Genomic DNA, 57,671 nt, shown 5'->3' on the forward strand with positions numbered 1-57,671 from the left:
AACCAAATTATCCCTCAAACTGTTTCCCACGCATATGACAATACGGTGATGGGCGTTGGCGCTACTGGAAACGTAACACTAAATAATACAAGAATCATTACTTCGGCCACTGGTAGCCTTAATGATACAGCAATTTTTTCAGTTTATAGTTATGGGGAAAATATTTTAATTAATTCATCGCACGTGCTAGGAATAGGCGATGCTACTTATACGGGCTATGTAGATACTGTTGTTTCCGATGGTGTTGAGGGCGCTACCGGCAATGTAATAATAAATAATTCATATATCGAATCAAGGGGGAATGGCAGTCAACAAAATAATGGTATTCTTGGTGGTAATGGTGATACTGTTATAAATAATTCCGTGGTGAATGTATCAGGAAGAACTATTATTGGATCTACAGGTGTTTTTTCTTATAACAATGTAACAATTAATAGCTCCAAAATAACAGTTGAAGATGATACTGATATTATTACTCCTGAAGGATTAGGAGGGGTGTATGGAGCGAGCTCAGGCGGTGATGTTTTTATTAAGAATAGCCTAATAACTGCTATAAATAATGGAGCGAGTTTCGTCCATGCAGTAGACTCTTTTAATTCTACAGTCATAAATTCAAAAATTACAGCGGTAGGTCGCCAAACCGGAGACGTAATTGGGATCTATGATTATGTGGGGGGAGCTATAGAAACAATTACTCACTCGACTATTCGCGCAGAAAGCAGTGGAGGAGGGGCTGCTTCAGGCATTAATGCCCCAACGGGACAGATTATTTTTACAGGAGTAGGGGCGAGTCAAATTTTTGCCAGTTCAAGTGTTTCTGAAAATGCACAAGCTATTATGGGCATGGTGAGTAATGAGAGTTCACCTAAATCTCAATGTACTACGAATGGAGGCCATGAGCATGATTGCGCATGATGGGAATCGAAAATTGTGCTTCGTTTATAGGCTCTTCTTTTAAGCTAGGGATGCAATGGATGCTGATAGCACAAAATCATAGATAAGATTTATTTCTTTATCATTAGATTTAACGATTGGAATTAAATCTTATCTTAATTTATCTGGGGTTAGAGTTAGGGTTTGTGGGAGCAATTTTATTAATACTTTTTTGTATTGATTTTTCTTATTTTCATCATTTTTAATTTAAAATTGTTCCAAATTATTTATCTACAATGGTTTGCTTACGGCATGCGTAAATAATTTTACCGGTACCAAGATCTATGAGTTCCCCTTTAGCTCCTGAAGATTCCAAATCACATTGTACGCTTAAATATACCTTCAAAGCGTCAGCTTTTATTCCCCTAATCTTTGATATTATATGATTCCCAATTTTAACTCGAGCTTCGTAGAGATTTTTTACAGTAGATAGGAACATATTTGACCTCCATTTAACGCGGCGGTTTCTTTTTTTAGTCAAAAAGAATAAATTTAAAGCGTATTACTTTAATCATAGCTCAAAATCTCATAAATGGTAGGGATATATCTGATATTGTCGTAACTCCTTGAGTCTATCACATCCAACCCCCATAAAAATGTCCTATTCGGTTTCCTAAAAGTTCCCTAAGAATTAAAAAAGGAGGCTAGTTTTTGATTTGCTTTTATGTGAAAACTTAGAAAGCATCCTCTTTTTCTTCCTTTTTTTGGGGGCAATTAGTTCTAAAAATTTGTTTTTCCTGTTGAATTAGTTGACGCACAGTCCATTGATTCGGAGATGTTGAAACTCGCATAATACGCAATACGTACTCTCCAATAAGTGAAAAAGCTAAAAAGTTGAAGGAGGATAAAGTTACCATTAATAAGAGCAAGGTCATCCATCCCGGAACATTAATTCCTATTATAAAGTATCGGGTAAGAAAATAAATTGCGAATATTCCACAAAAAAGAATGCCCATCATACCAATCACAGCGAGTATGTGTAAGGGCATTACTGAATAGCCAACAATGTTACTTAAACTATGGCGAAGAAGAGCAAACAAAGTATAACCACTTTTACCTTTTTTTCTAGGATGGTGTTCAACAACGACATTGCCAATACGCCGAGTCACTGATAAGAGCATAGGACCTAATGAGGGATATGGTACATTCATCTGAAGTAGAGCATTTACAACTTGATAACGAATAATACGAAAAGCGGTCATCCTAAGTAGAGGATCTTTTTTGATAAAGAAATTATTCAGTCTGTTGATAAAGGAGCTTCCTAGACGTCTAAAAAAATGATGTTGCTTCACTTTAGGTACGCCAATAACTACATCTAAATTTTCATTACTTCTTAATGCTCCTATTAAAATTGATAATTCTTCTGGTGGATGTTGCAGATCATCATCAAGGGTGATTATAAAAGAACCCTTTGCTTGCGCCAATCCCGCCAAAGTTGCAGAGCCTTGCCCTACATTTTTCAGGAGTTGCATCGCAGTTACACGCTTATCTTGTAATGCAATGTTTTTTAGAACTTGCCATGAGTTATCTGAACCACAGTCCTCTATAAAGATAAGCTCAAAATCTTCATTAAGAGATTCCATGACAAAAACTATGCGTTGATAAAGTTCTGGAAGTGTGGCTGCTGAATTAAATACGGGAACAACAATCGAATATACTGGTTTCATATTTCATTGAGGTGAGCGCTTATGGTTTGAACGTCAAAGGTTTGCACTATCTCTGCACTTAATTCTTTAAATTCATTTAAAGATGTTTGCATATAAAGTATCCTTAGACATATTATTCAACAGGTTCTTTAGTATACAGCTTCCCCAAGAAAATCCAATACCGCATATTAAAAGGCGTTTATGGTTCGGATTAGCATCCTTTAACAGGAATCAATGATGATATATTGTGATGCCAAAAAAGGAGCTTTTTCAGCTGAAACGCTCAATTGTTAATTACGATTTTCTTTGAATGGCAATATAAAATTATGTATTTGCATCATCGTTTTTACTTCTAAATTCACGTAAATTTTTTTGATGATTTATAGCGAAATTACCAGAAACGACTTTGCTTTGGTCAACATCTGAAATAACAACCGAACCAATCTTTATAGCTGCGTTATTGCCGACCTGAACGCTGTTTGATATCGTTGCTGAGGCGCCGATCCAAACATTATTTCCTATTTGAACTCGACCTGCGAGACATACTTTTGAAGAGATATCACAATTCTCGCCAATCTGGCAATCGTGTGCAATATTAGTATGTATCCCAACATGAGTATCATTACCTAGCGTTGTGTACTCATCATAGTTAACTGAGCGAGAAATATTACTGCCTGCATGAATAATGCAATTATCGCCTATTTTAACGCCACCAAAATGTTCGATTTGTATTTTTTTACCTAAAACATTTTTTGAAAAAAAGCCTGTCGTTCCAAGTGTAACATTTTGATAAATAACTGAATTTATACCAATAATAGTATTATCCAAAACAATAGCACCATCGTGAATAACCGTATTTGCTCCAATTTGCACGTTTTGCGACACAATAGCTCTAGGTGATATTTGTGCTGAAGGATGGATAAATGGTTCAAAATGTGTAGGGCTAAAATACTCATGTAATTTAGCGTTATGTAAATAATAGAAAAACTGATCGGGGTGTTCTAGCAAAATAATGCATTTAGGTATCTCTGTATTTTCTTTTGCAATTATTTGAGGTGAAGTCACAATTCCTTGAATATTAGGATTGTTTATTGCCGTTCTTAGATAGTTTTCTCCCATGGCTAAGCAGATGGAATTGGGGCGTTTTGTCCAAGTAAAAGCGGTGTAATGACATTTTTCAATAAATTGATTATTTAGAATATCAATAAAGCCAACATTTTTACCTATATCTTTTAATATCTCATCTATTAACATATTTATTTTCTTATAAATTCATTGATTAACTTATCAGAATTAAATCTTTTTAAGAGTAAGATTTCATGAAATTGTAAATATTCTCAATTACTACGCTAATATCATCGGGTTTTAAGCCATAGTACAATGGTAGACGCAATAAACGCTCGCTTTCTATACTGGTATATTTATCTTCACCAACAAACTCAGCATATTGAGCGCTTACTGCAGTTGTATGTAGTGGTACATAATGAAATGCTGTCACTATATTCCTACTTTTTAGCATCCTCATTAGTTGAGTGCGCATTGCAAGATCCTTACATTTAATATAATACATATGGCCATTATGGATACAATATTCAGGAATAGTGGGTAACTCAATGCAGCCATCATGGGCGAGCTGGAGTAAATGAGAGTGATAGATATGCCATGAGCGAAGACGATCTTGATTAATTTCATGAGCTACTTCGAGTTGCGCCCATAAATAGGCCGCGTTTATATCACTTGGCAAATAACTGGAGCCGATATCACACCACGTGTATTTATCAATTTCGCCACGAACAAATTTACTGCGGTTAGTTCCTTTTTCGCGAATTATTTCCGCACGTTCTACATATTTACTCTTGTTTAATAAAATTGCACCACCTTCCCCCATAGAATAATTTTTAGTCTCATGAAAACTAAAAACAGCCATATCTCCAATAGAGCCCAGTGCACGTCCTTTATAACTTGACATTACACCTTGAGCGGCATCCTCAATTACCAGAAGATTGTAGTTTTTGGCAATTGCCATAATTGCATCCATCTCGCATGAAATACCCGCATAATGAACCACAACAATCGCTTTAGTTCGCGATGTAATCGCCGCTTCGATTAATTGCTCATTAATATTCATAGTGTCTGGACGAATATCGACAAATTTTATTCTTGCACCCCGCATCACGAAAGGATTTACTGTCGACACAAAAGTAAAAGAAGGGGCAATCACTTCGTCGCCAGGCATTATATTGGCTAGAATTGCTGTCATTTCTAAGGCGTGTGTACCGGAAGTGGTTAATAACGTTTTTTTAATATAAAATTTTTCTTCAAACCAGCGATTACATTTTTGTGTGAACTCACCATCTCCAGAAATTTTTTTATTATAAAAGGCCCGGCGAATGTAATCTAATTCTTTTCCTGTATGAGGAGGCTGATTAAAACAGATCATAAATAATAGATCCTAATAAATAATACAAGAAAATTTTAAGTGCTTGGCTGTATTATACGATATTTCAGATCAAGATAAAATGAAAGAATCATGGCCAACACATTCTTCTCCAATAATAAATGCTTGGGCTAAACCATCTGGTTTGACATGAATGCATCGCACTCATGGAAAATTGACTGGTTGTGCAAAAGTCTAATGTAATGGGATAAAAGTTGATGTTACATAGTACCTCTCCTGACTCGAGACTACTTGATGTTAAGGAGTCAAAACTCTTATGTCGGATTCAGAAAATTTTGTTACCTTTTTTACTCTTAGTACTAGGTAATCTCTATATTTATAATTCCATTATCCATAAACAGTATCCATCCTTTTTTTATCAAAATGAGTTCGCTCCCGCAGTTATGTTTGCTTGTGGTTATGAATTTGCTAATCCCAAAGATATAACTCCTTCTTTACGTTCTTTTTTGGAAAATAAAACAACAACCTTTGACTGCAGCAATATTGTTCAGGAAAAGACGATGCCGCTTAACCACTTCCAAGATATGGAACACTATATGATTTTAAGTGCGGGAGTGATATGGAGGATAATGGGGGTTGGTTGGGATAATTTAATTCCATTATTTTTAATCTTATATAGTATAAGTTTGCTTGAGACATACTTTATTTTTCGTCTGGGAATGAATCCTTACCTTTCCTTTTTACCCTCGCTATGTGTTGCCCTCTCTTCGATGCAAACGTACTATGTTATTCAGCTAAGAGATTATTCTGTGGCTCCATTCTTGCTAGGTATACTCTGTATCGCTGGGAAATTGCTCATTACATCTCCTGGCAAAAAAAAATTATTCTTTTCTTCTTGTGGGGCGGGTGCTTTGCTTGGTCTTGGACTGGGATTTAGAGTCGATTTGTTAGTAATGCTACCATTTTTCCTCATAACGCTTCTTTTTTTTGTAAAAGTAGATAGAAATGCTTTTCAGAACAAATTCATTGCTTGTGTCGCTTTTTTAATAAGCTTTTTTATTGCAGGCTTTCCAATTTTATATACGATACATAATTATAGTGGGGGAAATCTCGCCCATGTTATTATTCTGGGGTTGGCTGACTCGTTCACTTCGGGGTTGGGTTTAGGACAACCTGAAACTTATTCCGTTATTCCTGCTTATCGAGATTTAATTCCATATACTGTGGTGAATAGCTTTTCTCAAAGAGTTTATGGGGTTGAACAATTAATACCGACAACAACTAAAGAATATAGCTACTATAGTTCTTTGTTTTTATTGAATTACCTATCAACATTCCCTGCAGATTTTTTAGTAAGAATCTATGCAAGCATATTTCAAGTTCCGCTAATCTTTATTCATGGATTTTTGCAAAAAATTGCGAATTATATTCCTTTGAGAAATATTGTGGTGATGCTTCCCTTTGTTACGACGGCAATTATGGCTTTTTTTCAATTAAGGTTAGCGTTATTTGTTTTATTTGCTTTCACTTATTTAGGGGCTTATCCTTTTTTGCAGTTTGATGCAAGACACTATTTTTACTTGGAATTTGTTGGCTTATGGTTTATTGGTTTGCTAAGTCAGCAATTTATTCTTTTGATAAAGAATAAATATAATGTCGCATTTTTCAAAGAAATTAAATCTAAAGTGATATCTCGTTGGAAAATGATTTCCATTGTTTCGCTAGTAAGTATTATTTTCTTTAGTATTCCTGTAATTCTATTGCGCATTTATCAAACAAATCACTTAAATAAGTTATTTAATAGTTACCTGGATGCAAAAACAGAAACTATCAGGCCGGTCTTAAGTAATAAAGAGAAACAATTCAATATAAAATTACCTATAAAAAATAATGATCTTAATACCACTTATTTAGATACAACTTATCTTAGAATCAAAACCAAGGAAAAATGTCCATTAAATCAAATTGCCATAAAGCTGCATTATCTTGAAGAGCCACCGGTCTACTGGGAGGCTCCTAAAACGCTAATTATTCCTACTGCTCAGGCAACGACCTTCATTTTTCCAATTTATAATTTTCATAATGGTACAGGGCACGACATTCTTGATGAAGCATTTCTTCCATCTTACTGGATTGACTTTTTAGCATACTCAATTGAGGATTCAATTTGTATCCAAGATATTGCTTATCTAAAAGAAACTAGGAGTTTGCCTTTATTATTAACATTAAAATTGCACTCGGGATGGGAAAATACTACGCTCTACCAATCTTTTCAAAGAATCTAAACGAAAATCGCTTCGAAAAAGGAGTCTTGCAAAACTGAAGTTTTAAAGACTTAATTAGGGCAATTGATTTTGCACTATTTCTATTTTACATAATGGTGCAAGTTTGGCTTTTTTTGTGGCTTCTGTTTCAGCGTTTTCATCAGCTGGTTTTTTGTGTTCTCTTCAGTTAGCCATTTTAAACTCTAAATTTGTACTGTTTTGCTTGACCATGTAATTAGGATAAAGATAACATGGTGAATACTTCAGGTAGGTCAATCCAAACAAGGTTAAGAATAATCGATTAGCAGATTCTATTTGAGTTCAGTTCATTTTTGTTCTCAGCGCAAAACCCTATACACTTGGTTCTTCTTGTTGGATGCGTATAAGAGCATATTTAAAATAAGAGGGGAATATTCGCTGATAAGCACCTCGTTTAATGTATAGGATTTCTAGAGAAGTTTTTTTCAAGTAAAAATTGAAATTAGGGATGATTAGATTGTGATTTTAAAATTAATTATTCATACGTTTCTGACGTTATTAATTATGGCGTTTTTTCTTTTTATACCTGTTGGTACTCTTAATTGGCCAAGCGCATGGATCTTTCTTTTGCTTCAAGGAGGTTTTGGATTAGCGATTGGTTTTTGGTTAGCTAAACATGATCCCGAGTTATTAAAGGAAAGGCTATCTTTTGTTATTCAACGAGGCCAAAAAAAATGGGACAAATTGGTTATGATACTTTTCTCAATTTTGCAAATAACCTGGTTGCCTTTTATTGCATTCGATGTGGCTCGCTCGCAGACAGATATGATCCCTTTTTTAGTCAAAGTGCTGGCAGCCATTCTAATAATAATAGGATTCTCTATTTTCTATTTGGTATTTAAAGAGAATACTTATGCCTCTCCTGTTGTAAAAATTCAGAAAGTGCGAGAGCATAAAATCGTTACTACTGGTCCTTATCGCTATGTTCGTCATCCCATGTATTCTGGAGCTACACTTTATTTTCTTGGTATCCCTTTATTGCTAGGCTCCTGGTACGGTTTATTTTTTACTTTCTTTTTGACAATTCTGCTGATCATACGGGCTATGCTTGAGGAAAAAGCGCTGACAGAGGAGTTTTCAAACAGTTATAAGGAATATGTCCAACGTGTTCACTACCGTTTTATTCCTTTCGTTTATTAACCGTTATTGGAAATTAAAGGCTTTTGGCAATTATTTTAACTTTAAGATAGGAATTTATAATGAAAATTTTATTAACTGGCGCTACAGGGCGGCTTGGCAGAGAAATTTCAAAATTCCTAAATACTCCCAGCAACAAAATAGCTTTGCATGGTAGAAATCAAAATAATTTAAATACGTTAGCCACGTCTTTAGATAAAAGTGAAGTGATAACTGTTGCTCATGATTTATCCTTTCCTGAAGCGGCTGAATCCATCATTCACGAGGTAATTGAGCATTTTGAAGGGTTAGATGTTTTAATTAATAATGCGGCATGTTTCAATTTTGGAAATTTAATAAATATGCCCCTTCCGATAATAAAAGATACGATTCAGACTAATCTCGTATCTTTAATTGTGCTGACTCGCTGTGCTTTACCTTACTTGATCGCAAGTAAACAGGGGATAATAATTAATATTGCTTCTACAGCAGGGCAGGACTATATACCTGGCGCAGCAGCTTATTGTGCAACAAAACATGGGGTTTTCGGTTTTTCGGGATCATTATTTGAAGAAGTAAGAGAACAAGGAGTTAGAGTGTGTACCCTTGCTTCAGGGCAGCTCACGATACCTGATGTAAATGAGAAAAATACAATCCCCCCTACAGAACTGGCTCAACTTGTAAATTATCTTCTTAACTATCCAGGCACTAAAAGCTTCCCGCGGGAGATAATCGTTGGAGCCATCTAAATATTTCAATTTGTTTTATATAGGAAACCACTCAGGCTTCAGTAAATTCTGCAAGAGAGGCTTTTACATATTCACTATTGTCTTGAAGTGCTAAAGCCAATTCAGCAGATTTATTCGGATAATTTGATAAGATTGCTTTCCACGCGATGGCCCTTAATTGCTCGTTGTCATGGGTCATAGCAATGGTTCGTATGAGATCCAAACTGCTTTTATTTTTTAATTTGATTGCTACATCAATTAAAGTGCGCATTTGAGCCAAACGGTCAAGGTTGCCTAAAATGAGTTTGGCTTTCCCTTGTTCCCCAAACAATTCGAATTCATATTGGCGGCGTTTCGTTGTTTTTGGCAAAATTAAATTGAGTGAAACCGTTATGGATTCCGGGGGATATTGAATATGAGCATCTGCGCTACCATAATAATACATGACCTTGCCTTCAGTTAGATAAGTTTCCTCAGTAAACTGCAAATTTAATTCTTCTCCGGGTATTCCTTTTACTGAATCATAATCGTAATAATAAATTCGTGTTTTATAACCAGGCCCAAAGTAATTCACGGTAAAAAAATCAAAGTTGTGATCATGAGGCTCGAAATAAGAAAAAATTTTAGCTTGATTACGATCTGATAGAGGCATCCAAATGACGGCCCTTATCACATAGTTAGCCGCTTTATGAACGATAATCGTTGAAGGTTTGAATTGATTATCTATCTGAAAATTTTCAAAATTTTTTAGTTCATTACCTAATCGTTTGGTTAAAAAAGTTTTATTAAGAGCTAATTGTGCAAATTTGTTGGCAATTGTTTCTAAGTACTCAGGTTTGTATTCTGAGGATTTCAGAGCATCAATGATTTTATTATTATCAATAAACCTAATAAATGCCTCTAATGAAATGGGCCTTTTCACTTTAGGATAAAATGTTTCCGCCATGCTCATTCCCCATTATCAATTCTAATGTTTTTTGTGAAGCCCGTCGTATTTCAGGATCATTATCCTCGGCCGCAATTTTTTGTAATAAAGATAACGCACTTTTACCATTAATTTTATAGTAGTATTTCATTGCTTCCCAACGAACATGCGCGTCATAATCCGACAAAATCAGCTTTTTTAAAAGCAGTTTAACTCTCTTAACCTGCATCGCTTGAAATAATTCTAAAGTTAATCGAATTCTTGACGCGCGTACATCGGTGCTAATTCGTCGTATGGGATTTAAAGAGTCATGGTTAAAGACCCAAGTGGTTCTTGCTTTTTTATCTGAGTGCACAATAAGCAATGGTGCATTATGTGATGTATTGTAAAAATCAAGCACTGAGGAAAATGCAGGCAAGCAAACAGGCTTGTAAGAGGGTAGAATCAAATCTTCTTCTCGTTTTAGAGGACCAGGTTCCTCATACAAACGATGCTGTTGCAGGTCACAACGATACAAAGGGACTTTAACGTCCACTTCTGATAAGTTCATTACAATGGCATCTACCTCACTTGCCGATAAAGAATTGGAGGATGCCTTGCAGTGGGTAAAACGCATTAATAAATGAATACCTGGTTGTTGGTAAAAATATATTTTATTTTCTTCAGCAATTCTATCGTTGGCCGTTATTTCTATTAGAAAGCTATTAATCAGAGAAATGATGTCTTCCCTTGTTAATTCGCTGAAAATTAGAGCTAAATCAAAAAAATTCTTACTCGGCTTACACATTGCTTCATAAAGGATATGGCCGAGTTGATAAAATGTGAGTGAACTCAAATGAAAATCCTCCTCTAATTTATTTGAATATAGCTAAAAAATATGGAGATATCCATTCACAATATAACGATAAAATTTCCAGTCATATTTTATTTGTACGAGCTATTGCTGCTGCAATTTCCGTAAACTATACTAAAATAAAAAAGGGAAAAGCTTACGTTAAGCTTTGTGGTTAAATGCAATGAGGAGGTAATATGAAAGACGAAATACTTGATGGACTTCAAAACAACCCTGAAATTGAATTTGTTGAATTAGATGAAGTTTCAATTGCAGGAGCAGATGCAACCCAAATAACAGCACAAGAAGAAGGCCGAGTTTTAGGTTTTGGATGTATTGATAGTGAATAAATAATTTTTTACAGATTAGAGAGTAAGTAAAAATTTTTTCGGCTGAAAAAATTTTTAAAATTAACTCTCTTACTGTAAATTTTTATTCTACAAAGCTATTTTAGATGTGTATTGGGGTTAAGAGGATAAGATGTATAATTCTATATTTCTTATTAATTCCTGAATATTTTTATCTTGTTTTTCTAATTTAGATAGAAGAGATTTACTTCCTTCTCCGGATAAAGCCTTTTTGACCGCAGCAAAAAATTTTTCCCTGACTAATAATGGATTAGAGAGCTTGGTTGATTCATCCTCATCCCACCAAAAATTCAAATTAATATTGATGTCACCAAGATGGTTGAAGCTGTGCAACCAATAGGCGGGAATAAATAAGATCTCTCCTGCATCTAATCTCCCCACAAAGTACCCCACGTTCCTGTATTGAGGAAATCGAAGGTAATCGGGTTTCAGGATATTTACTTGACTAAAGTTGGCTACCCCATTCCCACTGTATAAATTAAGATAATAATTTTGCGTATTTAGAGGAGGAAATAAAAAAATGTTTTTTGAACCTTTAATTTGAGCATTCAAATTATGACAACCATTTTGATCATAATGCAACCACGATACAACATTTTTGGGCGAAATCCATAGCCCTCCACTATGCAGCTTATTTTTATCTATTAGTGATGGGATTTCGAAATCTTGCGTTAAAACATCAAGCTGTTGGTTATATTTTTTTTTATCAAACAGCGATAATTCATCCCCAGCTAGAAATACATTTTTAAATTCTTTTAGCAGCTTGATAAAATGAATCAACTTCCCCTCGTTAAAAAAAGCGTTTTTATCCGTTTCTTTATCCATAAAGCTAAGGTCGGGATACACGTTTGATTTAGAAATATAATAACGTACCTTAATTTGGCCTATAGTTTTTGCAAAGTAATCCAGGGACCATAATTTATATCCTCGCCAGAACTCAACAACATCTTTTATAATTACAGGATTATTTTGCAAAACATAGTTCGAATGAAACTGTTCTGGAGTGAGAGAGTTTACATGATCAATAACCCCGATTTTTTTCATACTAATGCCTTAGTCGCAAGATTAATTGACAAAGTAAAACTCTCTCTTAAAGAATTTAATATACTTACACAACTTCTGTTATTTATTTCTCTAATTTTTCTTTAAACGAAAACAAACAGGTTCTATCTTCGGGTTTTCCTTGAGCGTCAACCCAATTGATTACCATCATAAGACCACTTGCTGCTTCATCTTTATTTGCTTTGTTTTTTGAAAATCCAACAATAACGTCAGCTGTTTCTTGACCATTGAACTGCACTTTATGCCTTACTAAAACCTGATCATGGTCTGAGTAACTTTTCATAATACGTTCTTTATGACTGATAGCATGTCCACCAGGGAGGAGAGTTTGTTCCCCTTTTTTCCAAGTAAAGTTTTTTTCTTTTAGAACGTGGCTGAAAATTTTCTCGCAATCAGGGGAAGAACCATCACTTATTAGTTCAAAGTCCATAATTTTTGTTTGAACATCAGTTTGAGATGCCTGTGCGCCAGAATTATTATCATCAGTTGCATATGCAAGATTCATTAATACCATTGAGGCCAGAATTGCAATCATCTTCTTTTTCATTTTATTCTCCTTGATTTGTATACCTTCTAAGTACACTGTCACACGCCATGTAGGCAAAAAGCCAAGATGCGTAGCCCCTATAGAATCCAGCGTGTCATCCGCTCCTATTCAGGAATGCATGTCGGTACTTATCGTTTTCTCCTAATGTCATCAATATAAATTATTGAAGTAAACAATTAAAATTTAGCACCTACTGGGCTTCTGCGCAATTTAACTTAAGTTTTAAATTTTCTAAGTGATTTCTTCCTCAATTTTGGGTGCATCCGTGCAAATGCCCTTGGGGGCAAGTATTGCTTTATTCTATATCTTTATTTATTACTACTTGATTACGACCTAAATGTTTTGCTTCATAAAGGGCTTGATCGGCTTGGTTAACTAATTTATTGATATCGCTGTCTGCATTTTTTTGAGCAATTCCGGCGCTAAACGTAGCAGAAAAATCGTCTGTATTGGCAAAAAACTCGTGCGAAAATTGTTCTCTTAGTTCATTGAGTACTTTCTTACTTTGCTGTGCATTTGTCCCTGGTAATACAATAGCAAACTCTTCGCCACCATATCTTCCAACAATATCATTATTGCGAAGGCGAAGCGTTAGTAACGTCGCCAATTTTTTTATCACCATATCACCAAAAGGATGGCCATAGGTATCGTTGACTTTTTTAAAGTGATCGATATCTATCATAACTAAAGATAATGGTGTGTTTTTTTGTTTTGCGTAATCCAGTTCGAGTTCTAAGCGCTTTAAAAAACTTGAATGGTTTAGTAGCCCTGTTAAGCTATCAGTCGACATATAGTAATTTAAAACTCCCGCTCTTTGCGAACGGATTCTTACAGCAGATATTAGATGTGCTGGTGATATAGGTTTGGTAAGAAAATCATCGCCGCCGATACTTAACGCGGTTAATTGCTTACGTTTATCTTGCTCTGTCGAAAGAAAAATAATGGGTATTTTATTGTATTTGTTTTCCTGACGCAGTACTGAGGAAAGTTCCAATCCTGTACACTCAGGCATATAAATATCCATTAAAATTAAATCAGGGCGAAATTTTTCAAGATGCTTAAAGATATCCATAGGATTTGTGATTGCTTGAGCAATCATGCCGGCTTGTTTTAAAATTAAAGAATAATATTCTCCAAGTGATTCAGAGTCATCAACTATTAAAATTCGAAAGGGAATATTCGTTGTAAAACTACACTTTTGATTAATAATTTGAATTAAATAAAATATATCTACTGGTTTTTGAAAAAAAGCTTTACAGCCCGCCCGTACAGCTATTAAACGCGGCAATAATTCATAATTAGGTACGATACAGAATAATTGTATAAAATAATTTTGCTTCTTAATAAGGTTGACGAGCAATTTTTGATTACGAATACTCATTAAAAAATAGGTATCAACCAATAACGCTATGGGTTGATTTTGCTGCACTTTGGTTTGCAGTTCTTTCAAATCCAATACTACTGCTGCAGAGTAACCTGCTTGCGTAAGCCCTTCATCGAGTTCCTGCGCTAATGAGGGGTCTTGCTCTAAAATATATATGGCTTTATTTTCGATTTCTTTTGTTTCTAAAGTTAATTGAAACAAATTTTTAGACGGAGGAAGCTCTAACTTGTCTTTTATATTCATTAATAATTGAGATATGATTTGTTGCTCCTCTTCAGAGAGCAGGGTCTTACCTAATAATTTTTTTAAATAAATTTCTAATTCTCGTGCTGCTTTACTTAATTCTGAATAGCCATAAGTCCCTGCAGACCCACATAAGCTATGTACTTGACGATGAAAAATAATAAAATTTTCGCTATTAAAGCGAGTGATTAGTTCTTGCCAAGTTTGATTTATCTGCTCAATTTTATTGGGCAAATTTCTGGAATAGTTTAAAAAAAGCTCCTGTAATCGATTATGTATTTTTTCCATGACATTGGATCCATATTTTATTAAGCTCGTTTGCAAGTTCCATAGGATCAAACGGCTTGGCAATGACATCCACAACGCCCATTTTTTTATATTCTTCGATTTCTTGTGCTTGGATTTTAGCGGTCATAAAAACAGCCGGTATTGATGAAAAGTCCTTTAACTGCCTTAACTCTTGAAGAGTAGTTGGCCCATCCTTAAAAGGCATCATGACATCAAGAAGAATTAAGTCAGGTAGAAACGTTTGTGCTGCAGATAGAGCATCTTGCCCATTGGCGCAATATTTTACTGCAAAACCACCGATGTCCTCTAATGCAATTTGTGCAATTGCTCTAATATCCTCTTCATCTTCGGCATATAATATTTTCTTAAGTTTAGTTGCCATAACCTCATCCTTATCTTTCCTAAACATTCCTTACAGGAGATTAGTTATTGTTTTTAACAATACCTCATTAGAAGACTGAGATTTAACTAATGCTTGGCTAACATATTTAGCATAGTCTTTACTTAGCTCTAAATTTGAGAGTACTAATACTGGGAAATGATACTTTGCCAACCAAGGCAAAATTTCTATGCCATTACCATCAGGTAATAATAGATCTAAAATAACTAAGTCGTATCTTGTATGCTGTAACATATCTTTTGCTTCATGCAAATTACTTGCAGTAGTTACATTTGCATGTTTATTTAACAAAACTGAAATAATGTGCTGCTGCTCTACATTGTCTTCAATATGAAGAATATTGGGTTTATTCCTTCCTAAATTTTTAATTCTGCCAATTGAATCCAATAGTGTATTAGAATCGACAGGCTTATCTAACCAATCCACTACACTGATTGCATCACCGTTTAACAAGCTGCGTCCTGTCTGGGCTATCACTGAGAGAACAATAATTGGAATATCTTTAGTATTTTGATCCGTACGAAGCTCACGAATAAAGGACACTCCATCTTGATCGGGTAAAACTAAATCCATTAATATGGCTTGATATTGATTCGACTCCAATAGTTGTTTTGCTTCTTTAACGGTTTGCGCTATATCAGTTTCATAGTTTGCGGACTCTAATAGTGCTTGTAAATAATTGGCTTGATCTTCATCATCTTCGCAAATAAGCAATTTCTGATTAGCTTGAGGAGTAACGCTCTTTTTGTTAAGGAATACCGTCCTTGGTGCATTTTCAATAAGAGGAAGGTCAAAATAAAACGTCGTATTTTCTGGGGAACTTGTAAAATTGATCCGTCCTTCGAGTTTTTCTATAATGGCTCTACTAATATTAAGGCCTAATCCTGTACCACTTTTTCCGCGAGTGTCTGAAGAATCTGCTTGAGAGAATTTTTGAAAAATACGTGGTCTAAATTCTAAAGGAATTTCTGAGCCATAATTGCAGACTGAAACTCGAACCATTTTATCTAATTTCTCAATTGAAATGACAACATCATTCCCCTTGTTTGAAAATTTACACGCATTCGAAATTAAATTGTTTAATACTTGAATCAGGCGATCAGGATCTACTTTTACTTTAAATGAGTCAGCCAATTCGGTAAATTTTATTTTAACACCATATTTCTCAGCATACATTTTGTTGCTTTCAATAGCTTCATTTACTAAATGTTGGAGATCCTTTTCGACTAATCGAAATTCCATTTTTCCTGCTTCAATTTTTTCGATATCAAGAATATCATTGATTAATAAAAGTAGTCGTTCACAGTTATTATTTGCTATTTCGAGTAATTTTGTAACTTTCTCAGGGAAGCTGCCCAGAGTACCACTTATGAGTAATCCAAGGGATCCACGTATGGAGGTAAGAGGAGTGCGTAATTCATGGCTAACAATCGAAACAAATTCTTTTTTTAATTTTTCTGTTCTTTTAAGTTCAGTTACGTCGTGAATAACTGTCAGAGCCCCAATTACTTTTCCAGCTGCATTAAAAATTTTTTGTCCATCAATGATTACATCATTGACTAAATCGTTTTTAAATTTTATCAGGAAAGGTATCCCTTGAATTTTTTCACCTTTCAGCACCTTTGCAAGTGGTGTTTTTTCATGTGTAATCAGTTCATCATTGGATGAATAAATATTAAAATATTTAGGCAGATCTTGAATGCATTTTCCCACTACATTTGCAGATATTTTCCGATAAAGGACCTCATTGACTACCGTTATTTTACCGACCGCGTTACAGGCTATAATGCCATCCTCTAAGTTATTTAACATGGCTTTTAAAAAAGCTTTTTCATTGTTAATCATTTTCTTATAAGTACTTGTTATGAGTGCCAAAATCAAAATTAAAATGGTGATGCCTGCAATAAAGAAAGGCATATAACGAGTACTAATTATCTCTAAACCTGATAGAGGCATTGAATGGGCAGTAAGTGGTGTAAAGATAGCAGCCTCCATGCCAGTATAATGCATACCACAAATAGCAACACCCATAATTAATGCACTAACGAGCTTGATGTAAAATTGTTGTCGACTTGTACCTTGATTAGCACGTAGTGCTAACCAAAGAGCTGCTTCAGCAGCAGTAATCGCTATAATAATTGAAAGAATAAATAAACCAGGTAAATAATGAATATCGACATGAATTTTCATCCCTTCCATGCCCATATAATGCATGGTTGCTATTGCAAGGCCAATTATTACCCCACCAATAATTAAGTGAGCTAATGAATAGTTCTCTTTTTGCAAAATAAACAATGCTAAAGCTGAAGCGAGTACAGCGGCTAACAAGGAAGCTACTGTCCATATCAATTCAAATTTCATGGACATCGGCATAATATAAGCTAACATGCCGATAAAATGCATAGACCAGATGCCTGCCCCCATTGCGAAAGCACCACCAACTAACCAGTAATATTTCGCTCTCTTTCGATGTTCAGTACGCAAGCTACCGACCAAATCTAATGCCACGTAGGAAGCTAAAACAGCAACGATGTAAGAGATGAATACTAATCCTGGAGAATAATGCCCATAGATAGCATTAATTGGAATATCATCTAGCTGAAACCAGTGGCTAAGATTCATTTTTAACATCCTGTATAATATAAACTCCTCATAGCAACTTCAGTATTATAGTAAGTTGCTCCAAAGAACTTCTTTTATATTTTAGTATTAAATAGAAATTTCTTCCTAATCTATTGTGGGGTGCAATTATGCCCTTTAGATGTAGAAATTTATGGCTTTATGAATACTATAGCGCAGTACAATTATTAAGTGAGGAACAGTGTTTAGTTGAGTTTATTTTAGATGCGTCAATTTTTTGACATAAGCATGAATGCTTGGGATCAGGTCTTGTTTTTTGTCTATTTCTAGGCAGTATGCAAAAAGCAAGACCGGCTCCAGAGATGCGCAAAAAAAAAGACCAGACCCCATATACGTTACTCAATTTGCAAGTAACTTTATCATCCCCGTGTAGGTGATATTTTTATATTGGCAATGTGCTCCATCATGGATTGATTCCTGCCTACGCAGGACTGACAGCATCCGTTTTCTGCTTCGCTTGACGGTTATGTGGCTTGGCCGACAATTCCTGAGGAGAAATAAAAGATTGGATGTGATGCATCGCAAGCAGGTAACTTCAGTAAGGTAGGGTGGGATTTTAGACCCAACGCTAATTTAAATCACGCTACAGATTGTTGGGTCAAGATGACCCGCGCATTTTCTTTGAGGTATGTAAACTCAAATTCACAATACTCTCTCTTTAAGGAAGAAGGCTTAAAAACTCCTATTTAACGGTCTTAAAGCAAATAGGAGCAAAATTAACAGAGTGAAAAGAGGAAATTTTTTTCAAATTAGAATGCAAAATTTCCATTATGACTATTACTCTCATGTGAGCTAGTTATAGAGCTTTTTTTCTCGCTAGATAGATTGGAAATCAAACTAACAAAATGTTTGCATTGTCTTTGAAAAAAATCAGTACGAGAAAGGTAAAATTTGTTCATAAAACTTGTAGAGTTTAATTTGGAAACCAAATTTTGAAATTCATCCAATTGATTTTTTGATTCCGCTTGGTTTTCTGAAACTGTTAAACTTAACTCCACTATTTCCTTATCTCGATTAAAATTTACTTTAACATGATTCAATTTGTTTGGGGCTTCGAAGAATTCGACATTCTCCACCACTGCGCGAAAAAGTTTTAATTCACTATTAAATTCAACATAAGCTTTATTATCTCCAGGACAATTATTTTTTATTGTTTTTGGCATATTATGCATAATATTTCTCGGTATTTACGATTAAAAACAAATGCTTATACATAATTTTTTAAATAAATACAAGCTTAATCTCTGATGAACTATCACATCTACAAAGGGAAGTATATAGCAAGCACAGGTAGGTTGAGCTGAAAAATAGTCTGCATTTCAAAAGGCAGTAAAATAATCAATGAAATTATTCGTAGTTGATCAGCGAATGTATCAAAAAAGGAAGCAAAAAATAATATCAATAAAAACAGCCATAAAATAGCAAAGAAAGTGACACTTGCTTCTTATTTGTTCACTTTCTTGCATACCAGTCAGATAAACACAGAAAATTTCCTCTAATTTTTTACTCTGCAACAACTTGGAGGTTATTTTCTTTTCTTGGTTTGATTTCCACCTTCACTATAAATAGTTTGTTCTATTTCGCTCTCTTTCTTTTCTTGTATTTGGACTGATTCTTCAGAATGAGGCGAATCACAAACAGGGCAAGAGGATTGTTTTGATGAGCACATGTGAGAGCAAAATTTATTAAAGAGACACAAGATAACGCCTGCAGCAAATAAAGCGGCTATTCCAAGACTATCGCCAGTAAAGATAGTTAAACAGGTTGCGATAACCAATAAGATAACACCTAGTATTTCAAAGCGTAGTGCCCAGAGACAGCTTATTTTGGAACATTCCATTTTTTTCATGTTATTTCTCCTATATTACTTTCATTGATTTTAGTAGGAAAATCTATCTTTCACTAATTTTAGACTATTAGATGATTGTTGTTTCAAATAGGGCAAGAGATAAAGAAGCGAAACGATGGGCAATGAATTAATAGAAACGAATAATTTTTGTCATTTTAACAATATTGAACTATAGCTTATTAATTCAACTGATAGTTTCTAATCACATGTTATAAAAAATTATATTGAAAGTAAGGAGACTCTGATGCCATATAAAAAAATCAATGAACTACCTGATAGCGTTAAGGATAACTTGCCTAATCACGCTCAAGAAATTTATAAGGAGGCATATAATAATGCTTGGGATCAATATGATAAACCCGAGAAAAGGCAGGGAGATCGTGACAGGGAAGAGACTGCCCATGCAGTTGCTTGGAGTGCAGTCAAAAAAGAATATGAAAAAAACTCTAAAGGAGAATGGGTAAAAAAATAGTACCCAACTCGTGGATAACGCAGTGGTTATTATTTAATAAAATTTCATAAACTGCTAATGGGTTTTTTAATGGATAATAATTTTCTGGGTCCTAAAAAAACACAAATTTGGAGCTTAAGACAAGAACTTAGTTGTCACATTTTATTAGTGTTAATTCCTTTTGCTTTAATATTTATATTAGTAATGCATTTTACTGATTATCATTTTACATACACTTTAGATGATCCTTATATTCATTTAACTTTGGCTAAAAATATTTGGAATGGATTTTATGGTATTAATACAGGCGAAGCATCTGCTCCTTCGTCAAGTATCCTGTGGCCATTTCTATTATCACCGTTTTCTATCTTTGGCCGTTATTTTGAGTTTTTTCCGTTACTTATAAATTTATTATGTTTGGTTGGCTTGGTTCATTTATTATTACTGATTTTTAAAGATGTGCCTATTAATTACCGGATTTTATTAATTTTTATAATTTTGATTTCCATTAACAGCTATGGACTTGTTTTTACAGGGATGGAACATAGTTTACAAATTTTATTAGTAGTATTATGTGCTTACCCTTTATATAAGGAAAAGTGGTGTATTCAAGCCAGAGATCCCCCATATTATCAAGTCGCAGCTTTGATTTTATTGCCTATGGTACGCTATGAAGGCTTAGCGTTATCAATCCCTATATTATTTTATCTTTTCTTAAAAGGTTATCGATTAAAGGCCTCTATTGGGATTATATCGATTTTGTTTATTCTAGGTTTTTTTAGTACATTTTTATATTACAAAGGATTGGGGTTTTTACCCAGTTCAATTACTGCTAAATATACTCCAATTGTTATTAACTTAAGAGAAAATCTAAGGCAGTATGCTTATTTATTGCTACCAATCGCAATAATAATGGTAATTTTATGGAAAAAGAATCCGCAACTTGCTTTAGTTGTTTTTGCTGCTACAACACTACATTTTTTATTTGGTCACTATGGCTGGTTTGGAAGATATGAGGTTTATTATGTTTTATTTATTGTTATTTTAGCACTACGCTTAGTAATTGACTTTGATTTACCACTCTTTCCGGCAGTAGTGGCATTACCATTATTTTTTTATACTCTCTCCCTTACTAATTTTTTAATACCTTTTGCATCTGCAAATATTTTCTATCAACAAGCACAAATGGCTAATATTTTCAATTTGTTAAATGAATCAATTGCTGTTAATGATTTAGGGTTAGTCTCTTTTCGAAGTCATGGAAAATATGTGCTTGACCTTTATGGTTTGGGTTCAAATGATTCGTTGAAAAGTCGTATTGCAAATCTCAATAGTACAAGCTCATATTGGATAAGCGGTTTGATGAACAAAAAAAATGTGAAATACGTTTTTATATTTGATAATTGGATTAAACATAAACCAAATTCTTGGATTAAGGTTGGGAAAATCAAGGTAAAATTTTACTGTGTAGTTACCCCAAACAATACCGTTACGCTCTATTCAGCGGATAGTATGCACGCTAAAAAATTATTTGAGGCACTAAAATCATATGAACCATATATCAACAAAGATAAAGTCGAGCTTATTATCTACCCACCAAAACAATAGAGTGTCTTATCAAATCCTGGCATAAATGCTTGCAAAAAAAGTTAGAGATTTTCATTATAAATTTAAGATATTGGGGTTATTTGATTTTTGTATTGAATATAAAAGTTCAAGAGCATTCTCAAACAGGGTGCGTATATTTTTATAAACGGGCTCAGCTATACCCTTCATTTTTTTAGGGGACCAGGCTAAATCGCATCAAAGATTGTTGGGTCAAAATGTCTAACCTATTTGCTATTGGCAAAAGAGATTGAAATAGGGCTATAATGGTTGAACGGATGTAATTTATCACAGGGAAGGTCCAAATGAGAAAGATAGTTCAATGGTTGGTTGAATTTCTTGATGCTATTGTTGGTGTTACGGAAGATAAACCCAATAACTGCTATATAAGTGTTTATGAGGCTCGGGAAAAATATGAAGCCGGTTTGATTAGTATGCGCGAGTACAATGAAACCTTGGAACGGAAGGATATAATTTAAGAAACTCATAATGCCCCTTTGGGGGCGATTTTTAATCTTTTGGGCTGGCAATTTCTGAATTAACGCAAATTAATTTATTGAAACCATTTTTCACAATGAGAATGACTCATTTTCATTATCTTGTTGTGATCAAGATTTAGGAGATTTTCCAATATTAGTTTTTCTGTTATAGTACTAGTGTAATTTAATTAGAAGGATAAAATTGAAGTGGGGTATGAATGGATAATTTTTCCATACGTACCAGTATATTATAGTGAAGATGGACAATAAACATAAATGGATTTTAAACGATCAGTAATTTTTGCGCTAAGTTTGCCCCTTATTATTTTCCTGGTAGCTCCTCTTGTTTTTTATTTGGGAAACCATTTTGAATTTACAACTAATCTGGCGGATACGTTACCGCTGCTTGTATTTCTTTGTATTGGTGCTACAGCAATTTTACTTGGGCTATTACTGGCAATTTCCCGGTGGCCGATGCTTTATGCAATTATTTCAGGGCTGTTGGTGGGACTTGCGTTATCTTCCTGGGTGCAAAGCCAACTTTTTGCGTGGGACTTTGGTCCGTTAGATGGAAATGGAGTCAACTGGAGTAAATGGAGCACTCATGCCAATTTAGAGTTGCTAGCCTGGTTGTTTCTTGTTAGTGTTGCTATCACTCTGGCTTTTCGAGCAAGAAATAAGTTACTTATTTTGGCACAGGGCAGCTTGCTGTTAGGTGTTCTGTCACTAATTACTGCCTGGGTGAGTTCGGACTACCATCCTAAGAAAAGTGTCCAAGCTGCAAAGAGTCTTTTTTCCTTCCACGAGAAGAATAATAAGATCCTGATAATCCTGGATAGTTTTCAATCTGATATTTTTAATGAGATAGCACAGAATTGGCCTGAGGAAGTGGCCTTTTTGCGTGGGTTCACTTTTTATCCAAACACGCTTGGTGGTTATCCAAGCACTATTGCTTCTTTACCATTAATTCTGACAGGTAAATTTTACAAAAATGAAATTCCACTAAAGGATTGGCTGAAGGCAAACTATACAACCTTAAATATAGCTGATTACCATATTGAGAAAGGATACGGAGCCAGTATTATTTCAATCATCCCGTATAAATATTTTGAGGGTATTAAAGCTAAAAAAGCATTCATGGCGTCTGTTGGGGATGAAACTTGGGCGGGGATTAGTAAGCAACAATTGTTATTGCTAAATGGGGGGCTATTTCGAGTTGCACCAACCAAACTAAAACCTGAACTTTATGATAAAGACCACTGGCTTTTCTTGAAACTAACCACTGATGATACATTACCCCCAGGTAGGAATGGTGATGATTTGCGCTTTTTGAACGCCCTCAAAAAGAACGCTAAAATTAATTCTAATAAACAGGGTGAGTTCAAATTGTATCATTATGCAGGTACTCATTCCCCTTCTCAGGTTAATGAATTGTTTAAATATGAAAAAGATATGCCTGCGACAAAGGACTCTTATGTGCGTCATGCGCGAGGCGTTTTGCGATTTTTGCGCAGTAATCTTGAGCTGCTTCACAAATTAGGTATTTATGATTCTGCTGAGATTGTGGTTATCGGCGATCACGGTAGGGGATTTTGGCCAGCGGATGTTCAAGGTTCTGCCGATGCATTAGATGACAATATAAATACGTATGCACTTGGTACTGCGCGTCCACTTTTTTTATATAAACCAAGCACGTCGATCACTCCACTTACCTACTCCAATAAACCGCTTCACTTAGCTGATATCGTATGCATCCTTTCTGCGAATGATGATAAGTTTGCATGTGGGGTCGATCGTTTATCAAAATTAGATGAAAAGAAAAGACGTACTTTTTTATTCTATAAATGGAGCAATCCATATTGGAAAAAAGCGTATCTTCCACCAATGTCAGAGTATGTTATCCATGGTGATGTAAGAAATGTACAATCGTGGGAAAATCTTAATCGAGAGTATGCTGCGGGCTCCGTAAAGCAAGTAATTAAATTTGCTGAGTATAAACTTGGTATGCCTCTGAGTTTCGCCCAGGAAGGCAATGTAGCGAAATTTTTAAAGCAAGGCTGGTCTGGGCAAGAGAAAGAGCATCGATGGACCAATGGATCTAAAAGCCGGCTAGGTCTTTATGTAAAACAAGCAAAATCGAAATCCTTATCATTGCGATTGTATGCTAAAGCGTTCCCGACCAAAGATAGAAAGCCACAACAAATCAAAGTAGTAGTCAATGGGCATCAAGTTGCTTCCTGGAGAATGCTCGAGCTGGATTGGTTCGAAGCGACTATTCCTGCAAAAATAATAAGCAATGGATTATTGGATATAACGTTTGTTATCTCCGAGCCCACTGCTCCTAGCGAAATAAGTGAATCTCTGGACCATCGTAAACTGGGAATTTTCGCTAAAGAGATAGTTATTGATGAAATAAAAAGAGTTTAGTATATGAAACACCGAACAGAAGATTACAGTTACATACCCCACCAAGCCTCTTTTCGGGATCCCTCAGGATTTATTTTTACCCATCAGGGAAACATTCATAGACAGGTAAATTTAATTTACCGTCCTCATTATGATCATTTGATGCGCTCGGGATTATATAAGAAGTTAACCGATAAAAATTGGCTTGTTCCTCATACAGAAATGGAGCCAGCTCCATTTTCCGAGGACGCTTACAAGATTTTACGTCCTACGCCGCTTCAGTTTATTTCTTATCCCTATGAATGGTCGTTTAGTCAACTTAAGGATGCTGCACTGCTCACGCTTGATTTACAAGAGCTCTCACTCGAGTATGGTATGACCATCAAGGATGCCTCCGCATACAATCTGCAGTTTGAACAGGGGCGCGCTGTATTCATTGACACACTTTCTTTTGAACTCTATGAGGAAGGGCAACCTTGGGCGGCTTACAGACAATTTTGCCAACACTTCCTGGCACCTCTAGTTTTAATGGCAAAAAAAGATATAAGGCTGGGGCAGCTCTTACGAGTTTATATTGATGGTATTCCTCTTGATCTGGCAAGCTCTTTACTCTCAAAACGCTCCTGGACGAATCCTGGATTGTTAATGCATCTTCATCTGCATGCGAGAATGCAGCAGTTTTATTCGCACACTAATAAAGCGAAGCGACGTTCAGGTAATCAACGAACAGCTCAACTCAGTAAGAAGGGATTTATTGGGCTCTTGCACTCTTTGCGGCACACGATCCAAAAACTTGACTGGAAACCTGTGGGAACGGAATGGGCAGATTATTATCAGGCAACAAATTATTCCGATTCATCATTTGCAGAAAAGAATAGAATCGTGAAGCAGTATTTGCAATTGTCCAAGCCGAAAGTAGTGTGGGATCTTGGCGCAAATACAGGACATTTCAGCCGTTTGGCTAATGAAATGGGAGCAACAACAACGCTTGCTTTTGATGTTGATCCAGCAGCAGTAGAAATAAATTATCGCAGGATCAAAGAGCAAGGCCATCATTCACCGCTGCCTCTCTTACTCGAGTTAACGAATCCAACCCCAAATTTGGGTTGGTCTAACAAGGAACGAGATTCTTTAATTGATCGTGGGCCTGCGGATTGCATTATGGCGCTTGCATTGATTCATCATCTGACAATATCAAACAATATTCCCTTGGAGCGTATCGCTGCTTTTTTTGCAGAAATAGGTGAGCATTTAGTTATTGAGTTCGTACCCAAATCAGATAGCCAGGTTAAACGTTTGTTGCAATCTAGAAAAGATATTTTTGAAAACTATACAAGAGAATATTTTGAAAAGGCCTTTAGCACTTATTTTTCAATAAGCTGTATTAATGAAGTACCAGGATCTGAACGAATACTTTATTTGATGACAAAAAACAAAGAGATCAAGCCGAATTAAGGAGGATATAATATGAGAAATACTTCAATATTAAGTGTATTGACTACATCTGCACTAACATTTTTGTTGTTAAATAGTTCGCCTGCATACGCTTATTTGGATCCGGGGACTGGAAGTGTGATTTTACAGGGCATTATAGGTGCTATTACCGCAGGGGCGGTGATACTAAGAATTTATTGGCATCGCTTACTTAGCATTTTAGGCTTTAGAAAGCATGCGGAAAAAGAAGAGATTACGGAAATAAATAAGGATTAACTAGGTGGAAGGGACGCCGTCTAGTAAATATTTTGAGGCTAAACTGGCTCTATATTCTGCCTACAGACTGTTGGATCAAAATGACCCAACCTCCTGGCTGGCTGCGATTATTCCATAAAAGGAATTATTGAAGAATACCGCAGCCTCTTTCTTCTTTCAGCTTATTTTCACTGGTTTCCCTTCATATCCTTGACAGCACTTTTCATCTTTTGCTGTATTTCCTGCTGCTGAAGTTCATGTGTCGATTTGACTTAGGGTTTTTCATCCGCTCCAATCTGTAAAGATAGAGTAGGCATTGGAGCCTCTAAAAATATAGACTGTCTATCGATAATAATAGATTAGATATTGATTGTCTGCTTCTTAATCAATCTTGGTTACAGCGCTACGAGACTCGCTTTATTGTTCATAATAAGATTAATTAATAATCTATTAATATAAATAATATACAATATACTCATTGAAATATGAGTGATAAAACATGGTTATTATTATTGGTGCAGGTCCAAGTGGTCTTTATACAGCAATTCAACTTAAAAAAGCCGGGGTCGAAGACGTTATAGTTTATGATCCACGAGCAGGAGAATATGTTAGACCTGGTCATATAAATTCCACAGTGCTAGAGCGTGCCGAACGTGGTGTGGGCGTCAAATTTAATTTTCCCACTGATAAAACAGCGCATATTAAGGATGTAGAACGCCTTTTATGGAAACATGCTTTATCTTTGGGTATTCCTGTCGAACAAAAAACATTTGTGGGCTTTAACCCGGATTCAAAAGGAGTCATTGTTGTTGATAAAGAGGGTAAAGAAGAGAAAATCCCGTGTGATTATGTGATGGATTGCACAGGAAGTAAGCGTCTCGTTGTAAATGCAGTGAATGAGTTTAGCCAGGCTCCCATTAAACCTTTTAAAACTTCTTTGGTGACAGAAGATGTTACAGTTCAAAACCACCTGCTTGCTTATGTGAAAATAGATCAACGATCTTTAAAAGTGAGTAACAATATACAACCAACCCCTATGGATATTAGTGGTATATCGCCCTTAGAGTTTGCTCGAGGTATGGAACGTCTCCGTCAATTTGGTTGGCATGAATTCGCCTTGCCGCGATGTTATAACATGCCTTTTGGGAAGGATAAGGCTTGTTTTTATGTAGAGACGCCTGATGATCTTCCTTCCGAACAGAAAGAAGCATGGTTGCAAGCAGTCTTGGAAACCAGAACAGGGGATGATGGAATAAGCTTTCAATTATTGACTGATTCAAAAAAATATAAAAGTAAACCGAGACTTACCACATTTTCCGTAAATCCAATAGAACTGAGTCCATTTTCTCATCAAGAGCAAGGATTACCCACGGTAATTACTCAAGGTGATACTCAAATTGACCCTAACTATTTTTTAGCACACGGGATCATCGATTCTTTTGATCGTATTGATCAGATGATTAAGGGAATGAAAATTTCGGGCGGTAAAATAATTTATTTTCAGCAACAAGATTATGAGCATGATGTTCAGCTCGATTTAGAAAAACATCGTGAGGCGCTGATTGCGCATTATAAAGAAAGAAAAGAATATTTTATTGTTTGGCTGCAAAAAGCCAAGGCTTATTATGAAGTAGCTATAGATAGGACAAAGTTACCAGAGGAAAAACTGCTTTTCGCTGAACGCGTAAAAGAAATTGAAGGCCGGATAGCTTATCATAATGCATTAAAAATAGTTCGGGAAAAAATTTCGGTTGCACCTAAATTATTAGATTTAATTGAAGCGAAAGAGCGTTTAATGCTGGCTCTTCAAAAGTTACCCAGTGTTTCTAAGGAGCGAGAGGACGCAAATCAGAAATTAAAGCTACTACTCTCCATGATCCAAAATATCGGGGAAAAACTATACCAAGAAGATAATTTTTCTTTGGCATTGGAGGCTTATCAAGAAGCTTTAAACTTATCTCGTACGCAAGTACCCAGAGATGAGACGATAGAGGTGTCTCTGCACGCAAAGATGATTTCATGTTATCGAAAACTGCACTTGGGCGATAAAGCTTTATTACAGGCTAGAGAGGTATTAGAAACGTGCTCGCCTGGAACAGAAATTCAGAAAGAAATTATTTTTAATGGAATTAAAGGGGCTATGGAAGAACTTTTATCCAATAAAGAGGAGAGCCAAATAGCAGCAAAACAGTCTGTACGAATGGTGGCTAAGTTCTATTGTCAGTATCAAGAGTTTATTGAACAACACTTGGAACACGATTTAAATGCAGAGCGCTTAGAAATAATATCCATTCTAGGAAACTGTAATTTATTAAGAGAGCAAGGAGATGAACTTGTTGAACAAGGGAAATCCGATCTGGCTCTTAATACCTATCAAGATGCCATACTCACGCATCGTTTATCGAATTATCCTTCCAGCATAGAGTGGGAAGGAAATTTATGTGCCAGCATGATGGTAATTTATCGTAAAACAAATCGACTTCCAGAGGGAGTTCCATTTGCGAATGAAATTTTAAAAAATCCAACGTTACCCATTGAAACGAAGAAAAAAATCCTATTTAACATGATGAAAGGAGGGGTAGATGCAATAAACTTGATGAAAGAAAGTCAGGAAGATTTATCCCTTATGAAGGAACTTCGACAACTTTATACACAACACAAAGAGTTCCTTAAGAGTGAATTGCAAGGGGCCTTAAAAAGTGAGCTAAATACTTTAGATTCTCTATTTGATACGGTAGTTTCACAAAGTGTGAATAACGCCTATGGTTAAAACAAGCTTAAAGAAAATACTCGATGGTTTATGTAAGATGTTTTTATGGTCTAAAAGATTCTTCATTTCCCGGTAAAATCTCAAAAAAAACGCCCATATTTTTTCTTTCTTTTTCAAGAAAATCCCTAAAGCCATTATATACTTTTGTGTCACCAAAGTGAGGGTCGGTCACTTCAAACTGTCCATCACATTTCTTTCCCAGCAACGTATGAAGCACGCCAACATTTATAATAATAAGCGTGGTTGTTCCTTCAGGAAAATCAGCTTCGCTTAATTCAGTCAGTGTTAATTTTTTTCTCGTGGGTACATCTTTCTTAAACAGTGAATAAAGTGAGGTAATCACTGGGTCCCTAGAGTACTTATGCAGCGCGGATTTAGATAATTCTTTAATTTCGATGCCGACTACATTGAGTTGATGTTTGTGGAAGTAGGATACGATTTTTTCTGGCGAAGCAACTTTTCCAGGTTCCAGCCAAATTTCTCTATATATTTCTAGTTCTTTGCTTGAAGTATAATCGCTTTGATCAATATACCCTCTTTCAAGAAGTATTCTCATTATTGCTCTTGCAGTACAGGAGTTTTTAAATTTTTGCTTATCTATCAAGGGTTCAATATCATCAAGTTTTGCTTTTAGTTTCGGATTGTTTAGCACAAAATCTGCAATTTCGTTGGAAGTTACTATTAATTTTAAGAAACTTTGCGGATCAAGCATGTGCACAAAGTCTTCTGAAGAAAGAAGCAATTTTATAGTATGTGAGGACAGATGTTTCATTGTCCCTAATGTAATAATACCCTTAATAGGTTTATCATGAGTACTATGCACTTCTTTAAATTTATTCACAAACTTTTCTAAGCTGGTTTTATTTATCGCCGTATCTGCATCTTTACCAAAATTAAAATCAATGCTTCGATAGATATTTCGACTGTATTCAATATCACTAAGCGTCACATCCGGAAATTGTGCTGCTGTAATATTTAAAATCATAATACTGACCTTAATGGATCTTTATTTACTTTATTATAGAATATTATAAAAATTGATCAGATGATTTATTTGTTGAGCAGAAATTAATTCTGGTTGCAGGCAGGATCTAGACGATTGAGCAATTGGGAAAATGCAAACATCTGAGAATTATCTTGCTATAATTCACCGTTCCAAGAGTATTTTTTTAAATTAACACAGCCATTGGTAATGACAATACCTTCTTTTTCTAACAGTTCTTTCTGATGTAAATAGTGCGGGCTGCCGGCAGGAAAAGAAAGTACTCCTCCGGATTTTAGCACACGCTGCCAGGGAAGGTTATGACTCTTTGTACAGGAATGAAGAAGCCATCCTACGGCACGTGCTCCTCGTGGATGCCCTGCCAGTCTGGCAATATCCCCATAGGTTACAACCCTACCTCGAGGTATTGATTTAATCAACCTTAGCACTTCTTTTGAAAACTCAGTTTGTATATTCATTTTTTAAACAGCCAGCTCATCTATAGATTAAATCTCGGTTTCCACTAAGATAAGTGTAGCCTGATTGCTTGCAACTGAATCTTATACATATCTCTGAAAACCAGTTCTACTCTACTTCGACGTCCCGCGGACAAGCCGCGGGGTGTAGGCAGAGAGATGATCAAGAGACAGTTGCCTTGCAACCAGGCTCTATTAAAAAAGCAGACCTCTCTTTTTATTTTTGATCATAAAATAGAAAATTGATTTATAATTACCCACATGAGTAACAAAAAGCGCATGCTCGTTAATATTTCGTTAATTTTTTTAACTTAGAATCCCCCAACAAGAGAATGTGCTGAACTACAGCTATGAAAATTTATAGTAAACAAGAGGCAGGGTTTCAAGAGGTTTATACTCATGAGGATGTTCTTCCCGAGAATATAGAGAAACCTGAAAAAAAACCTTTTATTATCTTAACATTACCCGATGATTTCTGTAATATTGATTATCTAATTCAGAATTTTCCCCTATTTAAAAAACTGGGGTACTTCGAGGTCAAAGATCAGAAACAAATTTTAACGATTACCAGCAAAAGAAAAGTTGGAATTGTTATCAATGCAATTCTTTCAAGCCCTGATTATAATCATAAAGAAAACAATGAATTATTCTATAGTTTAACGCTGTTACAACAAGAGCTGACTAAAACAGCAAAAACGTACCATCCACCGCATAAAAGTAAAGAGCGCGCACAATATCATTCTGTTCCTGATGAAATTATAAGAGAAACGAATGCACCAAAACCTTCTCACCATGCTGAGAAAGTTAAAAAAGTGGATAAATCAACCATAGAAATTCTAAAAACAGAAGAGTCTGGAAGAAGAGTTACTGAAATAGAAGCTTTCAATGGCATGTGTTATCGCCTGCTCTTAAATGACCGCACACCCAGAGTTAGAAGCGTACATGATAATCAAGGTAATCGAGTTGGGGTTATTTCCAGGGCGATCGATAATTTTCAATCTTTACATGATTACTATCTAAACCAGAAAAAACAAATTGGTTATCTGCGTTCACCGCCACAGATGAACCTGGTAAAATCAGGTATTGGCAGAATATTAGGTGCTGCCTATACTGAGGAAGAAAATGATCTGCATGGTGGTAATATTGGCTATGATCCAATCAATTTAATATCTTATAAAATTGATCATGATCAAGCAACTTGGCCAATCACATCAAAATACCAAAACAAAAATCCTAATAAGCCGCTTTACAAGGATAATGAAAGAGCCTATGGCATAAAACCTAAAGATGCTTTTCCCATAACTCAAAGAGATATTACAAACTTCCCGCATTTACGCGATGCGAAACCACGTAATTTTCCCGATGAGACGGATAGCGGCATTTTAAATCTTCCTGGGATTGAGGATAATCCTGATTTTATCAAAGATGTTTTTTCAGTTTTTCTTAAAAGAGCCTTATTTAACGAGCAAATTTATCGAGCCATTGCTAATGAAACGATTGAGAATCCCAAATTACGAGAAGAATTGGTAGCTCACAAAACCCGACGTAGTGAACTTCTAAAAGAAGAACTTGTAAAAAACAAAAAATTTTTAAATTTTCTTATCGAAAATCCTGATTTAAAAAATCAGATCATTGGCGAATTTAGAGAATATAATGCTGACTATAATGAAGATAGCCCTTTGCGCCTGGATCTTGAGGATTTAGGAAATAAATTTGATATTCTTGTTGAGCAAACATCAGAACAAATAGAAGTGTCAGACATGGCTGTCGAGCTTTTTGAAACCTATTATAGGCCTGATCAGGATGTAAATGCATATGAATATCAAACAGCTGCAACGGATTCATCTCTACGAAAACAAGAAACAAAAAGACATCTCAAATCAGCGCTTCATGTTAATGACAATGAAGCTGAATTTATTTTTAATAAACTCAAGAGAACATGGCTAAGTAATCCAATAAATTTTAAAGCGACTATTATTGAGAGAAATGCAGAAAATGCTCTTGCGAAAATTTTAGCAGATCTTATTAGACTTGATGGTAAAGTTGGAGTTTTCGGTGGTGAAATACGTAAACTAAATAAAGAACATGAAATTAAAATACCTAAAGGTGCAGCTGCTATTTTTGATCTGTATAAAAAACATCAAAGGGGGGAGCTTCTTTCTGCAGTTGAAACCCTAGAGGCGATTATTGCACAGGCAGCCATTGCAAACGCTTATCAAGGACATACTTTGTTTAATCGTCGCCAGCTTGAAACCTCTGATTTTTATAATAATATTGTTGCTATTCAGTATAGAATGCTTACTGAAGAAGTGAGTGATGCAGTAAAAAGTAAAGATCAACTATACAGCTTCTGTTTCTAAAAGCTCCAAAGCCCCACCACAATGATTGTCCTAATCCAGTGTAATAAAATCTGAGGGTTCTCTGTCAATAAACTGTTTTATCAATTGTTGCCAAAAAGGGCGATACAAAGCATTAAATAAAGGATGTGAATCATCAACGGGAAAGCAGGGGCCATGATTCACTTCCAGTAACCAAAGCCTCCCATTTTCTTCAATCATAAAATCAAAACCAAAACAGGCAATCCGAGGCTGGTTATCTTGCCAAATCGTTGCAAATCGATCTTTCAAAGTCTTTATTACGAGTTGACAGATAGAAATAATGCTTGATTTATAGGGTTGGAAAATTGCCATCTCATCACTTAAGCGTTGAACGACATTAAATCGTTCATCACTAAGATGTTCGTTGGTAAGATGAGACTCCATTTGGCTGAAATTGTCTTCTTGATAAGGTTTTAAGGCAATATTTAAATAGCCGCTAGGAAAGAGTGCTGACCCTGCATGTGTAGATACAACTAACAATTGTCTAATGGAAAATTTATGACCTGATACTGGCCCTTGGATTAGCAACGGCTTAGCAATATAACGTTGCAGCACCTGGGGTCCTCCCATACGCTGATGTGAGAGAAAATGTGCCTCAACATCATTTAAATCATGAAATATATGAATATGTTGGCCATTATTTAACATGGAGGGTTTTAATATCCAAGGTATTTTGGCAGATTGTGAATTATCAATTTTAGCTAATACAGAAGGCCAAGTTTGATCATCGATAAAAAAGGTTTCAGGCATCAAATATTTGAGTTGATTTGCTTGTAGAAAGGCTGCCAGCAGATGTTTGTATTCCAATGTTTCGCTAACCACTGGTGAAAACTGAAGCCAGGCTTCATTGACCGACGCCAGAGTCGAAAACCTGCTTGGCTTCCATCCATCGGCCTTTAAAAAACGCGCTAAATTAGCATGTGTTGGCGAGGTTTCTGCTGCTAAATGAAATTTTCTCATAATCTTTTATCAATCTAACATTTCATAACAAGTATAGCCTTGATTCGATGAAGTAGTAAGGCGAAATTTAGGAGAAAAATCGTACCGTTTAAGGGACAGGGATTATCTCTATCTGTAATTTTTTAGTCTTTTTAATATATTTCTCATTCTGAACGTTAAACACCAACATCACAGCAGACGAATTAGATATACTGTCTGACAGTCGCTATATGTCATCATTCTGGGGGCCCAGTGTGCGGATGAAAATATCACCACCGCAACAACAAACAGGAACTTCAAATTGGACATCTTTTTTTCAGAGTAAAAGTGGGGTAACGGAGGCTGTCCCAAGTCAATCTAGAAAACACGAACAACCTAAATCTGAGGAAGAAAATGATGAAGACTCGCACCTTACTAAAAAGAGACGGTAAGCTTTTGTGCTATATTAGAGCTAATGCACTATAAAGGGAGTTATAAATGACTAATATGAAATTAAAGAGTTTAGATACCCCTGATGAACTTCGTAAATTACCTAAAACAAAAATTGAAGTTGTGAATTTTGAAGAAGTTACAGTGATGCGTGTAACCTTTCAGCCCGGATGGAAATGGTCTGAATGTCTCAAACCAACAGTTGGAACCAAAAGTTGCGAAGCATCCCATGTTAATTACATTATCTCTGGGCGAATTGTTGTGGCAATGGATAATGGCGAGCAAAAAGAAATGGGTCCTGGCGATGTTGCTATTATTCCGCCTGGACATGATGCATGGGTAATTGGTAATGAGCCTTGCACTGCGATTGATTTCAGTGCAGGCAAAATGTACGGAAAAGCTTGAATTCGTCAATATTCACTAAAGAAAATCTGAAATTTTCATAGCAGGGAGCGGCATAATGAACAACGCACGAATTGATTTTAATAAATTTCCTGATGCAATTCAGGCGATATTTGCTCTTGAAAAGTATGTGAATAGCAGTGGCTTGGAAAAATCTCTTCTTGAGCTGGTTAAGCTGCGTGCGTCACAAATTAATGGCTGTGCTTATTGTGTTGACATGCATACTGCGGATGCAAAAAAAGAAGGTGAGTCTGATCGCCGTCTCCATGCTGTAGTTGTATGGAGAGAAACTCCTTTTTTTACTCCTCGTGAACGAGCAGCTTTGGCTTGGACTGAAGCCGTTACTTTACTATCAGAGACACATGCTCCTGATGCGCTTTATAATGAACTCCTAACATGTTTCAATGAAAAGGAAGTTATTGATCTTACTATGGCAATTGTCACCATTAACAGTTGGAATCGTATGGCAGTTAGTTTTCGCAAATCTCCAAGCTAAAAAGTGCAGAATATTGGATTAAGAAAAATAATTGAAAAGAAAACTATACGAAACAAATGGATTCATATAAAAAACTTGGCTTGGAAACGCTTTTTCAAACGTTTACACCGGAAAAGTAGTTAAGGAAATGGTCGAAAATAACTTCTTTGTTCAAATTGTTATGAGTTCTTATTCTTAAGGTAATAAAATAAAAAAAGCACAAAGAAATAAATAAACAGAGGTTTAATAAAAAAATTAAATATTACAATTAACTGTAAAAACACGCTGGTTGAACCCCATAATATTTGAACTAGTTTTAAAGTATCCAACGGTTGATAGGGCTTTATATATAACAACAGCGTAATATGCTTAATAATAAAAAAACCGAGTGTGGCGCACAAAAAAGCAATTATATGCCTCACCGAATATAGCATTAGACCCTGAGTTTTTTTCATTATTTTGCCTGTTATTCAAAATCACTTATCTCCATTTAGCTATTTACTATGACTCCTCCATTAGGATGCAGAACTTGTCCAGTCATATAGGAAGAGTCTTCAGAGGCAAGATATAAATATGCTGGAGCAATTTCATAAGGTTGAGCAGCACGGTTCATAGGTACTTGACCACCAAAATGACTGACCTCTTCAGCATTAAAACTCGAGGGAATTAAAGGTGTCCATACAGGACCAGGTGCTACGGCATTCACTCGAATACCTCGTTTTATTAAATTTTGCGAGAGAGAGCGAGTAAAAGCTACTAATGCTCCTTTTGTAGCAGCATAATCAATTAAATGGTCATTTCCTTTGTAGGCCGTGACAGAGGTTGTATTTATAATAACAGCACCATTTTGTAAAAATGGCAATAAAGCTTTTACCATGTAAAAGCAAGAAAAAAAGTTAGTTTTAAATGTTTTCTCCATTTGCTCGCAACTAATATCCTCTATGGTATCTTGAGGATATTGCATTGCAATGTTATTGATTAAAATATCAATTTTACCGCATTGTTCGAGAGATATTTTACAAAGAGTCTCACAAGCAGAATACTCTTGTAAATCTCCATGGCTTAACCAACATTTTTGCCCTATTTTTTCTATCATGTTTTTAGTTATTTTTGCATCTTCATGTTCATTTAAGTAATGAATATAAATATCGGCTCCTTCTTGAGCAAATAAGCAGGCTACTGCTCTGCCAATACCGCTATCGCCTCCAGTGATCAATGCTTTTTTGCTCATTAACTTATTACTTGCTCGATGATGAGGAGATATAAAAATGGGCTTTGGATGCATTTTTTCTTCGCTGCCTGGCTGTTTGTTTTGATGTTGCGGCGGTTGTTGAAGAGTGTTCTTTTTCATGATGAATTCCTTTTAAAAGAAAAAATTAATTTTTAAAGAATATATTATCTAATAGCTTCTGATTTAATTTCGATTTGCGATTTTTTGCGGAATAACAGATAGGAATTGGTTTCTTCCATGGTTATTAATTAATCATAGAAGAAAAAATAATGTTTGCTCTTTTTATTCATAATATTTTTGAGAGTAAATTTTTTAAATTAAAAACTTATAGAGTTTATAACCTAAAAGAATCGCAGAATTTAATATAAAAAATAAAATAAGCGTATAAATAACTATAAAAAAAAGGGCACCTATTAAAAGAAGTCCATCTCTTTCAATTAATCCTGTAGCAACTGCAATAATGGCAAAAGAAAAAATAAAGTCTACATAAGGAATGGGAAGCATTAAAAAAATGCTTAAAAAGAAGATAAAAACAATAAAAAAATATTTTATTGGGCTTGAGCTAAGAAAAACCCATCTTCTTTCGATGTATTTTTCAAGAAACTGCACATAAGGAATTACTTTTATTATTCCTTTATTAATATCATCAGGTATTTTTTTATTTTTAAGTTTTTGAGGAAGCCATATTTTATTGTGCCTCACTAAAAGTTGAAGTGTTATTAATGCTATGGAAATGCCAAATATTAAAGAAAAGCCCGGAATAAAAGCCAAAGGAGTTGCAGGAGGAATTGCTAATAAAATAATCAAAAAGAAATGATCTTGTTCGTGAAATTTATTTAATATGTTGCCAAGAGTATCGTCTTTTGCTTTTTCTTCTTTAATTAATTTTTTCAATCGACTCGATATTTTCATTTAGTCTCTGTCGGGTTCAATTTATTTTTGTTTGTAATCAAATAACTTTCCGTAATCTAAGTTTTTAGTTTACGGCAGTTATTTGAAAATTTACACTATTTATAAAGGAGTACCCTGTTCTTCTTTTTTACAACGCATTCCATAGCATGCACTAATACAACTTGATAAGGCGCCGAGGAAGAATAAAATAAAAAGAATCCAACCGCTCCAAGCTAAGTGTTTCGGATTGGCATTGGTCATTTTTTCTGCAGGGGCATTTTGTTGCGGTGTTACTGAAACATTGACGTCTGCTGCAGAAAGTTGGGTGGGAGCTAGAGCTGGATTCAAATTTTCTTCATGAAAGGCAACATAGTGAGTCATAGGCATGATTAACAGAACACTTAACATTAAAGCCAAACTCCAGGTAATAAACCCATAGATTACTCCGCCATGACAATAACAATGATAGAATCGGGCTAAATAACCCGCAACAAATCCTGCAACGCCCATTGAAACAATCACCCCGATTAATAAACCTAAAACTCCACCAAGAGCCACGGTAGTTGCACCATTAGGCCCTGCGGAATAGGCACTTAAACCAATTGCCATACTAAAAATATTCAGTAAAAAGCCGAGCCCTACACCCACAAATGCCCCGGCAATAATTGCAGACCAATGCAGTTGGGTTGTAGTAGTTTTATAACATTTTTGATTGTCCGTAATCATAAGAGTATCCTTAATTAAATGTGAGAAATTAACCAAATTAACACTAATATACTAACCGGAACTCCTAGCAACCATGCAATAATATATCCCATTATTTTTCTCCAAAAATTACTCTCAATTCGATTTTTTACTCTTCTTTAATTTATAGACTAAAAAATTATTCGGTTTTAACTTAAGCATTATTCTTTAAATTAATTTATTGATGCAGCTCATATTTTCTTTTCTTTCATTCGCTCCTCGAATTAAAATTAGTGTACTGCATGGCTTTTGTGATGTGTGGTTTTTGCATGTTTTTTATGAGAAAAACCTTTATTTTTAGTTGCTAGAGCATGAGATCTTGTTGTTTTACTTCTTTTTCCAGCAAGCTTTTTTATTTTTCCTTCTGCTCCATTTGGAATATAAAGCCAAATAGAAAAAAGCTCGCTCATGTAATTGATATAATTAAGGTTATTTTTTAACAATACATTCATCTGTTTTTCCATAAGATCGTAAGGTGTACGAATTTCACCGAATTCTTGGGGATGAATATAAGCAAAATTGAGAAACATTTTTTTACTTAGTTCCATAGTTAGTGGTATTGCGGATGATAAATGACTGTTCATGTCTTCCATGTTTATCTCCTTATAAAACTGTTTAATTAATTATCATAGAAGAAAAAAAACCGAAGTCAAAAAATGAATGTATCACGAAAGAGGATTTTGATGTCCCTTATTCGAGAAGAATAAGATTGTTCTGTGGCTTGCGAATCTAAACGATCTAAGTGTAAAACCGGATGCTTATAACTAGAAACATTAATCGAATAAAACTAGATAAATAGTATTTCTCAGCCTATTTTTTAAAGAAGCATTCAAGGAGAAAAAATGAAAAAGATAATGATAATTATAGGACTCTGGCTTTGGGGTTCATCTTTAATACATGCGGCAGAGACTATTCGTATTACAGTAACGACTAATGATCAAACTGCTGCGGGGATAGGATACATGGTAAATGGTAAAAAAACAGGAGGACCGGGTAAATTTTATATAGGAAATGGACCTAAAAACAGTAAGTATTTCTTTGGTTACAGAAAAAAATCTGCTCAGGGACGAGATGTTTCTTGTGGTTCTCATAATTTAACAAAAGATAGTTATGTGATTTTACTCGCTAAAGGAAATAGGTGTAGAAGTATAGTAAGACGCTAATTATCTAAAAGACTTAATTATGATTACATTAATTATACTCATCATACTTTTATTGGCAGTTCTTCCTACCTGGCCCTACAGTAGAGACTGGGGGTATTACCCAAGCGGCGGCGTTGGATTAATTTTACTCATATTAATTGTTTTCTTATTAATATGAGATAATAGTTTTGTAGCTTGATAAGCGCGCTTTGGAATCTTTCTTATCCCTTCTCGTAATAAACAAGAGTAGTTTTTAGATACTGATATCAATGCCACCAGTGAGTCCATATTTGCTTTTCACTTGTGTTCCATAATAGTTTTGCATTATTGGGATATTCACCCCAAGATAACAAGAAATGATGTTCATATTGACTCTTAAGCCGGGTAATAAAAAGATACTATGTCCGCCGCTATTCTGATCGGTCAGGCCGGCAATATTATCTTTTGCAACATACTCGCCATTCAACTCCATGATGCCATCAATTTGAAATTGGGTATGTTCGTTTTTATAAAATGCTAAAACGGTTGCAAAATTATAATCAAATACCGAACCTAGCGTTGTTTCCTGCGTTCCTTCGGTACTTTGGGTGTAAATCAAATTCGAACTTAATGAAAACTTCTTATATTGTTTGGAAATAATAATTCCTGCAAATGGGGTCCAAGCACCACTTCCAGGCTGATCTGATGCGGAAAATAGAATGCCATTGTTATCTCTTGCTGTCGTTTTACCTGTGGGGGCATTAATTCCCGAGAGCAATGCCAGGGAAACTGGATGTTTGGTTTCTTCAACCAATCGCCACAGAGAAAAGAAGTTAGCATCGCCTAATCCATAGCTATTTCCTAAAGGAGTCACGTTACCAACATGTGTTTCTTCATCAAAGCTCGCAGCAGCGAAGGAAGAGTTAAACACATAAGGAAGGCTTGCACCGATGGTTATATTGTTTCCAAGTCCATAAAATACTGTAAGGTAATTAGTCAATGCGGACTTTTGGTTTTCGGCTAAAGGATGCTCTAGCAGTACCTGATCAGAAAGGAGGCTATTGGGATAGTATTCTACTCGTTGACTTATACCTATTTCGCCTTTATCCAAAGTATCGGCAGTTGATGTAGTTATTGGGGAGCCCAGTCCTACGGAGTAACTGATTGATTTTTGAGGGAAAGTAGCTGCATAAAGATTTAAAAAAAAGCAGCAATACAAACAGATTGCCCGTTTTAGAATTATTTTCATTTCGTGAGTTTTTTAAATTTTATTGTAACTTAGATATTGGTAATGCCCAATAGCTTGCTGTCGATAAATGCCTACACGAGATAGCAAGACATTTAATCTAGTAGTATTGAAAGGTTATTGAACAATTGAAATAGCTTCAAAAGTACCATCAATTTCAATAAAGAATCAGAAAATTGTTTTATTAATCAAATAGTTGTAATTGGAGTACATTCGTTTTATATTTTTCAAGCCGTATTTTATAAATAACAAATTAACATGGAGCGTAATATGTTTTTAAAATTTTCAAGACTTATTTATCTACTTTTGGGACTCATTTTTTCCGTTTCTCAATCTACGTGGGCTTACACTACAAAAAATGGTGCCATTTTTGATGCAAATGGGAATCAAATCAGCATTGATGGGATTGCATGGATAGGATTTCAAGACAGTAATTTTCTTGGTGGCCTTTGGAATGTTCCATTTAATCCAATTGGTACACAAAAGGGTGTAATTGAATTACTTACGACTCCTTGGACTGTACCAGGCTCTAATATTCCAAGTGCAGATAATGGAGTATCGTTTAAAACAATTCGTTTACCTATTCAGCCAGGGATTTGGCGAAATACTACTACAGTACAACAATCTCCTTTTAATTTTTCGGTTACGGATGTAACAAATCAAGGAGCTGGTAATGGTCCTTTTTGCGATTGGAGTAAAGGAGCAGATGGAAGCGGGCACTGCTTACAATCCAAAACAGCCCCAGATTTATTAACTGCTACGATGAATGAATTTAAAAAGCAAAATATTCTTGTGATGCTCGATTTTCACCATCGGCCTGGATTAGGTGATAATTTCCGTGACGGTACTGTTGTGGCTGCAAATTATTCATTACAAAATTATCATGATGATATTGTACACTTTGTTACAAATGCCCCTGCAAATTTATTAGGTATCGATATTTATAACGAACCCCATCAATTATTCTGGTATCAAGACAATACACAAACGACTCCAGTTCAGCCTGCGTGGATTAAAGTAATCGCTGCAGCAGCAACAGCAGTGTATGATTCCAAAGTGGACACTTTATTATTCGTAGAAGGGCCAGGAGGTACTGCTGGAAATGATCCCTATGATCCAGTCTACAGCAATACTTCAACCATTTGTTTACCGGACTCTACTAAAATTGATGATACCAATGTGGTTAGTTTAACTCGTGATAATAGCCGTTGTCCTACAGCGAATACCTTGCGTGTAACCAATATTGGTTCTAATTGGGGAGAGAATTTTCGTTCTTTGCTGGATACAAAGCAGTCGGTAAATGGAGTTGCGCGATTTGATGTGACTACTTTCAGGACACAATTAATCCAAGCAATTGAAGCTAATAATTTTAGCAATACGGATCCAAATGCTATAGCCGATTGGTTGTTAGGGCCAAATAATGATGGTAATGAGGGACATCTGGTTTTTGCGCCGCACTTGTATGGAGCGCAGGTGGCAGGATGGCAGTCTGATGCAAATGACAGTCCTATACGATTTGATTGGAACTTTGGTTTCTTACTAGATTCCGGTTTTCCCTTTGTAATTGGAGAATTAGGGTACGATGTGCAAGTGCCTGCAACGGGTGGAGAGGACTTTTTTCTTGATTCGGTTGCACCCTATTTGATAAACAAAAAAATAAATCACAATTTATTTTTTTGGACGTTCAACAATGCTGATTTTCCAGTAGGTTTGCGTGCAAGTGACTCTGATTTAAGTCTATTTACATGGAAAGAGCAGGATTTGCATGATCTCTTTTATGCTATTTTACCAGTACAGCAATATGGTAAATTGTGTGTCACTGTACCTGCACCAACAGGATATAATGGAACACAATTTCCTGTAATCAGTGCTGCAGCAGGAACGAATCATTATACTTTCAGTTTAACTGCTTTTGATACTCTAACTTGTTTAGACAAAGTTGTAACAGGTACCTATACCTTAACCGGTACTTCAATCAGTAACAGCGACGGCATTAATTATGTTCCTGAAAATACAAAAACGGCGATTGTCTCTTCAAACACAGAGACAGATGTTTCGATTAAATATGTTGAAGAGCCGACTGGTAATCTGAGTATTCATGTTACAGGTGATAGTAATTGCCCAATCAATGCCAGCCAGCTATTCACAGTCACGTACTCTTCGGGCTCTAGTACAAATAGTGTTCAGGTGATCGGCACAACACCTAAAAATATTACACTCCCAGTAGGTAACTATACAATTAACGTTACACCTCTTCAGCTGCCTACAAATACTCAATGTACGGCTCAGTTCAATTCCACTGTAAGTATTAATGCAAACTCAACGCAGCAAGAAACGATTCAATATACTGCGGTTGCAACCAACAATTGCTCAGTAAAAGCTCAATGCAGTACTTGGGGAACACCTCAAGATTCTTGGTCTGGAAGTTCCTGCAACCTCTATATAAGCACGAAGTCACCAATGACTAATCCTGCAGTATTAAATATGGTAGCAAGAGGAATTACGGCAGTTACTTCAGTATGGAATGCTACAGCAACCTTTACCAATGGAACCATAACAATGACTTTATTCGATGCGATATACATACCCAACATTGGTTTTAATGCGAGCGGTATCATTATCCTGCCCACTGAGGCAATGCTTACCACAAATGGGCAAACGTATACGTGTCCCGTGAGCACTGCATATCAATAAGAAAAAAAGCAATGGGTTCGTCAGAACCCATTGTTTCTTCATTGAAAGATGAGCCTGTTTATAAGAAAAGATGAAATTTCCAGATAAGTAAAATTTCATGAAAGCGATCTGGGAAGGTTGTGCCTCTCAACGGTTAATTTATGTTTATTTCAATAGGCTTGCTAGCCATGATACGTTTGTTGTTCAATTATTCTTGATAATAGTATTATTTAATTGATCAAAAAAAATCATACTGGGTTTAAAATAACAATAAATCTGGATGTTGCCATCATAATAAAAAGGGTTGCTATACTATTTAAATACCTTTACTAAGAGGGGTTTAATATTATAGATAAACTCAAAATGACTAAATGATGAGATCGTTCAAGGAGGAGTCATGCCAACGTTTCATACCAAATTAATAGGTCGAGAAAAAATAGCCGAAAATACGATGGCATATACATTTGAAAAGCCAGAAGGCTTTACATTTAAGGCAGGGCAAAGCGGTGATTTTACATTAAATAATCCTAAGGAAACGGATGCAGAAGGGGATACGCGAGCATTTACACTAACAAGCCCACCTTATGCGAACACCATCACTATTGCGACCCGAATGCGGGATAGCGCTTTTAAACGTGTTCTAAAAAAACTCCCTTTAGAGGCTTCCCTTAAATTGATTGCACCTTCGGGTTCTTTTACATTACATAATAATACGTCTATTCCTGCGGTATATGTTACTGGCGGCATAGGCATTACTCCTGCACGAAGTATTATTATGCAAGCAACTAAAGATCAATTACCTCATCAGATTTTTCTTTTCTATTCCAACCACAATCCCGAAGAAGCTGCTTTTCTTGAGGAGTTGAAGTCCCTTGAAAATGAAAATCCAAACTATCACTTTATCCCAACTATGACAAAAATATCTCATTCAAGTAAATGGGAGGGTGAAAGAGGGCATATCGATAAGACTATGCTCAAAAAATACATTAATGATTTATCCAAGCCCATTTATTATATATCCGGCCCAGCAACAATGGTTGCTTCGATGCGAAGCATGTTAAATGATGTGGGAGTTGATGATGATAACATTCGTACAGAAGAATTTTCGGGTTATTAATGTTAATTAGAACTATTTAATACGCTTTAATACTTAACCAATTATTTAACAAGTTGTTCGATTTAAGTGATTGAAAATGAACTAATTAATCATTATCTTTCGCATTTTCTTATGATATAGTTGTCAATTTTTGCAGCGAGAGAAGAATAATAATGCCTTCACATCAATTAGCTCTATTATGTCAACAAATTGAAAAGCAAAGCACGGATCATTTTGGTAAGTTTTATATGTATGTCAGTTTGTTAAATACTTTAACTGCTCGAAATAAAACTTTTGCTGACGGTTTACCTAAGTATTCTACAGGTTCGATGTTTTGGAGAAAAAATCATCTGGATGTTGGCGAAATACCTATTGGATTCACGCAGCAACTCGATGCGTACGCGCGTGAATTTATTAATTTACAACCTCACTGGTCGAAAACTCTGCATAATATTGTGATGGCATATATTCGTAGGGGGAAAATCACTGACCTCGCTTATATTATCGATCAAATGTTATCTCATCTTATGTCGATACAGGGGCATCAAAGCCACAATCAAGATATTTATGAATACATTAGTTTTGAAAAGAAAAAGAAAGGGTTAATTGATTTTATACAACAAGTTTCAACTTTTAATCGTCAATTACTATCTATAGCAGATAATGGATGCAATACTGCATTATCCTTATTGGCGGTTACTACAGGATTCGTCCTGGTTTTAGCTTCTATTTTTTCTATTATACCTCTTATTATTGGTTTACCGCTCGTACTTGGAGGAGCGTATGGAGCCTATCATTTTGCGACTACAGGAATGGCCCAATTAGAGCAATTGGAATCTCAAATGAAACAAATGCTTAAAAAATTGGAGATGCTGCAAGGTGATTTATTTGGTGATAAAAATTCCGTTTCCTTTTATGCTGCAGCAGTGAAACCTTTACCCTATGCAGTAGTTACTGCAGGTGAGCAATTAATGTTTGATAAGTCTCAAAAGAAAACATTACAAGAGTATCGTGAAACTCTAGATGAGAGCTTTACTCCTTTTTCCATTTAAAGCTTGCGTTCGAAAAACTTGGTTGCTTTTGCAACCAAGTTTTTTAATAAACTAAGATAACTGAGCTCTGGTTTGTGGCTCATTTTCTGCAGAATCCTCATCTTTTATACTCCTGAAAAAAGTATCACGTACAAAACGATAACTCGATTGAGTTATTTTGCTTCCTAAAAAGCTAGCGCCTACTGAAGTACCTATAGCAATTGACGTTTCGATGAGACTTATTGGGTTGGTTAATAAATTGATACCCAAGGCAACCCCTGTGGTTATGTAATTCGATTGTTCTTTACTATAACCACCATAAGAATGGAGTGCATATCCAACTATAGGTGTTGCAATGGCGATACTCGCCGAAGAACCCAGCGCAATAAGCAAAAGTGCCCGAATGCTTTGGTTAATCCAATAAATCTTATCAGGGGGATAATGTAAATCTTTCAAATAATCCGTTGCGCCTTCATTAACTAATGTAACTAGCATGGAGACCAAAAAACCTTGTTGCGCTGCATCGGTAATTAATTGGATTAATTCTGGAGGAAAGAGAGCTGATAAGTTAACGGAATGACTCAGATCGCTGTTTAGCGTTGAGGTATTAAACTCAAAGGGGGGAACTGTATGCTCGGAACTAAGCGGCGAGATTAAATTGGTACTGGAAAATGCTTGTTGATTCATCATGAAACATTGATCAGGGGTACAGTAGGGTGTTGAGCTCGTTTGAGCATTAAAAATACTATAAAACCACCCATCAGCTGATTTCTTATCCTTTTTTCTGTTTTTATCAGCCCCCATTGTTTCTCCTTAAAATTTAAATATGGTGAAAAAGGCTTGATTTTTTAAGTCAGCATCTTTCATTTTTTGCGACCCAACTATAAATGCTAAATACAGAATTACCAAGGTCGAATTAATAAAAATTTATCCTATTTCATAAAATTGGCTAAATTGAGCAAATCATTTCTTCATATAAAAGTAGGGGATTAGGAAATCTCTAGTAAGATGTTTTATATTATACTGTTTGCATGTATTTTATTGTTTGAATTAGGTATGATAGCTCCATTAATAAAATAAATAATGAGTCAATGATGAAAAAATTAATTTTTATTATGGCATTACTTCCACTGAATGCATTTGCTGTTGATCCCGTCAATCCAAACTTATATGCAAATAATGACTGTGAAAGCATACATGATCCCGCTGAGAAAAAAGCTTGCTTTAATATAGAAAAGAGAAATGAAGCGGATGAAAATTTTAGAAATTTCCAAGAAAATAATCCAGCCCCATATCAAGAAGAGTTCTAAGCAAAAAGGCATTAAAATAGAAGTAGTGCATTGAATCGAACGATTTACTCGTCGATTTTCTGAGCTATATATTAAAGCACTGCACTACTTATTTATGTTTTCTTCAAACGATTAAATCAAAGGTTTGAAATTTCATTTGGCATGTATAATAGATTATTAATTGTCTAAAAATTATATAAAATTTAGCATATTACTACCTAAAATCCCTATTTTATCATACAAGCGTATAAGTATTTTCTCAAAAAAAACTATCAAAAGATCTATTTATAAACTATATGTATATATGATGATCATTTTGCATATGATTTAAGGAGAGACATAATGAAAGTGATAATTGCATCTTCAGCATTACTCATGTCCTTAAGTTTGGTTGGTTGTAATACGATGAATGAGGCCAGTCAATACAGCAACGAAACTGTAGGTGCCGGTGTGAAATATGGTGCTAACGTGGTAGGCAAAGGTGTAGGTTTTGTTGCCGATACTGGTGCAGCTGTAGGACAGGGGTTTGGTAAGGTAGTTGACACTGGAGTCGGAGCCGTGACAGGTCATCCAACTTCTCATCATAAAGTAAAAAACTACCAATAAGTATATTGTTTATTATGGCCATATGTTAAAAAGGCCATATATTCCTATTATAGGCTCTTCTAAATCAAATTTAATGAAGAGCCTAATAGGAATAATTTACTTGTAAGGTAGGAGAGAAGTTTCTTGTTGCAATTTTCTCTAAGGGATTTGTACCCTAATTTGAGCAACGATACATTGAATAAGAGGGGCTTTAAATCCTAAGGGAATATCTTATGGACTTTCAAAATCCTATGGGCATTTTTTTGGACAGATAGCGCGCCTTTTTTAAAAGACTGAGCTATCTGGAGAATTAAGTATGACTCAAGCTTTTTGACCAGCAGAGACTACTCTGTAAAATTACAAGGGACCACAAGTCGGACTTTGAAGTTCATCTTTTGATGGTGTTTCTGGTTTCTTATGTCCTGGAGCATACATACTGTATGGATTAAGCAAGGTGAGTGCTTTGGTATTGTAACTTGATTTACCGGCTAAATTTCCAAGCTTCAAGCCATCTAAGTATTTTTTAAACACCGGATAATTTGCTTCATATTGTGTATCTATTATTGGAAATACAATATGTTGGAAGTGTTTGGCTCGTTTTTCGATTTCCTCACGGAATATTCCTGCAACGACATCAGGCTTATTTTTAAAACTTCCACATCCCCAAGCGCCCAGGATCGCATCAGTTTTTCTTTTAAGTATTAATGTATCCAATAGAGCACTTATACGGTGCCTTAAGTCACTGGTGTATTTACCTGAATCTAGGTCAATCTCTTTACCAACAAGCTCAGGAGCCGCGGCTCTGATTTCATAAAAAGGAAATATTTTTTCTTTTGGGAGCAAGGGATAGCTCAATACACTGTCAGCAATAAATTGTTTTTTTGATGTGAATTCATCAGCATATGTTGGAACTAAAATTTCCGGACCTCTAAAGCAAATCTGGGGTTGCTCATCCATAAAGACTTTATAGGCTTCAGGGATTTTTATTCGACGTAGTACACTTAATGATTGCAATTCCTCGGGACTCATTTTTTCCTGCCCGATCAAGAGCTTCCTGGTATTTTCATCATAAAGAAAACATTTTTGTGCCTCATCATAATAAATGCCTTTTGACAGTAATGAGCGGGCACAAGAGGAGCGATGCCACAAATTTTCTTCCTGAGCACTTCCTCCTTCTAGAGCAGCCCCCCCAGGAAATAAAGAATTGGCCATATTGAGAACAGGATATACTTTCCCATGTTTTTTAGTCACTTCTAAAGCAGTGACGCCAAAATCCTGCTGAACCACTTCTACCTTTTGGGGCGGTTCTACTTTTTCTTTTTCCCAAGACTTTAAATTATTAAATGCCTGTGATTGCAATTCATGAAACTTCTCTGGGTCTGTAATATGGTCTAGTGTAACCCCCATACTTTTATGCCGCCAACGATCGCCAGAAAGAGTACCCCATAATAAACCAGGTTTGTGGGAGAGATGAACGTCCTTGATTTTCGAAAAATGGTCGGGTCTAATGTGGTGACGTAATTCTCTTAATGCTCTCATATGTAACTCCCTTAGTATTTTGTCTCATGCAGATATTTACGAGACAGATCCTGTAATTTTGGTATAAATTCATCAATAATGATTCATATTTTTCATTATTGTTCTTTTTATACCATTGTCGTTATCTCATATATTGATCTATCTGGTCAATAAAAATCTTTGATTGAATTGGGAATAGGGAGAAAATAAAGTTGTGCTTAAAATATTTCGCAAAGCCTGTTTTCCATTCGCTAGCGAATAGAAAACAGGCCCTAATGTTATTATGTTTGAAGTTCCAGTAAGAATTTTCTTGAATCTGTCACCATGTATAATGATATCCGTGATGATGGGGGTGCTTATGATATTTATAAGGATATTTGTGCTTATATTTATGGTGATGGTGGTGATATTTAACAGGATAGTACCAATGATGATGTTTATAGTACTTATGATGCTTATAATGTCCATGATGATAGCCATTATATGCCAAAGCAATCGAACTTATACTCATGAATAATCCTATTAAGAACATATTGAGTATCTTAATCATAAAAAACTCCTTTTTAATGTTCGTGTGTTAATTCTAGCTGAAATTCAAACCAGATGATAAAGAAATAAACAACTGGTGCTCCTTCCTGATGGGATACATCCTAGATTTTTAGTATGAAAGATACTTTTGTAACCGGTATTCATGGAAAATTTTTATAAAATAAAATTTGGACTAAAATATAAAAAATGATTATATGAACTTTGGGATTACTTCTAATTTTAAAATATCTCCACTGAATTAATTAATAGAGAAGGTTCCAATTTTCTTAAAGGGAAATTATTTTGAAAAAAGACTGTTCCTATTTTCAGCTTATTCTCGTGTTGTTATGTTCCATTTTTTGTGTGAATGGATGGTCTTCTCAAAGACTACCGCTTTTGAGCGATTTTATGCGCATTAAGACAGTCAGTGAGCCTGATATATCACGAGATGGAAAATGGGTAGTTTATACAGTAGAAGAAAATATTAGCAAAATAGACGCAGTAAGTAATATCTGGGTAGTATCCTACGATGGTAAAATATCAAAGCAACTTACGAATAATAAGAAAAACAGCAGTTTTTTACCCAAATGGAGTCCAAATGGTCAATGGATTGCTTTTTTATTTGAGAATAATGAGGCGAAAGGTCTGCAGTTATTAAATAGACAAAGCGGACAAATTATTAGATTAACTAATAGCCTGTATGATGTCAGTGATTTTGCATGGTCTCCCGATTCCCAAAATATTGCTTTTATTGCCAGTGAAGCAAATGAAAAGGATTCCAAAAATAAACCCATAGTCATCACAAGATATCTTTTTAAAAAGGATACAGAAGGGTACCTTGGCGAAAAAAGAACGCATCTTTATCGCCTAGCGATCCGAAACAAACAAATTGAGTTATTGACTCCAGGTCCTTATGATGAATGGGCTCCAGCATGGTCTCCTAATGGAGATTACATTGCATTTATTTCTAAAAGAGGGAATGAACCGGATAGGAGTTACAATTCGGATGTGTATGTGATACGTAACAAATCCGGAAGCAAGGCGATACAATTGACCCGTTTTCCAGGAGGGGGAATGGATCCGGATTGGGAATCTACTCCCTCATGGAGCCCTAATAACGCACAAATAGCTTATTTAAGCTTTAATAATAAGTCCCCTATCTATGCTCCCACACAATTAGCGGTGGTTGGATTGACCACTCATAAGGAGCAGATTATTGCCCCTATAGATCGCTGGTTTACCAAACCTAAATGGTCTGAAGATGGTAAGAAAATATATGCATTGATTGAGACGAGCAGAAATACACATCTTAGTGAAATTGATGTCGCTACCGGCACTGTCAGAACATTAACTAAAGGTGAGCGAGTTGATAGTGAATTTTCAATAGGGCAGCAACGAATAGTAATTGTTTCCTCTGATGATCAACATCCGCCAGAATTGTTTGCAGTAGAAAATACGTTAAGGCCATTAACCCACCATAATCAAAAACTTTTAGATGAAGTGATCTTTCGTCCTTTGGAAGACATTGAATTTAAAAGCTCTGATGGAACTTTAATCGAAGGTTTATTGCTGAAACCTGCACATTATAAACCTGGAAAACAATATCCCGCATTTTTAAATTTACATGGAGGGCCTGTTTATCAATCCAGTCATGAGTTTAATTTTGATTGGCAGTGGCTCGCTGCAGAGGGATATACCATTATTGCCCCTAACCCGCGAGGAAGCTCTGGAAAAGGATATGAGTTTTCCCATGCCATTAACGCGGACTGGGGAAATCTTGATGTCAAAGATGCCCTTGCTTCTGTGGATTATGTAATTAAGAAAGGTATTGTCGATCCTAATCAATTGGCTGTAGGAGGTTGGAGTTATGGCGGCATGCTGACTAATTATATTATTGCAAGCACTCAACGTTTTAAAGCAGCGATTAGTGGAGCTGGGACTGGTAGTATTTTGGGAAACTATGGTGAGGATCAATATACTTTAGATTACGAGTCTGAACTGGGAAAACCTTGGTTAAACACTCAGATTTACCTGAAGCTTAGTTACCCATTAATGAAGGCGAATAAGATTAAAACGCCGACTTTGTTTATGTGTGCCAGTTTGGATTTTAACATGCCATGCATTGGTTCCGAACAATTATATCAGGCCTTAAAATCACTGAATATACCCACACAATTGATCATTTATCCCGAGCAATACCATACACTTGATAGACCAGATTTTCAAATAGACCGTTTGCAACGATTTAAAGATTGGATGGATTTATATCTTAAAAAGGCCAATTAATAAATAATTCTAGACAATTACAATTCAACGCTTTTATTTAATGTATTTAAAGAATATGGCAGGTGCCCCCTCTCCTTATGATGTGAAAGACATCTATCCTACAGGAAAATGCGGTAAAAGAACTATTGATCCAAAGCAGATAGTATGTGTGTTTTCAAAATCTAAAAATGAGGCTATTTTACGAGAAATTGAATCCAAGGTAGTCCTTCTCTTTAAGCCAGCAACAAACTGTGATGATGCTCTTTCTACAGGGGCTATTTTAAATGTCTTAAGGGAAACAAAGCTGAAAGGGAATGAAAAGAAATTAACCATTGAAAAAGTGCGCTACAGGCTAATTGAATCAGAATGTGACACACAGTGGGATGATTTTAAATATCATGTTTTTTTTTGATCAAGGTGGTTATTTTGAAACATTCAAACGTAACCTTTCTCAAATCAATAGCAATTTAGAGTTCTACAGAATGAAGTTATAGCGTATTGCATTATAAATTGGATTTTATATAAAAAATATCAACTAAAACATTTTTAAAATAAGTTCTTTTCAAGTGACCCATACCAACTTTTTGTGCCACCTTCTTTGAAGCAATATTATCTATTTGAATAATGGAAATTAAATTGGCTAGGCCTAACTGTTTAAATGCATAGTCCCTTATAGCCTTGGCTGCTTCAGTAGCAATTCCTTTACTCCAGGAGTTTTGCTCGAGCCGATAACCAAGTTCAATATATAATTCTCCATCAACGGTTTGTTGTAATAACCCACAAAAACCAATGAGTTTTTTATTTTCTTTCAGGGTAAGTGCCAATAGGCCAAAACCTTTCTCTTTATATGAAGCTATCCATGACATCATTTGCTGTTTTACTGTTTCCCTATCAAGAGGTTTGCCTGTACCTATAAAACGCATCACTTCTGGATCAGCACATATCAACGAAAAACAATCTAGATCTTCTAAGGTAAAGGGGCGAAGTAATAATCGTTCTGTTTCAATTTTAAGATTTGGGTCAAATTTTCTTACTGAGTTTGTTTTCATTTAAAATTCTCTTATAGAAATACTCTTAATTCTAAATTTTCTAATTACTTTTTTCATCCGCAAATCAAATAGCCCAAAACAAGCAAGAATCGCCGCATGTAGCGCTTTCTATGTTAAAAATATCCCAATCAAGCTCTTTGGTGCACGACACATTAGATTCTTCCGTCAAAAACGAGTTTAAATGAAGTTTCTTTTACTTCCATAACTAAAAACTGGTCAAAGTGATACCCCATAGACTATAAATATCTATAGGGTTTTTATTTGCTGCCAAGAGTTTTTATGGATAAAAAATATAATATCCTGTATGTTGATGATGAAACGAATAATCTTACCGCTTTTGTCGCAACATTTCGTCGTCAATTCAATGTGTTTACAGCCACTTCAGGACGCGAAGGCATGGATATTATGCGCCACAATAATATTCAAATTGTTATTACAGACCAAAGAATGCCAGAAATGACTGGGGTGCAATTTTTGGAATCCATTATTCCCGAGTATCCTAACACCATTCGTATGATTTTAACGGGTTTTACTGACGTTGAAGCAATTATTAAGGCGATCAATACTGGCCGAGTATTTCGCTACATTACTAAACCCTGGGATCCAATTGAGTTAAAGATAAATATTGATACCGGCCTGAAGCTGCTGAGCCTTGAAGAAGAGCGTTTGTCTTTAATTGAAAAACTGAATCATGAAGTACTCTATCAAAAACGGATTTTGGAGTTGTTTCAAAAATATGTGCCTAAAAATATTGTCGATGAAATTTTAAATGATCAGGGAGATAACTCCCTCATTCGTGGTGAATATCGTATTATTTCAGTCATGTTTGCAGACATACGCCAATTTACCTCGATATCAGATAAGTTGGGTCCTGTTAAATCTGTGGATGTGCTCAATGCTTATTTTGAATTAATGAGTCAAAAAATACGGGACTATCATGGCAGTGTTAATAAATTAATTGGCGATGGAATCCTAGCTTTATTCGGTGCACCTGTGTCGCATATTGATAACCAGTTGAATGCAGTACTTGCAGGATTAGCGATGATTGAAGCACTGAAGGAGTTTAATGATAAATACCGTGATGAAATAGGCCGTGATATCGCTATAGGAATTGGTATTAATACGGGGGAGGTAATCGCTGGTAATTTAGGTACTAGTGAACATATGGAATACACTGTGATCGGCGATACTGTAAATACCGCATCACGCATAGAAGGGCTTACTAAAGACAAGCCCAATACGTTATTGATTAGTGAAACGACTTATAAATCTATTGCCAATGAAATTCTGGTAGAAGAGTTGGTCCCCCAAGTCATCAGAGGTAAAGAGGAGAAAATGACTCTTTATAGAGTAGTTGGAAAGAAAACATGAACCTTGATCCCATAAAAACGTGGCGGTTTTGGTACCAGAATATAATTACAGTTTTTTTATACACAATAGGCGGGTTTGCAAGTAATATTTGGGTTATTCCAAATACAATGGTGACCCCTCTTTGGCTTCCCTCAGGTGTTGCACTATCAATGGTTCTTTGGTACGGAAATCACGTTTTTTTCGGGGTAGTTACTGCTGAAATAATTGTTACTGCAGCACTAGGTAATTTGTTGTCCTGGCAGAACTGGATTGCGTCTACAATTATAGGGGTTGGTGCTGGATTACAGGCTGTCTGGGCTGCTCAATTCATTCAATATTATACCCGGACTAAAACACCATTCTATACGGTTAGAGATGTTTTAATTTTTACATTTGGGGGTGATTTTCTCTTTTCTCTTACCAGTTGTACCATAGGTATCATTTCGCTGATGCTATTTGGCTTGATTAAACCAGAGTTCATTCTGAATAATTGGTTTGTTTGGTGGATCGGTGATGCTGTAGGTATTATTGTGATCACGCCGCTTATCATGACCTGGTACCAAAGTAAATTCACTTTCAATGTGAAGCTCTTTCTTGAGTATATGCTCTTAGTCGTTTTATTAGGCTGTACTATGAGTATGATCTATATGTTGCATTATCCTTTAGCTTATATTCTGCTACCTTTCTGTGTATGGTCTGCAGTACGTTTCAGTGCTCGATTAGCAACAGTCATGGCATTTTTAATATCGATTTCTGTACTTTGGCTTGAGATACATGGCTATAAGGAATTTGATTTTAGTAATATTTCAACCAGTCTATTATTTTTACAAGCGTTTGTTGCAGTTATCTTTTTTACTACTTTAATCTTGTCTGCCGTGATTACGGAACGCAAAAAAGCCCAAGAAGAACTACTGCAAGCAAATATTGAGTTAGAATCACGTGTGGAACAGCGTACACGCGATCTTAATGAAAAAAATATACAGCTCAATAACGCGTTAGACACGTTAAAACAGGCAGAGGCTCAATTAATCCAATCGGAAAAAATGTCTTCTTTGGGGGTATTAACTGCAGGAATTGCCCATGAAATTAATAATCCCGTTAATTTTATTTCTGCCAATATTGGCCCATTAAAAAATGATATCGAAGACATTGTGCAACTATTAAATAAATATGGTGAAATTACCCCTGAAACATTAATAAAAGAAAAGTTACAGGAAATCGCAAAATATAGCGACGACATTGATCTGCCTTTTACCCTACAGGAAACGCATAATTTACTTAATGGCATTGAAGAAGGCGCACGACGTACAGCTAATATTGTGAAAGATCTACGTACTTTTTCTCGACTTGATGAAGGAGAGAAGAAGCACGTTAATATTCATGAGAACATCGACTCTACATTAACTTTATTGCACACTCAATTTCGGGATCGAATTACTATCAACAAAAACTATGGTGATATTCCCGAAGTAGAATGTTTTCCAGGGAAAATCAATCAAGTATTTATGAATATTCTAACAAACGCAGCGCATGCAATCTCTGAGCAAGGAGAAATTACAATTACTACCAGCAGGAGAAATGATCACATTTTAATTAGTATTCGTGATACAGGGACTGGTATGAGTAAAGAAACAATAGCAAGAATTTTTGAACCCTTTTTTACTACTAAACCTGTTGGCGAAGGGACAGGCTTGGGTTTATCCATTTCATACAGTATTATTCAAGAACATCATGGAACAATTTCGATTAACAGTGTCAAAGGAAAAGGAAGTGAATTTATTATTACTCTGCCAATCAAATAGGTCTCTGGAGTTGGCTTACAAACTATATCTTTGGTGCTAGACCTATTTACCAAAATATTTATTATAAAGAGCCAAATAAGTTCCATCGGCTTCTATTTGTAGTAAAGTTTTATTAATTTTATCAATTATAGGGGCATTCTTTTTAAGCGCGATTATTCCATATCCATTTCCTGTAATAATAGGTTGTCCTACAAGTTGAAAACCATCTAAAGTTTTGTTGAGTAATAGATATTTAGCAACATTTTCATTCATTAAAGCGGCATCAACCTCATGATGGCTTACAGCTTGTATTAATGACGTAACTTGAGGATATGTTTTAATATTTTCTTTGGACGTATAATTAGGGAGAATATTATATTGGAACGTAGTGACTTGAAGCGCACCAATTTTTTTGTCTTTAATATCCTCTATTGAGTTGATATCTGAACTTTTTAATGCAACAAATTGTCCTTTACTGGTTATATAAGGCAGACTGAATACGTAGTCTTCTGGTGTAGTTGAGGGAATAGGACTTGGTAAGAGAGTAATATCTATAACACCATCATTTAAATCTTTGAATTGTGAGTTCAAATCAATTGCTTTGTAGATACATGTTGCATTAATGCGTTTACATATTTCATTTACCAGGTCGATACTGAAACCAAAATAGTGATTGTTCGTATCTGCTGATGAAAAAGGAGGAGCAAAGTTTAAAACACCTATAATGAGTTTATCGCAGTAAGCGAAGAGACTGTTGAACAATAGGGTTATAAAAACAATATGCCTGATAAGCTTCATGCTGTTTATCCATCCTATGCATATTAAAACTCTAGTTTGTTAGAAACGGGTTGTCAACTAACATTGTTTTTTCATATTCATATAAGTAAAGAACTGAACCAAATCATCCAGATCATTGTCAGATAAAGATTGTTTATCTGAACCACTCATCCTTCCTCGTGGAAGCGAGCGGACTGATTTAGGATCGCGTATAAATTTTTTTAATTGGGTTATGTTAGGATAATAATCTAATGGGTTTTTCGGACAATTCAAATCCGGACCAATTTTACTTTTCCCAATATGATTTATCATGTGACACCCTTCACAATGACTAACATAAATTTTGTATCCATTGGCAATGGCGGAATTTGTTGTTTCGGGAGGAGCGAGAACGTGTTGATAATTGAGTTTTCGAATAATTTTTATTGTAATGACGCTCCATGCCCAATATTCATTTGATATATAAGAGCGTTCAGGATAAAGCCAAATAATTTCATAAGGCCCGGCAGTAAGTCCCGTATGATTATCAATTATTGGCCATTTTGATGCAGGCTCTATAGCCAACATCGCGATGGATGCATTTTTACTGCAATCCATGATTTTAACAGCCGGTACATAGACATGAAAATTATCATGAGCTATGAATTCGATGAGGTCGTGTTGTCTGATGTGAAAGAGGGCGAGCAGTTTGCATAAAGGGATTACTTTGTGGTGCATGATTTTGTTTGGATAGGCTCTATCATTGTTAATAGTAACTTGGGTTAGATCCGGATGAGATAATAACTCAGGGTTGGTTAGCGTGAATGATTGTTTCGGAGTAATAATCTGAAGTGTAGTATTTGATGATTGGGTTGCGGTAAAAGCAGGTTCCCATATTAGCCAGATACCGACCAATAAAAAAATATATTTCAGTCCCTTCACTTTAACTCCTGGCTTTTATAGTTGTTTCATTTAAATACAACCAAATTACTTTTACACAGATGTGGGAATTTTTCCAGAAAAATAAAATAGGTGCGTTGACAATTTGTCTTACCTTTCCTACCTTCCGCGACTTGTTCCTGAGAGATAGACAAAAAAATTTGGTTTAAGGTATTGAAATATAGGAATAATGGTATTGAAAGTGCATGACGGATTATGATCCAATAGAGTTCCACAACAATAAGAGATCGACGTCATGCACCTGATGCAATTATTACACAAAACATTAGCAAAAGAATTACCTTTTATTCATAAATCACGCTTACACAATTTAATCATGGCTTCATCGACGTTAATTAAGGTAAATAAATTAACGCTGACATCGCTTGGCCGTCATTTGCCTCATACTAAAGTTAAGACTCGCAGCAATATAAA

General features: G+C 35.5%; 54 protein-coding genes (2 of these 54 running past the window's edge). 28 read left to right on the forward strand and 26 right to left on the reverse strand.

The genetic code is table 11. The annotated features are described in order from the left end of the window. A protein-coding gene (locus tag DY223_RS05690; RefSeq protein WP_058461099.1) for an autotransporter outer membrane beta-barrel domain-containing protein crosses the window boundary here: on the forward strand, positions 1–915 show its 3' end. Its footprint begins 1,290 nt before the window's first position; 915 of the gene's 2,205 nt are visible here — the last part of the coding sequence; its start codon lies beyond the left edge, outside the window; it ends in the stop codon at positions 913–915. A 241-nt stretch (positions 916–1,156) separates the two neighbouring features. On the opposite strand, the gene DY223_RS05695 is transcribed toward DY223_RS05690, so the two are convergent. From DY223_RS05695 to rffA, 4 genes are all read right to left on the reverse strand, one after another. Beyond that, positions 1,157–1,372 carry a hypothetical protein gene (locus DY223_RS05695; protein WP_058461098.1) on the reverse strand — a complete coding sequence of 72 codons (216 nt, stop codon included), beginning with the start codon at positions 1,370–1,372 and terminating at the stop codon, positions 1,157–1,159. Between the two features lie 235 nt (positions 1,373–1,607). Then, complete coding sequence (locus tag DY223_RS05700) at positions 1,608–2,600, reverse strand: glycosyltransferase family 2 protein (RefSeq protein ID WP_058461097.1); 993 nt, start codon at positions 2,598–2,600, stop codon at positions 1,608–1,610. A gap of 303 nt (positions 2,601–2,903) precedes the next feature. After that, positions 2,904–3,833 carry a DapH/DapD/GlmU-related protein gene (locus DY223_RS05705; protein WP_058461096.1) on the reverse strand — a complete coding sequence of 310 codons (930 nt, stop codon included), beginning with the start codon at positions 3,831–3,833 and terminating at the stop codon, positions 2,904–2,906. 49 nt (positions 3,834–3,882) lie between these two features. Beyond that, positions 3,883–5,019 carry a dTDP-4-amino-4,6-dideoxygalactose transaminase gene (gene rffA, locus DY223_RS05710; RefSeq protein WP_058461095.1) on the reverse strand — a complete coding sequence of 379 codons (1,137 nt, stop codon included), beginning with the start codon at positions 5,017–5,019 and terminating at the stop codon, positions 3,883–3,885. A 215-nt stretch (positions 5,020–5,234) separates the two neighbouring features. Between rffA and DY223_RS05715 the strand changes: the two genes are divergently transcribed. The 3 genes from DY223_RS05715 (at position 5,235) to DY223_RS05725 (ending at position 9,145) form a co-directional block, all read left to right on the forward strand. Further along, positions 5,235–7,262 (forward strand): hypothetical protein, encoded by a 2,028-nt coding sequence (locus DY223_RS05715; protein WP_131744477.1) that lies wholly within the window; start codon positions 5,235–5,237, stop codon positions 7,260–7,262. Positions 7,263–7,739: 477 nt separating this feature from the next. Continuing rightward, on the forward strand, positions 7,740–8,420 hold the full coding sequence (locus tag DY223_RS05720) for a methyltransferase family protein (protein WP_058461093.1): 681 nt from the start codon (positions 7,740–7,742) through the stop codon (positions 8,418–8,420). A 59-nt stretch (positions 8,421–8,479) separates the two neighbouring features. Beyond that, complete coding sequence (locus DY223_RS05725; protein WP_058461092.1) at positions 8,480–9,145, forward strand: SDR family NAD(P)-dependent oxidoreductase; 666 nt, start codon at positions 8,480–8,482, stop codon at positions 9,143–9,145. Positions 9,146–9,176: 31 nt separating this feature from the next. Here DY223_RS05725 and DY223_RS05730 read toward each other — a convergent pair whose 3' ends face one another. Then, positions 9,177–10,070 carry a hypothetical protein gene (locus DY223_RS05730; RefSeq protein WP_058461091.1) on the reverse strand — a complete coding sequence of 298 codons (894 nt, stop codon included), beginning with the start codon at positions 10,068–10,070 and terminating at the stop codon, positions 9,177–9,179. Beyond that, positions 10,048–10,884 (reverse strand): HEAT repeat domain-containing protein, encoded by an 837-nt coding sequence (locus DY223_RS05735; RefSeq protein ID WP_058461090.1) that lies wholly within the window; start codon positions 10,882–10,884, stop codon positions 10,048–10,050. The genes DY223_RS05730 and DY223_RS05735 overlap by 23 nt, the downstream gene beginning before the upstream one ends. Here DY223_RS05735 and DY223_RS19085 point away from each other — a divergent pair. Further along, entirely contained in the window at positions 10,875–11,060 is a 186-nt protein-coding gene (locus DY223_RS19085) for a hypothetical protein (RefSeq protein WP_058461089.1), read from the forward strand. The two genes, DY223_RS05735 and DY223_RS19085, sit on opposite strands and share 10 nt — an antisense overlap. 18 nt (positions 11,061–11,078) lie before the next feature. Beyond that, complete coding sequence (locus DY223_RS19210; protein WP_165482537.1) at positions 11,079–11,231, forward strand: hypothetical protein; 153 nt, start codon at positions 11,079–11,081, stop codon at positions 11,229–11,231. A gap of 117 nt (positions 11,232–11,348) precedes the next feature. Here the strand turns inward: DY223_RS19210 and DY223_RS05745 are convergent, their stop codons facing one another. The 7 genes from DY223_RS05745 to DY223_RS05775 form a co-directional block, all read right to left on the reverse strand. After that, positions 11,349–12,293 (reverse strand): cupin-like domain-containing protein, encoded by a 945-nt coding sequence (locus DY223_RS05745; RefSeq protein WP_082642515.1) that lies wholly within the window; start codon positions 12,291–12,293, stop codon positions 11,349–11,351. A gap of 82 nt (positions 12,294–12,375) precedes the next feature. After that, positions 12,376–12,858, reverse strand: a complete 483-nt coding sequence (locus DY223_RS05750) for a hypothetical protein (RefSeq protein WP_058461088.1) — start codon at positions 12,856–12,858, stop codon at positions 12,376–12,378. A gap of 295 nt (positions 12,859–13,153) precedes the next feature. After that, on the reverse strand, positions 13,154–14,773 hold the full coding sequence (locus DY223_RS05755) for a diguanylate cyclase (RefSeq protein ID WP_058461087.1): 1,620 nt from the start codon (positions 14,771–14,773) through the stop codon (positions 13,154–13,156). Next, entirely contained in the window at positions 14,757–15,155 is a 399-nt protein-coding gene (locus DY223_RS05760; protein ID WP_058461086.1) for a response regulator, read from the reverse strand. Before DY223_RS05760 ends, DY223_RS05755 begins: the two co-directional genes overlap by 17 nt. Before the next feature lie 30 nt (positions 15,156–15,185). Then, positions 15,186–17,795, reverse strand: coding sequence for an MHYT domain-containing protein (locus DY223_RS05765; protein WP_058461085.1), 2,610 nt, complete (start codon positions 17,793–17,795; stop codon positions 15,186–15,188). A 767-nt stretch (positions 17,796–18,562) separates the two neighbouring features. Next, a complete protein-coding gene (locus DY223_RS05770) occupies positions 18,563–18,976 on the reverse strand; it encodes a hypothetical protein (RefSeq protein WP_131744476.1) in 414 nt (137 codons plus the stop codon). A gap of 362 nt (positions 18,977–19,338) precedes the next feature. Further along, the gene (locus tag DY223_RS05775) at positions 19,339–19,662 is read right to left on the reverse strand and encodes a hypothetical protein (RefSeq protein ID WP_058461083.1); all 324 of its coding nucleotides are present in this window, start codon (positions 19,660–19,662) and stop codon (positions 19,339–19,341) included. 244 nt (positions 19,663–19,906) lie between these two features. Here DY223_RS05775 and DY223_RS05780 point away from each other — a divergent pair, with 244 nt between their 5' ends. From DY223_RS05780 to DY223_RS05805, 7 genes are all read left to right on the forward strand, one after another. Next, positions 19,907–20,134 carry a ChaB family protein gene (locus DY223_RS05780; RefSeq protein WP_058461082.1) on the forward strand — a complete coding sequence of 76 codons (228 nt, stop codon included), beginning with the start codon at positions 19,907–19,909 and terminating at the stop codon, positions 20,132–20,134. 69 nt (positions 20,135–20,203) lie between these two features. Continuing rightward, positions 20,204–21,721, forward strand: coding sequence for a hypothetical protein (locus DY223_RS05785; protein ID WP_058461081.1), 1,518 nt, complete (start codon positions 20,204–20,206; stop codon positions 21,719–21,721). A gap of 302 nt (positions 21,722–22,023) precedes the next feature. Continuing rightward, positions 22,024–22,197, forward strand: coding sequence for a hypothetical protein (locus DY223_RS19215; RefSeq protein ID WP_165483284.1), 174 nt, complete (start codon positions 22,024–22,026; stop codon positions 22,195–22,197). A gap of 276 nt (positions 22,198–22,473) precedes the next feature. Beyond that, entirely contained in the window at positions 22,474–24,624 is a 2,151-nt protein-coding gene (locus DY223_RS05790) for a sulfatase-like hydrolase/transferase (protein ID WP_058461080.1), read from the forward strand. A gap of 3 nt (positions 24,625–24,627) precedes the next feature. Further along, the gene (locus tag DY223_RS05795; RefSeq protein WP_058461079.1) at positions 24,628–26,058 is read left to right on the forward strand and encodes a class I SAM-dependent methyltransferase; all 1,431 of its coding nucleotides are present in this window, start codon (positions 24,628–24,630) and stop codon (positions 26,056–26,058) included. Positions 26,059–26,070: 12 nt separating this feature from the next. Then, positions 26,071–26,313, forward strand: a complete 243-nt coding sequence (locus DY223_RS05800) for a hypothetical protein (RefSeq protein ID WP_058461078.1) — start codon at positions 26,071–26,073, stop codon at positions 26,311–26,313. A 478-nt stretch (positions 26,314–26,791) separates the two neighbouring features. Further along, positions 26,792–29,062, forward strand: a complete 2,271-nt coding sequence (locus DY223_RS05805; RefSeq protein ID WP_058461077.1) for an FAD-dependent oxidoreductase — start codon at positions 26,792–26,794, stop codon at positions 29,060–29,062. A 43-nt stretch (positions 29,063–29,105) separates the two neighbouring features. Here the strand turns inward: DY223_RS05805 and DY223_RS05810 are convergent, their stop codons facing one another. Next, complete coding sequence (locus DY223_RS05810; protein WP_058461076.1) at positions 29,106–30,047, reverse strand: hypothetical protein; 942 nt, start codon at positions 30,045–30,047, stop codon at positions 29,106–29,108. 155 nt (positions 30,048–30,202) lie between these two features. Continuing rightward, entirely contained in the window at positions 30,203–30,523 is a 321-nt protein-coding gene (locus DY223_RS05815; protein WP_058461075.1) for an MGMT family protein, read from the reverse strand. A 347-nt stretch (positions 30,524–30,870) separates the two neighbouring features. On the opposite strand from DY223_RS05815, the gene DY223_RS05820 reads away from it, so the two are divergent. Beyond that, positions 30,871–32,880, forward strand: coding sequence for a hypothetical protein (locus DY223_RS05820; RefSeq protein WP_058461074.1), 2,010 nt, complete (start codon positions 30,871–30,873; stop codon positions 32,878–32,880). A gap of 30 nt (positions 32,881–32,910) precedes the next feature. Here the strand turns inward: DY223_RS05820 and DY223_RS05825 are convergent, their stop codons facing one another. After that, the gene (locus DY223_RS05825; RefSeq protein ID WP_058461073.1) at positions 32,911–33,858 is read right to left on the reverse strand and encodes an ATP-grasp domain-containing protein; all 948 of its coding nucleotides are present in this window, start codon (positions 33,856–33,858) and stop codon (positions 32,911–32,913) included. 456 nt (positions 33,859–34,314) lie between these two features. Between DY223_RS05825 and DY223_RS05830 the strand changes: the two genes are divergently transcribed. Together DY223_RS05830 and DY223_RS05835 are read left to right on the forward strand one after the other, a co-directional pair. Further along, positions 34,315–34,671 carry a cupin domain-containing protein gene (locus tag DY223_RS05830; protein ID WP_058461072.1) on the forward strand — a complete coding sequence of 119 codons (357 nt, stop codon included), beginning with the start codon at positions 34,315–34,317 and terminating at the stop codon, positions 34,669–34,671. Positions 34,672–34,726: 55 nt separating this feature from the next. Beyond that, the gene (locus tag DY223_RS05835) at positions 34,727–35,164 is read left to right on the forward strand and encodes a carboxymuconolactone decarboxylase family protein (protein ID WP_058461071.1); all 438 of its coding nucleotides are present in this window, start codon (positions 34,727–34,729) and stop codon (positions 35,162–35,164) included. A 469-nt stretch (positions 35,165–35,633) separates the two neighbouring features. Here the strand turns inward: DY223_RS05835 and DY223_RS05845 are convergent, their stop codons facing one another. From DY223_RS05845 to DY223_RS05860, 4 genes are all read right to left on the reverse strand, one after another. Next, entirely contained in the window at positions 35,634–36,494 is an 861-nt protein-coding gene (locus DY223_RS05845) for an SDR family oxidoreductase (RefSeq protein WP_058461069.1), read from the reverse strand. Positions 36,495–36,686: 192 nt separating this feature from the next. Further along, positions 36,687–37,268, reverse strand: coding sequence for an exopolysaccharide biosynthesis protein (locus DY223_RS05850; protein ID WP_235810608.1), 582 nt, complete (start codon positions 37,266–37,268; stop codon positions 36,687–36,689). A 117-nt stretch (positions 37,269–37,385) separates the two neighbouring features. After that, entirely contained in the window at positions 37,386–37,991 is a 606-nt protein-coding gene (locus DY223_RS05855; protein ID WP_058461067.1) for a hypothetical protein, read from the reverse strand. Between the two features lie 248 nt (positions 37,992–38,239). Next, positions 38,240–38,602: a hypothetical protein gene (locus DY223_RS05860; protein WP_058461066.1), complete on the reverse strand. Its 363-nt coding sequence runs from the start codon at positions 38,600–38,602 to the stop codon at positions 38,240–38,242. 249 nt (positions 38,603–38,851) lie between these two features. On the opposite strand from DY223_RS05860, the gene DY223_RS05865 reads away from it, so the two are divergent. Next, positions 38,852–39,172, forward strand: coding sequence for a hypothetical protein (locus tag DY223_RS05865; RefSeq protein WP_058461065.1), 321 nt, complete (start codon positions 38,852–38,854; stop codon positions 39,170–39,172). Between the two features lie 19 nt (positions 39,173–39,191). Beyond that, the gene (locus DY223_RS05870) at positions 39,192–39,329 is read left to right on the forward strand and encodes a DUF3309 family protein (RefSeq protein WP_082642513.1); all 138 of its coding nucleotides are present in this window, start codon (positions 39,192–39,194) and stop codon (positions 39,327–39,329) included. Positions 39,330–39,404: 75 nt separating this feature from the next. On the opposite strand, the gene DY223_RS05875 is transcribed toward DY223_RS05870, so the two are convergent. Then, positions 39,405–40,379 (reverse strand): hypothetical protein, encoded by a 975-nt coding sequence (locus DY223_RS05875; RefSeq protein ID WP_058461064.1) that lies wholly within the window; start codon positions 40,377–40,379, stop codon positions 39,405–39,407. A gap of 267 nt (positions 40,380–40,646) precedes the next feature. On the opposite strand from DY223_RS05875, the gene DY223_RS05880 reads away from it, so the two are divergent. From DY223_RS05880 to DY223_RS05890, 3 genes are all read left to right on the forward strand, one after another. Further along, positions 40,647–43,070, forward strand: coding sequence for a cellulase family glycosylhydrolase (locus tag DY223_RS05880; RefSeq protein ID WP_058461063.1), 2,424 nt, complete (start codon positions 40,647–40,649; stop codon positions 43,068–43,070). A 376-nt stretch (positions 43,071–43,446) separates the two neighbouring features. After that, entirely contained in the window at positions 43,447–44,166 is a 720-nt protein-coding gene (locus DY223_RS05885) for an FAD-dependent oxidoreductase (RefSeq protein WP_058461062.1), read from the forward strand. A gap of 152 nt (positions 44,167–44,318) precedes the next feature. Further along, positions 44,319–45,197, forward strand: coding sequence for a hypothetical protein (locus DY223_RS05890; protein WP_058461061.1), 879 nt, complete (start codon positions 44,319–44,321; stop codon positions 45,195–45,197). 51 nt (positions 45,198–45,248) lie between these two features. Here DY223_RS05890 and DY223_RS05895 read toward each other — a convergent pair whose 3' ends face one another. Continuing rightward, positions 45,249–45,980: a hypothetical protein gene (locus tag DY223_RS05895; RefSeq protein ID WP_058461060.1), complete on the reverse strand. Its 732-nt coding sequence runs from the start codon at positions 45,978–45,980 to the stop codon at positions 45,249–45,251. A gap of 287 nt (positions 45,981–46,267) precedes the next feature. On the opposite strand from DY223_RS05895, the gene DY223_RS05900 reads away from it, so the two are divergent. Then, a complete protein-coding gene (locus DY223_RS05900; RefSeq protein WP_235810607.1) occupies positions 46,268–46,486 on the forward strand; it encodes a hypothetical protein in 219 nt (72 codons plus the stop codon). 321 nt (positions 46,487–46,807) lie between these two features. Then, entirely contained in the window at positions 46,808–47,071 is a 264-nt protein-coding gene (locus DY223_RS05905; RefSeq protein WP_064115109.1) for a hypothetical protein, read from the forward strand. 336 nt (positions 47,072–47,407) lie between these two features. Here the strand turns inward: DY223_RS05905 and DY223_RS05910 are convergent, their stop codons facing one another. Beyond that, on the reverse strand, positions 47,408–48,589 hold the full coding sequence (locus tag DY223_RS05910) for a poly(ADP-ribose) glycohydrolase domain-containing protein (protein ID WP_064115110.1): 1,182 nt from the start codon (positions 48,587–48,589) through the stop codon (positions 47,408–47,410). Between the two features lie 915 nt (positions 48,590–49,504). Between DY223_RS05910 and DY223_RS05915 the strand changes: the two genes are divergently transcribed. Both DY223_RS05915 and DY223_RS05920 read left to right on the forward strand, forming a co-directional pair. Continuing rightward, complete coding sequence (locus tag DY223_RS05915) at positions 49,505–51,382, forward strand: S9 family peptidase (protein WP_115684287.1); 1,878 nt, start codon at positions 49,505–49,507, stop codon at positions 51,380–51,382. A 40-nt stretch (positions 51,383–51,422) separates the two neighbouring features. Then, on the forward strand, positions 51,423–51,773 hold the full coding sequence (locus DY223_RS05920) for a hypothetical protein (protein ID WP_131744475.1): 351 nt from the start codon (positions 51,423–51,425) through the stop codon (positions 51,771–51,773). A 91-nt stretch (positions 51,774–51,864) separates the two neighbouring features. Here the strand turns inward: DY223_RS05920 and DY223_RS05925 are convergent, their stop codons facing one another. Beyond that, positions 51,865–52,410, reverse strand: a complete 546-nt coding sequence (locus DY223_RS05925) for a GNAT family N-acetyltransferase (protein WP_058461056.1) — start codon at positions 52,408–52,410, stop codon at positions 51,865–51,867. A gap of 279 nt (positions 52,411–52,689) precedes the next feature. Between DY223_RS05925 and DY223_RS05930 the strand changes: the two genes are divergently transcribed. Both DY223_RS05930 and DY223_RS05935 read left to right on the forward strand, forming a co-directional pair. Next, a complete protein-coding gene (locus DY223_RS05930) occupies positions 52,690–53,781 on the forward strand; it encodes an adenylate/guanylate cyclase domain-containing protein (protein ID WP_058461055.1) in 1,092 nt (363 codons plus the stop codon). Then, positions 53,778–55,562 carry an MASE1 domain-containing protein gene (locus DY223_RS05935; RefSeq protein WP_058461054.1) on the forward strand — a complete coding sequence of 595 codons (1,785 nt, stop codon included), beginning with the start codon at positions 53,778–53,780 and terminating at the stop codon, positions 55,560–55,562. Before DY223_RS05930 ends, DY223_RS05935 begins: the two co-directional genes overlap by 4 nt. 42 nt (positions 55,563–55,604) lie before the next feature. Here DY223_RS05935 and DY223_RS05940 read toward each other — a convergent pair whose 3' ends face one another. After that, complete coding sequence (locus DY223_RS05940) at positions 55,605–56,339, reverse strand: transporter substrate-binding domain-containing protein (protein WP_064115111.1); 735 nt, start codon at positions 56,337–56,339, stop codon at positions 55,605–55,607. Between the two features lie 57 nt (positions 56,340–56,396). Continuing rightward, a complete protein-coding gene (locus DY223_RS05945; RefSeq protein WP_058461052.1) occupies positions 56,397–57,239 on the reverse strand; it encodes a c-type cytochrome in 843 nt (280 codons plus the stop codon). A 262-nt stretch (positions 57,240–57,501) separates the two neighbouring features. Between DY223_RS05945 and DY223_RS05950 the strand changes: the two genes are divergently transcribed. Then, positions 57,502–57,671, forward strand: the 5' end (the start) of a protein-coding gene (locus DY223_RS05950; RefSeq protein ID WP_160116276.1) for an IS4 family transposase. It continues 580 nt past the right edge of the window; the window shows 170 of its 750 coding nt (coding positions 1–170); it begins with the start codon at positions 57,502–57,504; its stop codon lies off the right edge, out of view.

The organism is Legionella bozemanae, assembly GCF_900450575.1.
Taxonomy (GTDB): Bacteria; Pseudomonadota; Gammaproteobacteria; order Legionellales; family Legionellaceae; genus Legionella; species Legionella bozemanae.

Coding starts and splice junctions, on each gene's coding strand:
- DY223_RS05920 (WP_131744475.1), top strand. CDS start 51,423: ATGTATTTAAAGAATATGGCAGGTGCCCCCTCTCCTTATGATGTGAAA.
- DY223_RS19210 (WP_165482537.1), top strand. CDS start 11,079: ATGAAAGACGAAATACTTGATGGACTTCAAAACAACCCTGAAATTGAA.
- DY223_RS05745 (WP_082642515.1), bottom strand. CDS start 12,293: ATGAAAAAAATCGGGGTTATTGATCATGTAAACTCTCTCACTCCAGAA.
- DY223_RS05835 (WP_058461071.1), top strand. CDS start 34,727: ATGAACAACGCACGAATTGATTTTAATAAATTTCCTGATGCAATTCAG.
- DY223_RS05940 (WP_064115111.1), bottom strand. CDS start 56,339: ATGAAGCTTATCAGGCATATTGTTTTTATAACCCTATTGTTCAACAGT.
- DY223_RS05695 (WP_058461098.1), bottom strand. CDS start 1,372: ATGTTCCTATCTACTGTAAAAAATCTCTACGAAGCTCGAGTTAAAATT.
- DY223_RS05900 (WP_235810607.1), top strand. CDS start 46,268: ATGATGAAAAAATTAATTTTTATTATGGCATTACTTCCACTGAATGCA.
- DY223_RS05870 (WP_082642513.1), top strand. CDS start 39,192: ATGATTACATTAATTATACTCATCATACTTTTATTGGCAGTTCTTCCT.
- DY223_RS05775 (WP_058461083.1), bottom strand. CDS start 19,662: ATGAAAAAAATGGAATGTTCCAAAATAAGCTGTCTCTGGGCACTACGC.
- DY223_RS05795 (WP_058461079.1), top strand. CDS start 24,628: ATGAAACACCGAACAGAAGATTACAGTTACATACCCCACCAAGCCTCT.
- DY223_RS05865 (WP_058461065.1), top strand. CDS start 38,852: ATGAAAAAGATAATGATAATTATAGGACTCTGGCTTTGGGGTTCATCT.
- DY223_RS05805 (WP_058461077.1), top strand. CDS start 26,792: ATGGTTATTATTATTGGTGCAGGTCCAAGTGGTCTTTATACAGCAATT.
- DY223_RS05770 (WP_131744476.1), bottom strand. CDS start 18,976: ATGCCAAAAACAATAAAAAATAATTGTCCTGGAGATAATAAAGCTTAT.
- DY223_RS05935 (WP_058461054.1), top strand. CDS start 53,778: ATGAACCTTGATCCCATAAAAACGTGGCGGTTTTGGTACCAGAATATA.
- DY223_RS05895 (WP_058461060.1), bottom strand. CDS start 45,980: ATGGGGGCTGATAAAAACAGAAAAAAGGATAAGAAATCAGCTGATGGG.
- rffA (WP_058461095.1), bottom strand. CDS start 5,019: ATGATCTGTTTTAATCAGCCTCCTCATACAGGAAAAGAATTAGATTAC.
- DY223_RS05790 (WP_058461080.1), top strand. CDS start 22,474: ATGGATTTTAAACGATCAGTAATTTTTGCGCTAAGTTTGCCCCTTATT.
- DY223_RS05855 (WP_058461067.1), bottom strand. CDS start 37,991: ATGATTACGGACAATCAAAAATGTTATAAAACTACTACAACCCAACTG.
- DY223_RS05765 (WP_058461085.1), bottom strand. CDS start 17,795: ATGAATCTTAGCCACTGGTTTCAGCTAGATGATATTCCAATTAATGCT.
- DY223_RS05890 (WP_058461061.1), top strand. CDS start 44,319: ATGCCTTCACATCAATTAGCTCTATTATGTCAACAAATTGAAAAGCAA.
- DY223_RS05750 (WP_058461088.1), bottom strand. CDS start 12,858: ATGAAAAAGAAGATGATTGCAATTCTGGCCTCAATGGTATTAATGAAT.
- DY223_RS05800 (WP_058461078.1), top strand. CDS start 26,071: ATGAGAAATACTTCAATATTAAGTGTATTGACTACATCTGCACTAACA.
- DY223_RS05730 (WP_058461091.1), bottom strand. CDS start 10,070: ATGGCGGAAACATTTTATCCTAAAGTGAAAAGGCCCATTTCATTAGAG.
- DY223_RS05780 (WP_058461082.1), top strand. CDS start 19,907: ATGCCATATAAAAAAATCAATGAACTACCTGATAGCGTTAAGGATAAC.
- DY223_RS05910 (WP_064115110.1), bottom strand. CDS start 48,589: ATGAGAGCATTAAGAGAATTACGTCACCACATTAGACCCGACCATTTT.
- DY223_RS05755 (WP_058461087.1), bottom strand. CDS start 14,773: ATGGAAAAAATACATAATCGATTACAGGAGCTTTTTTTAAACTATTCC.
- DY223_RS05825 (WP_058461073.1), bottom strand. CDS start 33,858: ATGAGAAAATTTCATTTAGCAGCAGAAACCTCGCCAACACATGCTAAT.
- DY223_RS05885 (WP_058461062.1), top strand. CDS start 43,447: ATGCCAACGTTTCATACCAAATTAATAGGTCGAGAAAAAATAGCCGAA.
- DY223_RS05725 (WP_058461092.1), top strand. CDS start 8,480: ATGAAAATTTTATTAACTGGCGCTACAGGGCGGCTTGGCAGAGAAATT.
- DY223_RS05820 (WP_058461074.1), top strand. CDS start 30,871: ATGAAAATTTATAGTAAACAAGAGGCAGGGTTTCAAGAGGTTTATACT.
- DY223_RS05700 (WP_058461097.1), bottom strand. CDS start 2,600: ATGAAACCAGTATATTCGATTGTTGTTCCCGTATTTAATTCAGCAGCC.
- DY223_RS05860 (WP_058461066.1), bottom strand. CDS start 38,602: ATGGAAGACATGAACAGTCATTTATCATCCGCAATACCACTAACTATG.
- DY223_RS05705 (WP_058461096.1), bottom strand. CDS start 3,833: ATGTTAATAGATGAGATATTAAAAGATATAGGTAAAAATGTTGGCTTT.
- DY223_RS05830 (WP_058461072.1), top strand. CDS start 34,315: ATGACTAATATGAAATTAAAGAGTTTAGATACCCCTGATGAACTTCGT.
- DY223_RS19215 (WP_165483284.1), top strand. CDS start 22,024: ATGAGAAAGATAGTTCAATGGTTGGTTGAATTTCTTGATGCTATTGTT.
- DY223_RS05915 (WP_115684287.1), top strand. CDS start 49,505: ATGCGCATTAAGACAGTCAGTGAGCCTGATATATCACGAGATGGAAAA.
- DY223_RS05845 (WP_058461069.1), bottom strand. CDS start 36,494: ATGAAAAAGAACACTCTTCAACAACCGCCGCAACATCAAAACAAACAG.
- DY223_RS05875 (WP_058461064.1), bottom strand. CDS start 40,379: ATGAAAATAATTCTAAAACGGGCAATCTGTTTGTATTGCTGCTTTTTT.
- DY223_RS05925 (WP_058461056.1), bottom strand. CDS start 52,410: ATGAAAACAAACTCAGTAAGAAAATTTGACCCAAATCTTAAAATTGAA.
- DY223_RS05715 (WP_131744477.1), top strand. CDS start 5,235: ATGTTACATAGTACCTCTCCTGACTCGAGACTACTTGATGTTAAGGAG.
- DY223_RS05785 (WP_058461081.1), top strand. CDS start 20,204: ATGGATAATAATTTTCTGGGTCCTAAAAAAACACAAATTTGGAGCTTA.
- DY223_RS05905 (WP_064115109.1), top strand. CDS start 46,808: ATGAAAGTGATAATTGCATCTTCAGCATTACTCATGTCCTTAAGTTTG.
- DY223_RS05930 (WP_058461055.1), top strand. CDS start 52,690: ATGGATAAAAAATATAATATCCTGTATGTTGATGATGAAACGAATAAT.
- DY223_RS05880 (WP_058461063.1), top strand. CDS start 40,647: ATGTTTTTAAAATTTTCAAGACTTATTTATCTACTTTTGGGACTCATT.
- DY223_RS05810 (WP_058461076.1), bottom strand. CDS start 30,047: ATGATTTTAAATATTACAGCAGCACAATTTCCGGATGTGACGCTTAGT.
- DY223_RS05815 (WP_058461075.1), bottom strand. CDS start 30,523: ATGAATATACAAACTGAGTTTTCAAAAGAAGTGCTAAGGTTGATTAAA.
- DY223_RS05760 (WP_058461086.1), bottom strand. CDS start 15,155: ATGGCAACTAAACTTAAGAAAATATTATATGCCGAAGATGAAGAGGAT.